Source organism: Vibrio fluvialis, from assembly GCF_900460245.1.
Classification (GTDB): domain Bacteria; phylum Pseudomonadota; class Gammaproteobacteria; order Enterobacterales; family Vibrionaceae; genus Vibrio; species Vibrio fluvialis.
The window spans coordinates 402,349-459,080 of record NZ_UHIP01000002.1 but is presented as its reverse complement, the minus strand read 5'-3'; the positions used below and the strand labels follow the sequence as shown (position 1 = coordinate 459,080).

The 56,732-nt window shown below is 53.5% G+C and carries 53 protein-coding genes (2 of these 53 only partly in view); 23 read left to right on the top strand and 30 right to left on the bottom strand.

The genetic code is table 11. The annotated features are described in order from the left end of the window. Nucleotides 1-264 carry the 3' portion of a DUF134 domain-containing protein gene (locus tag DYA43_RS17125; RefSeq protein ID WP_047461499.1) on the top strand. Its footprint begins 36 nt before the window's first position, so 264 of the gene's 300 nt are visible here — the last part of the coding sequence; the start codon falls outside the window, past its left edge; its stop codon occupies nucleotides 262-264. A 53-nt stretch (nucleotides 265-317) separates the two neighbouring features. Here DYA43_RS17125 and DYA43_RS17120 read toward each other — a convergent pair whose 3' ends face one another. Both DYA43_RS17120 and DYA43_RS17115 read right to left on the bottom strand, forming a co-directional pair. Next, complete coding sequence (locus DYA43_RS17120) at nucleotides 318-917, bottom strand: outer membrane beta-barrel protein (protein WP_061055999.1); 600 nt, start codon at nucleotides 915-917, stop codon at nucleotides 318-320. Nucleotides 918-1,039: 122 nt separating this feature from the next. Then, nucleotides 1,040-1,936 carry a LysR family transcriptional regulator gene (locus DYA43_RS17115; protein WP_020329671.1) on the bottom strand — a complete coding sequence of 299 codons (897 nt, stop codon included), beginning with the start codon at nucleotides 1,934-1,936 and terminating at the stop codon, nucleotides 1,040-1,042. A 133-nt stretch (nucleotides 1,937-2,069) separates the two neighbouring features. Here DYA43_RS17115 and DYA43_RS17110 point away from each other — a divergent pair, with 133 nt between their 5' ends. Continuing rightward, nucleotides 2,070-2,879 carry a DODA-type extradiol aromatic ring-opening family dioxygenase gene (locus DYA43_RS17110; protein WP_061055998.1) on the top strand — a complete coding sequence of 270 codons (810 nt, stop codon included), beginning with the start codon at nucleotides 2,070-2,072 and terminating at the stop codon, nucleotides 2,877-2,879. 148 nt (nucleotides 2,880-3,027) lie between these two features. After that, the gene (locus tag DYA43_RS17105; RefSeq protein WP_061055997.1) at nucleotides 3,028-4,653 is read left to right on the top strand and encodes a methyl-accepting chemotaxis protein; all 1,626 of its coding nucleotides are present in this window, start codon (nucleotides 3,028-3,030) and stop codon (nucleotides 4,651-4,653) included. 89 nt (nucleotides 4,654-4,742) lie between these two features. Here the strand turns inward: DYA43_RS17105 and DYA43_RS17100 are convergent, their stop codons facing one another. From DYA43_RS17100 to DYA43_RS17085, 4 genes are all read right to left on the bottom strand, one after another. Then, the gene (locus tag DYA43_RS17100; protein WP_061055996.1) at nucleotides 4,743-5,366 is read right to left on the bottom strand and encodes an esterase/lipase family protein; all 624 of its coding nucleotides are present in this window, start codon (nucleotides 5,364-5,366) and stop codon (nucleotides 4,743-4,745) included. 98 nt (nucleotides 5,367-5,464) lie between these two features. After that, nucleotides 5,465-7,534, bottom strand: coding sequence for a VIT and vWA domain-containing protein (locus DYA43_RS17095; protein ID WP_061055995.1), 2,070 nt, complete (start codon nucleotides 7,532-7,534; stop codon nucleotides 5,465-5,467). A 126-nt stretch (nucleotides 7,535-7,660) separates the two neighbouring features. Next, on the bottom strand, nucleotides 7,661-8,404 hold the full coding sequence (locus tag DYA43_RS17090; RefSeq protein ID WP_020329676.1) for a helix-turn-helix domain-containing protein: 744 nt from the start codon (nucleotides 8,402-8,404) through the stop codon (nucleotides 7,661-7,663). A 165-nt stretch (nucleotides 8,405-8,569) separates the two neighbouring features. After that, nucleotides 8,570-8,881 (bottom strand): hypothetical protein, encoded by a 312-nt coding sequence (locus DYA43_RS17085; protein ID WP_032082112.1) that lies wholly within the window; start codon nucleotides 8,879-8,881, stop codon nucleotides 8,570-8,572. Between the two features lie 252 nt (nucleotides 8,882-9,133). On the opposite strand from DYA43_RS17085, the gene DYA43_RS17080 reads away from it, so the two are divergent. From DYA43_RS17080 to DYA43_RS17055, 6 genes are all read left to right on the top strand, one after another. After that, complete coding sequence (locus DYA43_RS17080) at nucleotides 9,134-11,233, top strand: TonB-dependent siderophore receptor (RefSeq protein WP_061055994.1); 2,100 nt, start codon at nucleotides 9,134-9,136, stop codon at nucleotides 11,231-11,233. Between the two features lie 184 nt (nucleotides 11,234-11,417). Next, nucleotides 11,418-12,317 (top strand): Fe(3+) dicitrate ABC transporter substrate-binding protein, encoded by a 900-nt coding sequence (locus tag DYA43_RS17075; RefSeq protein WP_051141183.1) that lies wholly within the window; start codon nucleotides 11,418-11,420, stop codon nucleotides 12,315-12,317. Nucleotides 12,318-12,352: 35 nt separating this feature from the next. After that, the gene (locus tag DYA43_RS17070; RefSeq protein ID WP_225869387.1) at nucleotides 12,353-13,315 is read left to right on the top strand and encodes an iron chelate uptake ABC transporter family permease subunit; all 963 of its coding nucleotides are present in this window, start codon (nucleotides 12,353-12,355) and stop codon (nucleotides 13,313-13,315) included. Continuing rightward, nucleotides 13,315-14,277, top strand: a complete 963-nt coding sequence (fecD, locus tag DYA43_RS17065) for a Fe(3+) dicitrate ABC transporter permease subunit FecD (protein WP_024375037.1) — start codon at nucleotides 13,315-13,317, stop codon at nucleotides 14,275-14,277. The genes DYA43_RS17070 and fecD overlap by 1 nt, the downstream gene beginning before the upstream one ends. A gap of 3 nt (nucleotides 14,278-14,280) precedes the next feature. Continuing rightward, on the top strand, nucleotides 14,281-15,048 hold the full coding sequence (gene fecE / locus DYA43_RS17060; RefSeq protein WP_061055992.1) for a Fe(3+) dicitrate ABC transporter ATP-binding protein FecE: 768 nt from the start codon (nucleotides 14,281-14,283) through the stop codon (nucleotides 15,046-15,048). A 193-nt stretch (nucleotides 15,049-15,241) separates the two neighbouring features. Beyond that, complete coding sequence (locus DYA43_RS17055) at nucleotides 15,242-16,327, top strand: protein kinase family protein (protein WP_061055991.1); 1,086 nt, start codon at nucleotides 15,242-15,244, stop codon at nucleotides 16,325-16,327. Between the two features lie 63 nt (nucleotides 16,328-16,390). Here DYA43_RS17055 and DYA43_RS17050 read toward each other — a convergent pair whose 3' ends face one another. Next, a complete protein-coding gene (locus DYA43_RS17050) occupies nucleotides 16,391-17,320 on the bottom strand; it encodes a LysR family transcriptional regulator (protein WP_061055990.1) in 930 nt (309 codons plus the stop codon). A gap of 118 nt (nucleotides 17,321-17,438) precedes the next feature. On the opposite strand from DYA43_RS17050, the gene DYA43_RS17045 reads away from it, so the two are divergent. Continuing rightward, nucleotides 17,439-18,197, top strand: coding sequence for an SDR family NAD(P)-dependent oxidoreductase (locus DYA43_RS17045; protein ID WP_024375041.1), 759 nt, complete (start codon nucleotides 17,439-17,441; stop codon nucleotides 18,195-18,197). Between the two features lie 72 nt (nucleotides 18,198-18,269). Here DYA43_RS17045 and DYA43_RS17040 read toward each other — a convergent pair whose 3' ends face one another. Next, nucleotides 18,270-19,526: an SGNH/GDSL hydrolase family protein gene (locus DYA43_RS17040; RefSeq protein WP_061055989.1), complete on the bottom strand. Its 1,257-nt coding sequence runs from the start codon at nucleotides 19,524-19,526 to the stop codon at nucleotides 18,270-18,272. 736 nt (nucleotides 19,527-20,262) lie between these two features. Between DYA43_RS17040 and DYA43_RS17035 the strand changes: the two genes are divergently transcribed. Then, nucleotides 20,263-22,485, top strand: a complete 2,223-nt coding sequence (locus DYA43_RS17035; RefSeq protein WP_061055988.1) for a leukocidin family pore-forming toxin — start codon at nucleotides 20,263-20,265, stop codon at nucleotides 22,483-22,485. Nucleotides 22,486-22,545: 60 nt separating this feature from the next. Here DYA43_RS17035 and DYA43_RS17030 read toward each other — a convergent pair whose 3' ends face one another. Then, nucleotides 22,546-23,961 carry a hypothetical protein gene (locus tag DYA43_RS17030; protein WP_225869386.1) on the bottom strand — a complete coding sequence of 472 codons (1,416 nt, stop codon included), beginning with the start codon at nucleotides 23,959-23,961 and terminating at the stop codon, nucleotides 22,546-22,548. Nucleotides 23,962-23,988: 27 nt separating this feature from the next. Continuing rightward, a complete protein-coding gene (locus tag DYA43_RS17025) occupies nucleotides 23,989-24,705 on the bottom strand; it encodes an NUDIX hydrolase (protein WP_061055986.1) in 717 nt (238 codons plus the stop codon). 410 nt (nucleotides 24,706-25,115) lie between these two features. Here DYA43_RS17025 and pncB point away from each other — a divergent pair, with 410 nt between their 5' ends. From pncB to DYA43_RS17005, 4 genes are all read left to right on the top strand, one after another. Next, nucleotides 25,116-26,423, top strand: coding sequence for a nicotinate phosphoribosyltransferase (gene pncB, locus DYA43_RS17020; RefSeq protein ID WP_020329691.1), 1,308 nt, complete (start codon nucleotides 25,116-25,118; stop codon nucleotides 26,421-26,423). Nucleotides 26,424-26,586: 163 nt separating this feature from the next. Further along, complete coding sequence (locus DYA43_RS17015; protein ID WP_061055985.1) at nucleotides 26,587-27,354, top strand: DeoR/GlpR family DNA-binding transcription regulator; 768 nt, start codon at nucleotides 26,587-26,589, stop codon at nucleotides 27,352-27,354. 1 nt (nucleotide 27,355) lies between these two features. Continuing rightward, on the top strand, nucleotides 27,356-28,396 hold the full coding sequence (locus tag DYA43_RS17010; RefSeq protein ID WP_061055984.1) for an oxidoreductase: 1,041 nt from the start codon (nucleotides 27,356-27,358) through the stop codon (nucleotides 28,394-28,396). Further along, nucleotides 28,393-28,863, top strand: a complete 471-nt coding sequence (locus DYA43_RS17005) for a heme-degrading domain-containing protein (protein WP_061055983.1) — start codon at nucleotides 28,393-28,395, stop codon at nucleotides 28,861-28,863. The genes DYA43_RS17010 and DYA43_RS17005 overlap by 4 nt, the downstream gene beginning before the upstream one ends. Nucleotides 28,864-28,895: 32 nt before the next feature. On the opposite strand, the gene tam is transcribed toward DYA43_RS17005, so the two are convergent. The 3 genes from tam to DYA43_RS16990 form a co-directional block, all read right to left on the bottom strand. Continuing rightward, complete coding sequence (tam, locus tag DYA43_RS17000; protein ID WP_061055982.1) at nucleotides 28,896-29,672, bottom strand: trans-aconitate 2-methyltransferase; 777 nt, start codon at nucleotides 29,670-29,672, stop codon at nucleotides 28,896-28,898. Nucleotides 29,673-29,886: 214 nt separating this feature from the next. Then, the gene (gene tyrS / locus DYA43_RS16995; protein WP_061055981.1) at nucleotides 29,887-31,149 is read right to left on the bottom strand and encodes a tyrosine--tRNA ligase; all 1,263 of its coding nucleotides are present in this window, start codon (nucleotides 31,147-31,149) and stop codon (nucleotides 29,887-29,889) included. A gap of 86 nt (nucleotides 31,150-31,235) precedes the next feature. Continuing rightward, complete coding sequence (locus DYA43_RS16990) at nucleotides 31,236-32,102, bottom strand: helix-turn-helix transcriptional regulator (RefSeq protein ID WP_267959292.1); 867 nt, start codon at nucleotides 32,100-32,102, stop codon at nucleotides 31,236-31,238. Nucleotides 32,103-32,252: 150 nt separating this feature from the next. Between DYA43_RS16990 and DYA43_RS16985 the strand changes: the two genes are divergently transcribed. Then, nucleotides 32,253-33,389 (top strand): amidohydrolase, encoded by a 1,137-nt coding sequence (locus DYA43_RS16985; RefSeq protein WP_061055980.1) that lies wholly within the window; start codon nucleotides 32,253-32,255, stop codon nucleotides 33,387-33,389. A 75-nt stretch (nucleotides 33,390-33,464) separates the two neighbouring features. On the opposite strand, the gene DYA43_RS16980 is transcribed toward DYA43_RS16985, so the two are convergent. Beyond that, complete coding sequence (locus DYA43_RS16980) at nucleotides 33,465-33,839, bottom strand: rhodanese-like domain-containing protein (RefSeq protein WP_061055979.1); 375 nt, start codon at nucleotides 33,837-33,839, stop codon at nucleotides 33,465-33,467. Nucleotides 33,840-33,926: 87 nt separating this feature from the next. Beyond that, entirely contained in the window at nucleotides 33,927-34,718 is a 792-nt protein-coding gene (locus tag DYA43_RS16975; RefSeq protein ID WP_038156776.1) for an AraC family transcriptional regulator, read from the bottom strand. Between the two features lie 105 nt (nucleotides 34,719-34,823). Between DYA43_RS16975 and DYA43_RS16970 the strand changes: the two genes are divergently transcribed. Continuing rightward, a complete protein-coding gene (locus tag DYA43_RS16970) occupies nucleotides 34,824-35,777 on the top strand; it encodes a DMT family transporter (RefSeq protein ID WP_020329701.1) in 954 nt (317 codons plus the stop codon). A gap of 34 nt (nucleotides 35,778-35,811) precedes the next feature. Here DYA43_RS16970 and DYA43_RS16965 read toward each other — a convergent pair whose 3' ends face one another. Together DYA43_RS16965 and DYA43_RS16960 are read right to left on the bottom strand one after the other, a co-directional pair. Continuing rightward, nucleotides 35,812-36,357, bottom strand: coding sequence for a nucleotidyltransferase family protein (locus tag DYA43_RS16965; RefSeq protein WP_061055978.1), 546 nt, complete (start codon nucleotides 36,355-36,357; stop codon nucleotides 35,812-35,814). 95 nt (nucleotides 36,358-36,452) lie between these two features. Continuing rightward, nucleotides 36,453-37,634, bottom strand: a complete 1,182-nt coding sequence (locus tag DYA43_RS16960; RefSeq protein ID WP_061055977.1) for an MFS transporter — start codon at nucleotides 37,632-37,634, stop codon at nucleotides 36,453-36,455. A 141-nt stretch (nucleotides 37,635-37,775) separates the two neighbouring features. On the opposite strand from DYA43_RS16960, the gene DYA43_RS16955 reads away from it, so the two are divergent. From DYA43_RS16955 to dkgB, 3 genes are all read left to right on the top strand, one after another. Continuing rightward, nucleotides 37,776-38,657, top strand: a complete 882-nt coding sequence (locus DYA43_RS16955) for a LysR family transcriptional regulator (protein ID WP_061055976.1) — start codon at nucleotides 37,776-37,778, stop codon at nucleotides 38,655-38,657. Between the two features lie 147 nt (nucleotides 38,658-38,804). Continuing rightward, on the top strand, nucleotides 38,805-39,905 hold the full coding sequence (locus DYA43_RS16950) for an alkene reductase (protein WP_024374442.1): 1,101 nt from the start codon (nucleotides 38,805-38,807) through the stop codon (nucleotides 39,903-39,905). A 38-nt stretch (nucleotides 39,906-39,943) separates the two neighbouring features. Next, nucleotides 39,944-40,744, top strand: coding sequence for a 2,5-didehydrogluconate reductase DkgB (gene dkgB / locus DYA43_RS16945; RefSeq protein ID WP_061055975.1), 801 nt, complete (start codon nucleotides 39,944-39,946; stop codon nucleotides 40,742-40,744). A gap of 42 nt (nucleotides 40,745-40,786) precedes the next feature. On the opposite strand, the gene DYA43_RS16940 is transcribed toward dkgB, so the two are convergent. The 7 genes from DYA43_RS16940 to DYA43_RS16910 form a co-directional block, all read right to left on the bottom strand. Next, nucleotides 40,787-42,310, bottom strand: a complete 1,524-nt coding sequence (locus DYA43_RS16940) for an EAL domain-containing protein (protein WP_061056108.1) — start codon at nucleotides 42,308-42,310, stop codon at nucleotides 40,787-40,789. Between the two features lie 125 nt (nucleotides 42,311-42,435). Then, nucleotides 42,436-43,095, bottom strand: a complete 660-nt coding sequence (locus DYA43_RS16935; RefSeq protein ID WP_061055974.1) for an HAD family hydrolase — start codon at nucleotides 43,093-43,095, stop codon at nucleotides 42,436-42,438. After that, on the bottom strand, nucleotides 43,096-44,115 hold the full coding sequence (locus tag DYA43_RS16930; protein WP_061055973.1) for an ABC transporter ATP-binding protein: 1,020 nt from the start codon (nucleotides 44,113-44,115) through the stop codon (nucleotides 43,096-43,098). It abuts the gene before it with no gap. After that, entirely contained in the window at nucleotides 44,112-44,897 is a 786-nt protein-coding gene (locus tag DYA43_RS16925; RefSeq protein WP_061055972.1) for an ABC transporter permease, read from the bottom strand. Before DYA43_RS16925 ends, DYA43_RS16930 begins: the two co-directional genes overlap by 4 nt. Then, nucleotides 44,884-45,783: an ABC transporter permease gene (locus DYA43_RS16920; RefSeq protein WP_061055971.1), complete on the bottom strand. Its 900-nt coding sequence runs from the start codon at nucleotides 45,781-45,783 to the stop codon at nucleotides 44,884-44,886. Before DYA43_RS16920 ends, DYA43_RS16925 begins: the two co-directional genes overlap by 14 nt. Continuing rightward, entirely contained in the window at nucleotides 45,780-46,589 is an 810-nt protein-coding gene (locus tag DYA43_RS16915) for an alkaline phosphatase family protein (protein WP_061055970.1), read from the bottom strand. The genes DYA43_RS16920 and DYA43_RS16915 overlap by 4 nt, the downstream gene beginning before the upstream one ends. A gap of 9 nt (nucleotides 46,590-46,598) precedes the next feature. Next, nucleotides 46,599-47,651, bottom strand: a complete 1,053-nt coding sequence (locus DYA43_RS16910; protein WP_020329713.1) for an ABC transporter substrate-binding protein — start codon at nucleotides 47,649-47,651, stop codon at nucleotides 46,599-46,601. Between the two features lie 211 nt (nucleotides 47,652-47,862). Here DYA43_RS16910 and DYA43_RS16905 point away from each other — a divergent pair, with 211 nt between their 5' ends. After that, entirely contained in the window at nucleotides 47,863-48,582 is a 720-nt protein-coding gene (locus DYA43_RS16905; protein WP_024374614.1) for a UTRA domain-containing protein, read from the top strand. A 20-nt stretch (nucleotides 48,583-48,602) separates the two neighbouring features. On the opposite strand, the gene DYA43_RS16900 is transcribed toward DYA43_RS16905, so the two are convergent. Further along, complete coding sequence (locus DYA43_RS16900; RefSeq protein WP_024374615.1) at nucleotides 48,603-49,259, bottom strand: HAD family hydrolase; 657 nt, start codon at nucleotides 49,257-49,259, stop codon at nucleotides 48,603-48,605. 263 nt (nucleotides 49,260-49,522) lie between these two features. Here DYA43_RS16900 and DYA43_RS16895 point away from each other — a divergent pair, with 263 nt between their 5' ends. Then, nucleotides 49,523-51,262 carry a SulP family inorganic anion transporter gene (locus tag DYA43_RS16895; RefSeq protein WP_061055969.1) on the top strand — a complete coding sequence of 580 codons (1,740 nt, stop codon included), beginning with the start codon at nucleotides 49,523-49,525 and terminating at the stop codon, nucleotides 51,260-51,262. A 60-nt stretch (nucleotides 51,263-51,322) separates the two neighbouring features. Here DYA43_RS16895 and DYA43_RS16890 read toward each other — a convergent pair whose 3' ends face one another. The 5 genes from DYA43_RS16890 to DYA43_RS16870 all read right to left on the bottom strand — a co-directional run bounded on the left by DYA43_RS16890 (nucleotide 51,323) and on the right by DYA43_RS16870 (nucleotide 56,438). Beyond that, nucleotides 51,323-51,943, bottom strand: coding sequence for a glutathione S-transferase family protein (locus tag DYA43_RS16890; RefSeq protein ID WP_061055968.1), 621 nt, complete (start codon nucleotides 51,941-51,943; stop codon nucleotides 51,323-51,325). Between the two features lie 13 nt (nucleotides 51,944-51,956). Then, a complete protein-coding gene (gene curA, locus DYA43_RS16885; protein ID WP_024374618.1) occupies nucleotides 51,957-52,991 on the bottom strand; it encodes an NADPH-dependent curcumin/dihydrocurcumin reductase in 1,035 nt (344 codons plus the stop codon). An 84-nt stretch (nucleotides 52,992-53,075) separates the two neighbouring features. Further along, nucleotides 53,076-53,672, bottom strand: a complete 597-nt coding sequence (locus DYA43_RS16880) for a TetR/AcrR family transcriptional regulator (protein WP_020329719.1) — start codon at nucleotides 53,670-53,672, stop codon at nucleotides 53,076-53,078. A 171-nt stretch (nucleotides 53,673-53,843) separates the two neighbouring features. Next, on the bottom strand, nucleotides 53,844-55,514 hold the full coding sequence (locus DYA43_RS16875) for an RluA family pseudouridine synthase (protein WP_061055967.1): 1,671 nt from the start codon (nucleotides 55,512-55,514) through the stop codon (nucleotides 53,844-53,846). A 78-nt stretch (nucleotides 55,515-55,592) separates the two neighbouring features. After that, the gene (locus tag DYA43_RS16870) at nucleotides 55,593-56,438 is read right to left on the bottom strand and encodes a DMT family transporter (protein WP_061055966.1); all 846 of its coding nucleotides are present in this window, start codon (nucleotides 56,436-56,438) and stop codon (nucleotides 55,593-55,595) included. Nucleotides 56,439-56,571: 133 nt separating this feature from the next. Between DYA43_RS16870 and dmeF the strand changes: the two genes are divergently transcribed. Further along, nucleotides 56,572-56,732, top strand: the 5' end (the start) of a protein-coding gene (gene dmeF, locus DYA43_RS16865) for a CDF family Co(II)/Ni(II) efflux transporter DmeF (RefSeq protein ID WP_061056107.1). Its footprint extends 811 nt past the window's final position; 161 of the gene's 972 nt are visible here — the first part of the coding sequence; the start codon lies at nucleotides 56,572-56,574; its stop codon lies off the right edge, out of view.

The window sequence follows — 56,732 nt, the reverse complement described above, 5'->3', positions numbered from 1 at the left end:
ACACCGGCGCAAAGCTGCTTTAAACCCAATGGTATTCCGATGTCGCAACTGGACAAAATCACGTTGCAGGCTGATGAATTTGAGGCGTTGCGTCTGGTGGACTATCAAGGCATGCAGCAGCAGGTTGCCGCGGTGGAAATGGGCGTGTCCCGTCAGACGCTGGCGAATTTAGTCAAGGCCGCGCGGCGCAAAGTGTCCGATTGTTTGTTGCACGGTAAAGCGTTGGTGATGGCGGACAGTCGTGCGGAGAGTGACGCTGAATAGTCATGCCGAGTTTGCAATGCTCGGCATGACTGAGAAGAGGTTGTTTGTCGGCGCTAAAAGTTGAACACCATATTGAGGTTGATGTTGGACTCATCCACATCCACCTTGTAGCCACTATCCTCAAACTTGTCGTTATAGGTCTTCAGCCATTCCAGCTGAATTTCTGCCTGCGGAACCAACATAAACGACGCGCCCAAACCATACGCCATATCAGTGCTGCTCGCACTGTAATCCAGCACCGTTACCTTTTGGTTGCCAAACCCCATCAGAGCGTATGTTTCGAAGAACGGCATCAGCGGCAGAATAAACTTGGTAAATGCGCCGTAGTAATAATCAACCGATACACGTTGCCCCTGATAATCGCCTTCAGACGCATTGCCATAACCACGCAGCTCAAAAGCCACGTTGGGCGTGACACGCAGACCTAACATTACGCCCGCCAGACTGTTGTTATCGACATTAAAGGAAAGGCGGCTGCCGCTACTGTTTTCAACCGTGGCATCGATATTGGCGAAGTTAAAGCTCATGCCGACATAGGGATGCCCATACATCATATTCGGCGAACCCATTGGCGCCATACCGTAAGCCAGGGCGATATTGGGCAGGATCAGAGCGGTGCCAGCGGCGAATTTTACGATGTCAGACTTTCTCATAAGAGGCGTTCATTGCTAGAAGTGTTGTCCAGTTATAATCCCTGAACTCGCTGATTTCAAATAATTCCAATCAATTGCACTGCAACGGTTGGAGCGAAGTAACTCTGCTGTCCGTGACACAACTAGCGGTCCCAGTAAGGGACATCACCAAAGTAGCTGGAGAGAAAATCGATAAAGTGGCGCACTTTAGAGGCGAGAAATTCACGATGGCTGTACAGCGCATACAGTCCCAGCGGCTCCAATGAAAATGATGACAACACCTCTAGCTCCCCGCGTTTGATAGCTGCGCCAGTAAGGAACGTGGGCTGAATGGCGTAGCCGCGACCCAGAATGGCAGCATTGACGATCACATCGCCGTTGTTGCTGGAAAAATCACTGGCAAAGTCATGAATGGAGACGTGTTTGGGCCAGTCGCGAAACCAAGCGCGCGGATCGGAATAGGTAAAACGCAAATAGTTGAGTTTGCTCAGCGCTTCAAACTGGGTTGGTTTGCCATGCCGCTGCCAGTAGTGTGGTGCGGCGCAGATCGACAAATGAATCGGGGTAATTTTTTTGGCGACCAGTGCCGAATCTTTCAGGTGACCGATGCGCAGCGCAATGTCGACCCCTTCATCGAGCAAATCCACTTTCCGGTCCGTGAGCAGCAATTCAACCTTTACGTCGGGATAGCGGTCCTGAAACAGGGCAACAGGTTTGGATAAATGGTGCACACCAAACGACATCGGTGCGCTGACGCGCAGCGTACCCGACACCTGACTCTGCAAGTTCGACAGCGCATTTTCCATGTCGTCGATATCTTGCAACACCTGCTGGCAGCGCTCGAAATAGGCCTGACCCGCCTCGGTGAGGTTGACCCGACGCGTGGTACGATTGAGCAACCGTACTTTCAGTGTTTCTTCAAGCTGCGCGACGTATTTGCTCACCAGTTGCGGCGACAAATCCAGCCGTTCGGCGGCTTTGACAAAGTTGCCTTCGCTCACCACTGTCGTAAAGGCACGCATGGCGCTGATCTTATCCATATTAGCAACGCTCCGTTGATAATGACGCAATGATAACGGGTTTTATCATAGTTTAGTGGATAGGTATATTGTCTACATAGCGATAAGCCAGTGACGACACTGGCGATTGAAACAGCTTTCTGGAGATATTGCCATGATGAACCAAACACAACGCATGCCTGCCCTGTTCTTATCCCACGGTTCGCCGATGATGGCGATAGAACATTCAGAAACGACCGAGTTCTTTCAACAACTGGGGGCGAAATTGCCGAAACCGAAAGCGATCGTGATCTTTTCCGCGCACTTTGACCGCCGCGGTCCGGTGGTGATCACCAGTGGGCATACGTTGGGCACGATTCACGACTTTTACGGCTTTCCGCAACCGTTATACGACATCGAATACCCGGCCCAAGGTGCTCCAGAATTGGCGTTAAAAGCGGAAAAAATGCTCAAAGATGCGGGTATTCCGGTTAAGTTAGATAAAGATCAAGGACTGGATCACGGCGCTTGGATCCCGATGCTGTATCTGTATCCGAATATTGATGTGCCGATCATTCAGGTGTCGATCAACAGCGCGATGGACGCGGTAGCGCACTTTGAAATTGGCCGCTGGTTACGTCCTTTGCGTGAAGAAGGCGTGTTGTTTGTCGGTTCGGGTGGCATCAGCCATAACCTGCGGGAGATCTTCTCGCCGATGCCGGATCCCAATCGCGTCAGCAAGGTGAACCAGTTCACCAACTGGGTCAGCGAGCAACTGGCGCGGGGTAATGTCGATGCTTTGCTGGATTATCTCGATCAAGGGCCGTACGCTCGTTTCAATCACCCGACGCCGGATCATTATCTGCCACTGCCAAGTGTGCTGGGTACCAGCTATGAGGACGAAATTGGGCAAGTGCTGCACCGGGCCATCGACCTGGAAATCCTCGCCTTGGATGCCTACGGTTTTGGTATGGCCGCTGCGTAATTAGGCCATTGTTTATAACGCCCGCGACTTAAAATCGCGGGCGTTATTGTTTTTATCTATTAATCAAATAGGGAAAAGCAGCCTGCCTTGCTACCTTGCGTTGGGTAAAGTGGCGCATGGACTCACCAACCGGACGGGCTATCTTTTCATGCGTTCACTTTCTATCACTCGCCTCGTGCGCGCCAATGCCATACTGGCTGTGGCCGCGATTATTGCACTGAGCTTTTATCTGATTGTTACCTTAACCCGTGTGCAACAGCAATTCGGGATGGTGGTCGATCGTAATGTTCAACTGCTGACCACCATTTCCGATATGCGTTATTACACGGTGACTTACCGACGTTTTGCCTTGGATTACGGCCTCACCACCGACAGTCAGGAGCATCAGGCGATTCAACGTACAATCGAATTCAACGATGAGGCGGTTGCCAACACGTTGCAGCGCATGAAATCGCTGGCAGATAGCGCTGAGATTCAGTCTGCGGTATTTGATTTTGAGCACCGCATTGAAGAATATCGCGCGATGCAGCGCCATTATCTGACCCTGATTGATGCCGGGCAGATTGATGCGGCGCGTCGCGAGATGCTCGGACCGATGCTCGCGCCGTTCAACACCATTGTTGAGCGTCTGACCGAGTTTCAGCATAACTTACAGCAGGAAGCGATTCGTCTGAAAGATGACAAGCAGGCGGAGATCGAACGTGCCATTCAGTGGACGGTCGCATCCGCCGTGGTGGTGGTATTGCTGCTGCTCGCGAGTGGTTATCTTACGGCTCGCCGTGTACTGCTGCCACTCAATCGTCTCAAAGCACATATGTCGGTTGTGGGGCAGGGGAATCTGCAGACGCCACTGGCCGTCAAAGAGTTTAAGCAAGATGAGTTTGGTCAGGCGGCACAAGCCTTTATGCAGATGCAGAACAATCTGACCCAGTTGATCCTGACGGTGAAAGAGAGTGTGCACTCCTTGGATCTTGCCTCTGAAGAACTGGCCGCCAAAGTGGCGCACACACAGCAAAGTGTCGACGCGCAGAAGCTGGAAATCGGTCAGATTGTGAGGGCCTCCCGTGAGCTGGTGGATAACACCCAGCACATCGATGCGGTGACCGAACAAGCGTCGCAGAAAAGCGCACAGGCCAAACAACAAGCGCAAATTGGCGAGCAGAGCATCGTCAGTTCGATTGCGCGCACTCAGACTATGTCGCAACTGATTGGCGATACCGGGCAGGTCATCGATGCGCTGTATCAGCGCAGCGCCGACATCGGCTTGATTTCGGATGTCATCAGCAACATCACCAAACAGACCAACCTGCTGGCGCTCAATGCCGCGATTGAGGCAGCACGCGCTGGAGAGGCAGGGCGCGGTTTTGCGGTGGTGGCGGATCAGGTCCGAGAGTTGGCGCAGCAAACCCAAAGCAGCATTGATGAAATTGGTGGCATCATCAACAACCTGCAAACACAGGCGTCCAGTGCCCAAGGGATGATGGCGCAATGCCAGTCTCAAATTGGCGAGAATCTGCAGCAGGTCGAAGAGGCGGGCGAGGCGTATCACCACATTGTGCATGCGTCAGAAGCCATTGCAGAAATGGACAGCCGGATTGCCGCATTAGCACAGTCTCAGCAAGAGTTGTCGAGCCATGTTCGCGACAGCATTGATGCCATTGCCGATTCGTCGCAGGAGATTGAATCCACAGCGAGCGACACCACGCAGACTTATCATGCGCTACAAACACAAACTGAACATTTAAAACAGTATATCGGTGCTTTTAGCGTCTAATTCCCGACTTTTATCCACTTATTCACCTGGTTCCCGAGTAAGCGTTCCCTGTTTCCATGCGCGCTTACTCGGGCTTTTTCGTTTTGGGCTCAGGTGGCCTGATGTTCGAACTGATCATGGCGAATGAAATGGTCAATTTGGCGGGCAACATAAGTGCTATAAATCATGCTGGTGTGCGTGGTGCGCGTTTCCAGATGATCCGTCATGCCGGCGATTTTGGTTTCATCGACCGTCACTGTGCCATCCGACATCAGCTGGTTGCCCATTAATACCCGGCGCATGCCAAAGGCAACGGTGCCGGCAATGCTGCCCAGTTTCTGGTCAAACTGCCATTCGTCCTCATGAGTTTCCAGACCGAATTGGGTGGAATTCCCCAGTAGTGCGCCGAAACCCATTTGCTGAATTTTTCCCACGATCGACGCGCCTTTGAGCGGTGAGCCGATGGTCACAACATGGGAGATTTGCGCTGCACTCGGGTGGCGTGATGCCAGATAGTGTTTGATCATTAAACCGCCGAGGCTGTGGCCGACCAACACATTCGGCTGGTCTGCAGCCAACGCTTCGTCAATGGTACGAAACACCTTTTCGTCTTTGATCGCCACGGTGTTGTAGCTCAGTACTTCGGTATCGTAGCCCAGTTTGCTCAAACGTTGCCCCAGTGGCTGCATTACAAAACCGTGCATATACAGACCGTGGAGGATGATAATTTTCATGGAACTCCTGAACGATTGGAGTGAGTGCTCTAACTGCTAATCTACTCATCTGTGGCCAAATTGCAAAGATGGCTCATTGCGAGCCATCTGGTTTCTATTTAGGAACGGCGTGAACGGTGTCGCCAAACCGCGCAACCGAGCAGCAGGCTAACCAGCCACAAGTTGAGGCTACCGCCACCACTGCCGCGACTGTGACTTGGTGATGGACTATTGAACATCGGCTGGCTGTTGTCGACGCGGGTTGGGCGCAGCGCGATTTGCTGCTGGCGCTGTTCACGCGCTTGTTGTTCGCGTTCGACCCGTTGCTGATTGTTGCGGCTGAACCCCATGCCTTCCAGCACACCCTCTTCGGTCACAATCAGCGAGGTGTAATCGGTCAGCAAGCCGTATTCCAACGCCAGTGACTCAATCGCCTGTTCGCTGTCGGCATCTTTGCTTTCCAGATAATCCATCTGGTTTTCAAGATCACGAATGGCGGAAAAGGCCCACAGACGTTCCAGTTCCGGATTCCTATCAGCCTGCGCTGGCAGCGTAACGGTGGTGTGATAGCGGCGCGTTTCACCGTCAACTTTTATCTTCAGCGTAACTTTGGCTTCACCGGGTTGGAAATAGTGGCCAAACACCGCCAATTGTTCGCCGCGATACAGGCTGATGAACTGTTGCGGCGTCAGGTCGGCCACCTTGACGCCATCGATATCGAGTTCAATGTCACGATACGCCTGGTGGGTAAGTTTGCTGCCGATGTTCATCAGGTGTCCCATCAGATCGTCTGCGTTGGAAACTGCTGCAGAAAATCCGCCTGAGACCTGAGTCATCGGTTCAAGCAGCGGCAGGTTGGCGCTGTTGCCGAGAATAAAGGTGTAGAGACGCACATCGAAGCGGCGAATCAGATCAAGAAACTCTTTTTTCGCCGTCAACCCTACGTTTGCCACGCCGTCGGTGACCAGCACCAACCCGGTGGCGCGGTCTCTATCGAGCTGGCGCAGGCCAGTGTCCAGACCCTCATAGAGATTGGTACCTTGATCGGGTTGAATGTTGGCCAGTTGATCCATCACACGTTGAATATTGTCTGGTGAGGCACTGAGATAGCCGTTGGTCAGCTCATACGCATTGCTGTTAAACAGCACAATACGAAAGCGGTCACTGGCGGGCAGTTTGTTCAGCCCCATGCGCACTCCTTCAACCAGCGTGGCGAACTTGCCGCGCATCGATCCTGATTTGTCCAGCACGAAGACCCAATCGCGTCCCTGTGTGACGGCCGCCAAATCATCGCCGGGGGTAAACGTTAGTTTAAAGGTCCCACGCTCACTGCGAGTCGGATCGCGATAGCTCACCATGTCGACTCGGCCGGGTAAACCATCCTGAAGACGCCAGCAGAACACTACGTCCTGATTGAGTTTAAAGCCAGTGGTAACAGCGGTCGTACTGCCATTGGATTCGTCGCCAGAGACCAGTTGTGTTGTCTGCGATGTCAGTGATGCCTGCCATTGCGATGTATCCCGCTGAGTCAGCGTGGCTTGTGGATGCGCGGGCAGGCGAACGCGGTCAACCGGATAGGACGATTTGAGATCCAGATTGAAAGAGAAAGCCTGCTCAACCACATCGTTGCGCTGCCAGAAAGACTGCGCTTGCTCATCGACGCCACCCTCTTCCATCGGATAGACGTAGCGACCGACGCCGTGGTCAAGCAGAGCATCCTGTAAGTAAACCAGTCGAATTTTCACACTTTGTTGCGGCAGGACAGGAAACACGCGCATTTCGAAATGACGATACTCGTCTTTTTCCGTCAGCGCGGTGCTGCGCCCTTGAGATTTTTGATCCTCGTAAATGGCGCGCGCTTTTTCTTTGGCCACCGATTCGGCAATGACCGGTTTGCCATCAATCCAGTAGATAAATTCACCGACCACGGCGTGACGCGGCACCGGAAAAGTATACAGCGCTTCAAGCTGATGATCGTTGGGGTTAAAAAACTCCTGTTCGATTTGAGTGGTGGCGTAACTGTCTTCAATCACGACGTTGACATGGTGCGTCAGGATTTTCAGATCCTGATCCTGACTGTTGATCGGTTTGAGTAGTCCGCTGGCGAAACTGGTGGTGCTGAACAGCAGAGTCAGCAGCGCCAGAAACAGCATCGACAACAGAGTGGAAATTGGTTTTGTGGCTCGCATAGTCGCCTCCTTTGCATTACGTGGTCCAACCACGCTCCTGAGGCCGACAGCATGCAGCAACCCACAAAATGCACTAAGCGCGATGTGTCAGGTCGCACATTAGGTAACTCAAAGGGGCGTAAAAGATTACTTGGTGGTGGATTCAAACTCGGAAAACAGCGGAAAGGTCCAGCGGCGAATGGCAACAATCATCGACGTACCGTGGCGGTCTTCAAACGCCAGCGGTTGGTCATCGTGGCAGGTGGCGTAGAACTCATTCACCAGTTTCTGAATGCGTTGCTGAAGTTTCTGGTTACTTGGCAGTGACATTAGCCCGGTCGCCATCACCAGTTTTTCATCGTTGCCGGAGAAGTAGCTGCGAAAAAACGCTTCCTGTACCTGTTGCTGAAAGAAGCGTTGAATCGGCCCGCCGGCAATCCAGGCAAACGTGGGCGAAATGCGCAGCTTAATGCGATTACCCGGTAGTAAATCGATGATTTTGAGTCGATCAAGCAGTGCCAGTTTCTGAATCAGTTGCGGCTCTGAAAACTGGTATTGCTGCAACATGTCGTCGAACCGGTATCCATTGACCACGCATACGGCGACCAGCAGCAGCGCTTTGTCGCTGACCAGCTGCTTTTCCTGTTCAAAAGTGAGGGCGCTCAACAACGTTTGCTTATCGGCAACCAGACGAAACAGCTCGGTGAGTTCCATGCCCATCAACTGACAGATGGTTGCCAGCCGTTCCAAACTGATGTGGCTGCCCTCGGCGAGCAGGCGTTTTACCGAGCCTTCGCTCAGATTCAGAGCGTACGCGATATCCTGATATTGGATGCCATGGAGTTTCAGTTGTTTTTTGAGTTCAGTAATAACGTGCTGGCATTCAGACATGCAAAGTGATCTACGGCAGTGAAAACGATGCGTTCAGTATGGCACAGAGAGAGGTGGTGGTGACGGGGAACAAAAGAAAACGCGACAGAGTGAAATCACAAGCTGCCGCGTTAGAACACAATTTTATTCAAATCCATTGAATGTTAGTTCCTGATTTTTGGCGAATTAACCATTGTCACGGCTTACGAAGCCAGTTTTCACGATAGAGTTACCCGCTGCATCGGTTGCAACGAATTTCACAGTGCGAGAGCTGTTGTCGTTGTTTTTGATGGTCACGGTACCGTCTTGTGCAGTTACGTATTTTTGACCTTGAATTTCAACAGGATAGTTTGCTAGTGCCTGACCGTCTTGAGTCAAAGATACGGTTGCCAGGTTGTCGCGAGTCATCACGTTCATTTGTAGGTCAGAAGCCATGGCGCCAGCGGCAAATGTAGTTGAAAGTACTGTGGCTGCCAGAATTGAAGCGAACTTAGTCATAATTTTTTCCTCATTGGGTAGTTGTTTATTTCGCACCTCAGTGCTTGGGATAAATATTAGATCTAAGTCACATTGTGATCGATAGCAAAGATTGACTGATCATGTTCAAAAAAATTGAATAAATAATGATCAGTTTTATTTTTGGGATGATTTCCATAGATAGTGCGAATGATGACAAATTATTTGTAATGAGAATAAAACTCAGTTAGATTCCGATGCCTTGTTCTAACACAACATACATAAGAAATAACAATGAAGGCCCGAGCCAACACTCATCCACTCTTTTTGGCTGTGCTTGCCGGTTTATCCGCGCAGGCTTTTGCAGCCGATGACACTTCGCAAAACAACACGGCGCCCGCCAGCAACGATACCGTGACCGTTTACGGCCGCGCACTGTCGCTCTACCGCGCGCAAGAAACGAGCTTAGCCACCAAAACTCCCACGGCGATTGACGATACACCGCAGTCGATTCAGGTGCTGCCGCAACAATTGATTGAAGACCAAGGCGCGCGTCAGGTGACCGACTTGTATCGCTCGATCAGTGGCGTGAGCCAGTATTCCTACTCTGGCGTGACATTTCGCGGTTTTCGCCAAGATCAGATTCTTTATGATGGCGTGCGCGGCGACCCGTTCAACGGTTTCGCCATTCCGCAGCTGTTCAACATTGAGCAGGTGGAAGTGCTGAAAGGCCCGTCTTCGGCGGTGATGGGCAGCGGTGAACCGGGCGGCGTGATCAACTATGTGACCAAAAAACCGACCTACGACACCAAACGCCGCGTGTCAGTGACGGGCGGCAATCAGGATTTTGTCAGCGGCAGTGTGGAGCTGTCGGGGCCAGTAACCGACGACAAAAGTCAGCGCTACCGCGTCGCGATTTATCAGGACCACGAAAACCCGTCACGCAACAACACCGATGTGCGCAACCGAATCATCGATTTGGGCTACGCGTGGGACATGACGGATAACACTACGGTGACGGCGCAATTTACCGACATCATTCAGCATTACGGCGGCGCACGCCTGCGTGGTATTCCTACCGATGATGACGGCAACTTCTTGGCTGACATCGACTGGAACGCTAACGAAGCTTCTGACTTTCAGGACTTAGAAGCGCAGGTGTACCAGATGCGCGTTGACCACAGTTTCAACGACTGGTTAAGCGGTGATGTGACGCTGCGTTACTACGAAAACACAGAAACGCAGAAGTATCACGAACCCAACGGCTTAGTGGATACCGATGGCGACGGCGTGGTGGATTGGAGCAAGCGTCAATATCGCGATCAGGTTCGTCATAATAAAGCTGGGTCGGTGACGGCAAACTTGGTGGCGGAATTGGGCGATCATACCGTGCTCATCGGTGGTGATTATTACCGTCTCGACGAAGATTATGTTTATTATCGCGCCAATGTGGACGGCATCAGTCTGACTGATCCGGAATATGGCGCGGATACGTCCAGCTACAACCTGACGCTTGCCAAGCAAACCGATTCGCGTTCGCAGCGTTATGGCGCGTATGTGCAGGATCAGTGGGCGGTAACCGAGCGCTGGAACGTGCTGTCGGGCCTGCGCATCGACGGTTACAAGGACACAATCAACGACATCAAAGCGGGCAGCGAGAGCGATTATACCGGTTCTGGCATGTCTTACCGCTTGGGGTCTACGTATCGCATCAACGATCAATGGCATCCGTATGCCGTCGTGGCGACGGGTTTTGTGCCGCAGGATGTGTCTGACCAAGCGGAGTCGAACGGTGGCCCGTTTGATCCGGAAGAGAGCCTGATGTACGAAACGGGTGTGCGCACCTACTGGCTGGATAATGCGCTGAACGTCAATGTGGCGCTGTACCACATCATCAAAGAGAACATTCTGCAAACGGATCCGGACGATGACACGCGCTCAGTAGCCTACGGCAAAGTGCGCAGCCAAGGCGTCGAAGTCGACATGCTGGCGGATTTAACCGACAACTGGAGCGCCAATCTGAGCTACGCCTACAACGACACGCGCGTGAAAGAAGCGTACGACGGCATCAGCGGCACGGTCGGTACTCGATTTGCCAACGCGCCGCATCACCAGCTGGGCGTGTGGACGCGCTATGACATCACCGCCATCGACTCGTCCGTTGGCTTTGGTGCCGATCACGTCAGTGAACAGTACAACCAGAGCGGCCAGACGGTGAAAGCCTTCACCGTGTTTGATGCGTCATGGCAGACCCGCTGGCAGCAGTGGCAGTTCCAGCTCAACGTGAAGAACCTGTTTGATAAGAAGTACGCGGTGAGTGGATTCATCGACCGAACCGGTTCCTTCCCGGGTGAGCAGCGTCGTCTCTACCTCACGGCGAGCTACGATTTTTAAGTGTGACGATCAGGTCCGGCATCCGCTGGATCTGTTTCGTTTTGAGCGTGGCTCAGTCCGTTTAGTGATGGAATATGAATAATTCTCAATAAAATTTGCATTCATTTTGTGAGCTAAATCATTACAATCACCGATGGCGATGCGGCCGATGAATGTTAACTCCCAATCAAATAGGTAAAGAACAATGAAATGGTGTCGATGGATTGCGCGCAGCGTTGTGCTCGTCAGTGGCTGTCTGAGTTTTATGGCCTCTGCCGTAACCGTGACGGACAGTCACGGAGAATTCACCTTGAATCAGGTGCCTCAGCGCATTGTTGCGCTGGAATTTTCTTTTGTGGATGCGCTGGCCGCGGTGGATGTCAGTCCGGTGGGTATTGCGGATGACAACGACCCAAGTCGATTGCTGCCTGCGGTGAGTGCAAAACTCGGCCAGTGGCAGTCGGTCGGCACACGCTCTCAACCGAGTCTGGAAGTGATTGCGTCTCTGAAACCGGATCTGATCATCGCGGATGTTGATCGCCACTCCGCAGTGTATCGCGATTTGTCGAAAATTGCGCCGACGCTCTTACTGCCTTCACGTCGCGAAACTTATGAAGATAACCTGAAATCGGCGGCGATCATCGGCAAAGTGATCGGTAAAGAGGCCGAAATGCAGCAGCGTTTAGCGCAGCACCATCAGTTGATGGACCACTACGCGGCGCAGTTGTCTGGCCTGAACAATCAGACCGTGCAATTTGGTGTTGCGCGTGAAAATGACTTTTATGCGCACTCGGCCGAATCGTACGCAGGTGGCGTGATTCATGCGCTGGGACTGGCTGCACCAACTGGGCTGAAAAATGAAAATGCATCACGCCAAATCAGTTTAGAGCAACTGTTGGCACTCAACCCGAACTATCTGGTGGTCGGCGATTACACCGAAAAGAGCATTGTCAGCCGTTGGCAGAAACAGCCGCTTTGGAATGTGCTTAGTGCGGTGCGAGCCAAGCAGGTGCTGCATGTGGATGGCAACATGTGGGCGCGCTGCCGCGGCATTCTGGCCGCGGAATACATGGCGGCGGATCTGGTGAAGTTGGTTCAATCCTGATGAGGTTGAGGCCATCGATTCAACGAACGGGCGTGGTGATCACGCTCGTTGTGTTTCTGTTTCTCGTCGCCTGGTGCGCGCTGTTTGCTTACTCGGCGGTGCCAGTGTCTGCGGCGGATGCGCTGACGGCACTGTGGGCGCCGAATGAGCAGGTCATTGCGCATGTGATTGTGCGCGATATTCGCCTGCCGCGGGTGCTCGATGCGGCTTTGGTTGGCGCCAGTCTGGCAGCGGCCGGCACGTTGATGCAGGGACTGACTCGCAACCCGCTGGCATCGCCCAGTTTGTTTGGAGTGAACGCAGGTGCGGCGCTCGGCATGGCGCTGGTGACCACAGTGTTTGCCGCTTCATCGTCACTCAGCAGCCCGCTGGCTGCGATGATTGGTGGGCTGAGCGCGTGGTGCTTGGTGATGATGCTCGGTGGCGCGTGGAAAATGGGCTCTGAACGCGGGCAACTGGTGCTGGCGGGGATTGCCATCTCCGCGTTGTGTAGTGCTTTGACCAAAGCCAGCGTGATTCTGGTGGAAGATCAGGCCGCCAGTGTGATGGCATGGCTGGCGGGCTCGTTTGCCCATGTGGAATGGCGCACTTGGCACATGAGTTGGCCGCCGCTGTCGCTGGCGCTGGTGCTCAGTATGTTGCTGGCTCCGAAAGTGAATGTACTGGCGATGGGTGATGAGCGGGTGAAAAGCCTGGGCGTGAACCTAACGCTGTTGCGCGTGCTGGTGGGGCTGGCGGTGCTGGTGTTGGTTGGCATCAGTGTCAGCACGGTCGGAGCGATTGCCTTTGTGGGGCTGATTGTGCCACACATGGCTCGCCTTCTGGTGGGCTACGATCACCGAATTTTGCTGCCGGTGGTGATGCTGCTGGGCGCCATGCTCACGCTCGGCGCCGATATCATCAGCCGCGCGGTGGTGTTTCCTACTGAAACACCCGCAGGGGCAGTGTTGGCGCTGATTGGCGCGCCGTGTTTCCTCTATCTGGTGAGGAAAAAGTAATGAATCCGATCCGTAAAACGCAACTGATTCTGTTGTGCCTGTTGGTGGTGGCGGCTTTAGCCAATCTGAGCTTGGGCGCGGTCAATCTCAGTACAGCGCAGGTGTGGGATGGCCTGTTTCAAGGCAGCGAACACTATTTCACCATTCACGACTATCGCCTGCCCCGCGTGTGGATTGCACTGCTGGTGGGGGCGATGCTCGCCACTGCTGGCGTGTTGATTCAGGGCGTGATTCGCAACCCGCTCGCCTCGCCGGACATTCTTGGCGTTAGCCATGGTGCAGGGCTTGCAGCGGTCGCGCTGATGACGCTGTGGCCGACCCTCTCCGTCTATTGGTTACCGGCAGCGGCGCTGGCAGGCGGGTTGGCCTCGGCGGTGGTGCTGGCGCTGGTGTGCGGTGGCCAAACCGCGCCGGTCAAACTGGCGATTACCGGTGTAGCGCTGGCGGCGTTGTACGGCAGTGCGATTGACTTTTTGATCCTCACGCAGCCGCTGGAAATCAACAATGCGTTGCTGTGGCTGACCGGCAGTTTGTGGGGGCGCGGCTGGTCGCAACTGACGCTGCTCTGGCCGTGGTGGGTGCTGCTCCCTATAGTGCTGTGGCTCAGCCATGCGCTGAATCTGCTCACGCTGGGTGATGAACGCGCGACAAGCCTCGGCATTTCGGTCGCTTGGGTCCGCGCGGGCGCACTGCTGGTGGCGGTCATCTGGACCTCAGCGGCGGTGGCGGTGTGTGGCCCGCTCAGTTTTCTCGGCTTGGTCGCACCGCATCTGGCGCGGCAACTGGTGGGCGGCCGCCACCAACAGCTGCTGCCGACGGCGATGCTGGTCGGCGCTCTATTGCTGCTGGTGGCCGATCTAATCGCGCGTATCATCCATCCGCCGCTGGAACTGCCCGCAGGGATCCTGACTGCGATCATCGGCGCGCCGTACTTTTTATATCTGTTAATGAGAATGAGATAAGCCATGCGTTTAACCACTGAAAATCTGATTGTCGGCTACGGCAAAGGGCCGATCGTGAACGGTGTGGATGTCGTCATTCCGGAAGGCAAAATTACTGCGTTGCTCGGCCCCAACGGCTGTGGCAAATCCACGTTGCTGAAAACCTTGTTACGCATTCTCCATGCCGAAAGCGGACAGGTGTTGTGGCAGGGCAAACCGATCGAGCAGGTTCCGTCGCGTTTGTTGGCGCAGCAACTGGCGCTGTTACCGCAATCGCAGGAGCCGCCGGAAGGGGTGAGTGTGCGCGAGGCGGTGGCGTATGGTCGCAGCCCGTACACCGGATTCTGGGGTCAGTTGTCTCGCGAGGACAAGCGCATTGTCGAGCAGGCGATGCAGGCGACAGGCGTGGCGGAATTTGCCGACCGCGCGGTGTCGGATTTGTCCGGCGGTCAGCGTCAGCGCGTGTGGCTGGCCCTGACTTTGGCGCAAGATACCGATTTTGTGCTGCTTGACGAACCGACGACTTACCTTGACATTAACCATCAGGTCGAACTGATGAAGCTGATGCGCCTGCTCAATCAGCAGGGCAAAACCATTGTCACCGTGCTGCACGACATCAATCAGGCGTGCCGCTATTGCGACCACCTGATTGTGATGCAGCGCGGGCGCATTGTTGGCGAAGGGGCACCCAGCGACGTGATGACGCCGCAACTGCTCGCCAGCGTGTTTGAACTGGATGCGGAAATTCACCGCGATCCGATAGCCGGCACGCCAATGTGCATTGTCCGCTGATCTGCGTGCACTCCCCAGTACTTCCCGCTTGAGATTGAGGCCCTGAACCTCGCCCAAGCGGGAACATTTTTCTTGTCTACGCCCCGATGATAGTTCTCCCTCTTTGCTTCTGCGCCCAAGGTTTCAGCTGGGGGTAGGATGCTTTTTTCACCCGATCGCGCTGCAATGGCAGCGTGACATCAACGAGGTGAACATGAACGCAAGACAACAAGCCCAACAGCACTTTGATCAAAGTGACGCACCGCTGATCGTCGGTGACGTGAGCCACTGCCCGTTGCCGCCGGAGCAACTGGCGACATTAAACGCCGATTCGCCATACGTGGTTGAGGTTATTGGTTCTGGCCTGACTGCGGAGGTGTTTCACCTGCGGGTTAACGGGCGGGATTACAACCTGAAAAAACGCCGCCACACGGCCAAAGTTGCCAATCTGGACGGGCAATATTCGTTTCTCAACGAAGTGCAGCGCAGGCGAGATTTTGAGGCACTGAAAGCAAATCCGGCCACCGCGCCGCGCTTTGCCCATATTGTGCCCACGCTCTATGCGGATTATCGGTTGGGCATTCTGCTCTCGCCGTGGATTGACGGACAACACATCCAAACGCTGACGCCGGATTTGATGGAGCAACTGTTGGTGACTCTGGAGGCATGCGAAGCACAAGGTCTGATGGAGTGGGATCTGTGCGGCGGGAATATGCTGGTGGACAATGACGGTCAGCTGTGGCTGTTTGACTTTGGTTACATGTACCCGTTTGATCCGCTGTGCGAGTTCAATAGCAACGGCACGCAAGACCCGATGTTTCATGCGGTGGAACGTTTTGAAACCCGCTTCTTCTTTGGCTGGTTGCTGTCAAGCGCACTGACCGAGAACCAGCAACTGAGTCTGTTTCGCCAACTGAAACAGCGGGCTGTGGCGAGTTATCAGCGCAAAGTGCATTGGCTACACACCCAGCAGGCGACTTCACACGTGCTGGCGCATTACCGCCAAATCATTGAGCGTTGGCAAACGGCGCTGAGCAGTGAACACGCGTTAGCTCATCTGTTTCAACTGGAGGCGTTCCGCTCTCATGTACTCGATATCGAAGACGATTTGCACGGTCAGTCGTGCACGCCGCTGACCCTCAAACGCATCGACTATGTATTGGATGTGATTGCGAACGATTACCATAATATCGCGCAACATGGCGGCCTGTTTTATGCCAATCGCGGCAAATCAGCCACGCAACTGACGAATGATTATCAACGCAAGCGCGAGCTGGCGCAGCAGTATCAGCTTCGTTAGCCCAGCAATTCGTCAACTTGGCGATGGGTTGGTTCAGAGCGCTGTTTGCGCCGCGCAGCCCGTTTACTCTTCATGAACGTGCTCATCATGAACGGACTGCAATTTGTGTTGAATCAATGTAGTCATCCAGTCCATCAAAACGCGGACCCGCTTGGCCAGATGTCGGCGATGCGGATAGAGCAGGTACACAGGCAGTGGCTGACAGGTGTAGTTTGCCAGCACTTCAACCAACTGCCCGCTGGCGACCAGCTTACGCACGCCCGATTCTGGTGTTTGAATCAGCCCGATGCCCGCCAAACACGCCGCGGTGTAAGATTCTGCATTGTTGACCGTCAGCGCGCCCGCCATGTCAATGGTGTGCAACCGCTCGCCATCCCAGTGTTCCCAACCGTCCGGCTGACCGCCGAGATTTTGCGCGTAGTGCACCAGTTGATGGTGCGATAAGTCATCCGGCGTTTGCGGCTCGCCATAGCGCGCCAGATAGCCGGGGCTGGCATAGGTACGTACCGCCATGTCACACACCTTACGTGCGATCAGCGCTGAATCACTCAACTGCCCGGCACGAACCACAAAATCAAACCCTTCCCGCACCACATCCACGCGGCGATCGGTGCTGCTCAGCTCCAGTTGAACGCCCGGATGTTGCTGCAGAAATTCGGCCAGATGCGGCACGACCACGCCTTTTGCCATTCCCGTTGGCATGTCGACCCGAATGCGCCCGCTGAGCTGCTGCTCTGTTTGGACGAATAAGGTATCGAGTTCTTCAAATTCAGCCAGCAGATCGAGGCAACGCTCATAGTAGGTGCGCCCGTCAGGCGTTAACGACACTTTGCGTGTAGTGCGCTGCAAAAGGCGCGCGCCTGCCTGCGTTTCAAGCAGTTGGATGTGATTCGATACGCTGGCTTTCGGCAGTCCTAACTCTTCGGCGGCGCGGCTGAAGCTGGCAAGCTCCGCAACGCGCACAAAGGTGTGCATGGCAGTCAGGCGATCCATGGATGGCTCCAATTATTCATAAATAATGAACAGTGTAATCAATTTGTCGCTGTTTATCCTGCTTATGTTGGCTAATAAGCTGTGTTGACTGTAACCCAACACCAAAAAGGAAACTCCAATGGATTCTCGTATTGCTTTGATCACCGGCGCCAGCCGTGGGCTGGGCCAAAATGGCGCACTGAAACTGGCCAAACAGGGCGTGGATATTATTCTCACCTACCACAGTCAGGCCGAGCAGGCGCAGCAAGTGGTGGCAGCGATTGAAGCGCTCGGCCGCAAAGCGGTGGCGATTCAGCTTGATACCGGCAACATCAGCGAATTTGAGCCGTTTGTGGCCGAAGTGAAGCAGGTTTTAGCCACACATTGGCAGCGTGACGATTTCGATTTTCTGGTCAACAATGCCGGCATTGGTATGGATGCCAGCCTGACCGACGCCAGCGAAGCGCTGTTTGATCGCCTGTGCAATATTCATTTCAAAGGTGTGTTTTTCTTGACGCAGGCGCTGGTTCCATTACTGCGTGACGGTGGCCGCATCCTCAATGTGTCCACCGGCCTGACCCGTTTTGCCATGCCAGGCAAAGGGGTGTATGCCGCGATGAAAGGAGCCATTGAAGTCTATACCCGTTATCTGGCCAAAGAGCTGGGCAGCCGGGGGATTCGCGTTAACGTTCTCGCGCCGGGCGCGATTGAAACCGATTTTGGCGGTGGCGCGGTGCGTGATGTGGAAGCGATCAATGCACTGGTGTCGGCCAATACCGCGTTGGGTCGCGCGGGGTTGCCGGATGACATCGGCGGCGTGATGGCGTCATTGCTGGTCGGCGATACCGGATGGATCCAAGGTCAGCGCATCGAAGCGTCCGGTGGTATGTTCCTGTAATCGCTTATTTGTTGATGAGATTAAAAAAGCCCCGAGCGATGCGCTCGGGGCTGTCGAATTGCAGTGCAGTGATTAACGCGGGAACTGCGCAACACCGGTAGCCAGAATGTGGTCGGCGATGTAGCGATGCGTTGCCGTGGTTGGGTGAGTCACATCCCAGAACACAAAGCGGTCTGAACCGGATGAGGCACACTCGGCTGCCAGAGCATGCGTGTAGAGATAGTCCGCCGCAGAGCTGCGCTGAATATCAAGACATGGCGCGCTGGCATTATCAAAGCCGTGCGCGGCTGGGTCGGCGATCATCTGATCAAACAGCGTGTAGGCGTCAAACAGCGAAATGTTGATGCCCTGCATCTGGAAGTAACGTGCCTGCTCACGAATGAACGCGTTCATGCCAATCACTTTGGCGCGCACCTCGTCGATGTGTTCCTGCGTTGAATATTGGAACTGCGGCGCGCGCGTGGCATCCGGCAGCGTCAACAGCACCAGATTTTTCGCCCCGGCTTCCACCAGACGAATCAGCGCTGAGCTGTAATCTGCTTTGACGTCTGCCAGCGAACGGTCGTAGTTCATAAAATCATTCAGACCGAATTCGAGTGTAAACAGCGTGTTCTCCGCACGGTAATTCGGCGCCATCTCCATGTAGGTCAGGTACGAACTGACCTGTTCATTCACGCCAGTCAGCGCCCAGTATTGATTGCGCCCCGCCGCGCCGCCCACGGCCCAGTTGTAGAGGGGTAGCCCCAAACCTTGCGCCAGATACTCGGTCCAGACAAATCCGTTGGAAAAGTGGCCGACAAACCAGGAGTTCGGGTTCGGGAAGCGCCATTGCGAGGCGTTAAAAATGTTGCCCGTGTCTGACAGGCTGTCACCAAAGGCGATCACCTTGTTGATTTTGCTCGGCGCGTTGGCGACATCGTTGCTCCAGATGGTGTGGTTGTAGGAAAAACGGGTATCGGCCGCGGCATAGGTGATATCGGCAGTATCGTGGGTTAACCCCAACGTCTCTGCACAGCGCTGCATGATGGTATCGGGCTGAGTATCGGTATAGAACATGTTTTTGTAACTCACCGATGACCACCAATAGCCATCAATGGTGAAATCACTGCCGTCCGCGTTCTTCGCCCACTCCCAGGTGGTGTAAGGATCATTATGCGTCGCAGCCGGACGATACCAGCAGCGAACATAGGTGTACGTCTGACTGCCCAGCGTCTGCGCGGAATCCGCTTCGGACGGCGCGATGAGTGGCGCTGGATTGACGTCGTTTGCCAAGACTGCTGGAGACACGGCGCTCAGGCTCGCGATCAGCAGGGAGAGTTTTAATGTCATAGTGTCTCTTCTTATTGTCTACGTTGTTTTCCCGACTCCGTTTTGGACGCACTCGTCCGCGCAACGAAAAAGGGAAGTTAGCCACTGACTTTCTGGTCGGAGGTGTTCAGTGCGGAATATATTCATACCGCCAATGCAATTGAAAGCATAAACCGTTGAGCTTGGAAGTAAGATCATGTCTGAATGTGAATTCAGTCACCGGAATTCATTTATTCGGATAGAAACTCAACGTTTATTTTTTATGGGAAAGATATGGATGAGGAAATATTAACAATAATGAAAGTAAGCTGAGTAATTTAATTGTTTCTAAATTAGTCGAATAAAAATAAGAAAATGATAAAACAATAATAACTAAATTAAATTTTGATTAAATATTTATTTTCATTGTTAGCATGTTAAACAAATCTGTTTAAATCGCCTACAAAGCGTGATCTTGTGCGATGCTTTTTGTTAATAAGCTTTATTTGTCGTGCACTTCCTTATATTGATCACCTTAGCGTCACCAGATTTACCCCATCTTTGTAGACCTGAACAGCCTTTCTGCGGTTGTGGCGCTAACGTGTACTCACTCGACGAGTAAGTTTACTAACCAATTAAATAATAAAATCTAGCCCTCTGTTCTGAGTGGCTTGGAGCGGTTTCCTATTGTCTGTCGACAAGGGGAAAGCCTGTAAATAATAAACCATTCCACCTGACGTTATTTCGTTAAGTAGAATGAAAATAATAAAGGACACCTATGCTAAAACTAAATTCTTATGCAGCAACAACGTTGGCGTTATGTTCACTCTCTGCGAGTGGCAATGTATTTGCCGATATTCACGACCCTGTAGGCGCAGCGGTATCTATTTTAAGTCAGGTTTCTGATTCGAGTCAGGTCAATTATTATAACGCGCAATATTGGCAGGCAAACGATACCGATATGCCAACTCTGGCGCAATTACGTCAATTCGTTGTGCAAGAGAAACAACGTATTTTGATAGATTTCAGTCAGATCGAAAATAGCGAAGAGCGCGCAGTGATGCAGGCTCAGTTTCGTCAGCAATATGGCATGAGCTTTTCGAGCCTGTTCGTCTTAGTGACCGAACATAAAGGGGAACTGCTGTTTACGCCGTTTGATGCGGCGGATGACGTGAATCCCGCTTTGCTGGAAGCGCCGGCCGCCAAGCGAGTGCGCCGATCGCTGTCGGACACTCAGCGCGTCAGTGGTGGTGAAGCCAATACACTGCCGCATGTGGCGTTCTACATTAACGTCAACCGCGCGATCAGCGACGAAGAGTGTACCTTTGATAATTCCTGGTTATGGAAGAGTGACAAAGGGCGCCGCTCATTCTGTCACGACGCCAACATCTCCCTGATTTATCGCGTCAATCTAGAACGTTCGCTGCAATATGGCATTGTTGGCTCGGCGACACCGGATGCGAAAATTGTCCGCATCAGTTTGGATGATGACAGCACTGGGGCGGGTATTCATCTCAACGATCAGCTGAGTTACCGCCAGTTCGGTGCCGATTACGTGACGTTGGATGCCTATTTCCGCGAATGGTCGACCGATGCGATTGCGCAGGATTATCGCTTCGCCTTCAATGCCTCCAACAACAAAGCGCAGGTCCTCAAAACGTTTCCGGCCAGCAACGTCAACGCCAATTTTGAGCGCAAAGAAGTGTCCGGGTTTGAGCTGGGCGTGTCAGGTGGCGTGGAAGCCGACAGCAAAGGGCCGAAAGGCAAGCTGGAAGCGCGCGCGAGTTACTCGCAGAGCCGTTGGCTGACGTTTAATACTCAGGATTACCGTATTGAACGCTCCACTAAAAACGCGCAGAACATCAGCTTTAGCTGGGCGCGTCAGCAGTATGCCACCGCGGAGTCGCTGCTTAACCGCTCCACCGATGCGCTGTGGGTCAATACCTATCCGGTGGATGTGAACCGCATCAATCCGATCGGCTACGCCAGCTTCGTGCCGAAAATGGACGTGATTTACAAAGCGTCACCAAGCGAGAGCGGTTCGACCGAGTTTGTGATTGATTCTTCGGTCAATATTCGCCCGCTCTACAACGGTGCGTACAAACACTACTATGTCGTCGGCGCGCATCAGTCGTATCACGGTTTTGAAGACACGCCGCGTCGCCGCGTGACCAAATCCGCCAGTTTTACCGTGGATTGGGATCATCCGGTATTTACCGGTGGTCGCCCGGTGAATCTGCAATTGGCCAGCTTTAATGATCGCTGTGTTACGGTGCAAGCTGACGGCACGTTGACGGCCAGCACGTGTGACAACCAAACCGCGAGTCAGTCGTTCATCTACGACCAACTGGGTCGTTATGTGAGTGCGCTCGACACCAAGCGCTGTCTGGACGGCAATGCGTTGGATGCGCTGCAAGCGTGTAATCAGAGCCTGAGTCAACGCTGGGAGTGGAAAGAGGACAGTGATGAGCTGACTAACGTCTACAGTGGCGAAACGCTGGGGCACGATACGGCAACGGGCGCACTGGGCTTGTATGCCTCCGCCAGTGAAAGCGTCAGCCTGCGCACCATCACCGCGTACACCGATGTGTTTAACCAGCAACAAACTTCGCCGGTATTGGGGCTGGCGGTGGGTCAGCTCAACTCACAACCGTTGAGTGCTGAGGGAACCCTGTTTGTGCGCTCGGGGGCGGCGATCGATGCACTCGGCACCGCAGAAGGGCTGATGGTCGGTGGCAGCGGCGGATCGCTGAGCCAGATTGACCTGCGTCAGGTGCAATCGGTGGTCGCTACTTCGGGCGATTTTAACTACGGCGGACAGCAACTGCTGGCACTGACGTTTACGTACCTTGATGGCAGCGTGCATACCGTCGGGTCAAAACAGTATGGCACCAATCTGCATGATGATCGTTTTGATTTACCGGCGGGTGAGTCGGTCACGGCGGTTAAAATCTGGGCCGACAACTGGTTGGTCAAAGGGTTGCAACTGGAGCTGAATTAAGTGAGAGCTGAACTCAGTCAATTCTGAATGAACAATCCCCGCCAAATGGCGGGGATTTTGTTATCTGTGCGTGTAGAACCACAACACGCTGCTGCATACCAGATACATCACCAGAATATAGCGCCAGTTGGCGCTCAGCAACGCCTTGGCACTGATGTCGTAGCGCGATTGAATACTGAGCTGAACGCCGGAAAACGGCGACAGCGTAATGCCCAGAGACCAGCCCATCAGCAGTGTCATGCCAAGTAAATCCGGATCGCTGACGGTCGGTGAGAGCACACTCCCCGCCAGCACCACGCTGGTGACCGGGTGCATGCCACTCATGGCCAGTACTGCCAACACCACCAGAGTCAGGCTCGCTTCCAGCGCGCCGAAATGCGCCGGTGCCAGTTGAATCTGCGTCGCCGCCAGTGCCGATGCCACACCAGAGGCCAGCATGGCCGCTGCCGCAAACAGCACCACTTCCCCGGCAGACCCCGCCACACCGGAAGTGATGTGATTGCGCGCGCTGTGCAGCCCCAGTTTGCCCTTTTTCACCACCAACCAACTGGCAGTAAAGAGAATCGCGGTCATGGTAACCAGCGATAACACGCTGATATGTGGATACAACTCATGACCAGAGATGACTACCAGAGCCAGCAATCCCGGCATCCACAGCGAAGAAAAAGAGATAGGATAACCACTCATGCGCTCGGCATCCGGACGGCGGGTGATCTGCCACGCACTGAGCGATAGCGCCACCAGACTGACCGGCAAACCATACATCACTAACGTGCCAAGCTGCGCGCCCGGTGCACTGATGAGGGTTAAACCCATTGAGGCAAAGAATGGCGACCAGAAAGCGCAGGTGGCAAACGCTCTCAAGAGCACCAACCCTTGTGTGGTGGACAGTTTATCTTTTGATGACAACTTATCGCCGACGATGATCACCGACGACATGTTCAGCACGGCACCAAATAAGTGTGCGCCAAACAGCGTGCGGACCAATGCGCGTTTGCCTTGAGGCAGACGCTCTCCGGTACGGACACTCTCTACCGCAAAAATACGCAGAAAACCTACCCCGATCAGCATGGTGATCACGTTTTGGTTGGCTTCGATCGCCTTCAGCACATAGTGGTTGTCACTGCCCTTGAGCGCGCCATAAATCAGCCCGGCCGCCCCCAGACCAAACAACAGCAATATCTGTTTCTTTTGCGCGGGTTTGACGGCGGGCAGGAATAACCCTGCGGCGATCCAAATAGGAATACCCGCCCAGAAACCGCTCAGTTGATGGGTCAGCTGTGCACTCAGAGACAGCAGCAGGCTTGCCATCAGCAGCCAACCACCAGTTGCAGCAATCGTTGGGTTCATCACTTGTGTTGTACGCTCGTGAAGTTGAGATAAGCAGAGCAGAGACGTGGCACAGTCCGGAATGGGCTTGATTAAGCGCGTGTCGTCATTGCTGACATAATAATCAGAGCCGCCTGACGACTGCAAGCGGTTGCGTGAGGGAAATAGGTGGTATCAGCCGCGCAGACAGGTCTGGAAGTAGGTCACTTCATTGCTGGGCAGGCGATAGACGGTGGCGGGTTTACCGCCCTTACCTTTGCTCGAGGCCGCGATCTTATTGGCGCTGACAATCACGCCTGTATCAATCAGGCGACGTTTGACGGTCATGCGGTTCACTTCGACCCCGAACTTGGCGTAGGCCTCAATGATGTCTGCGACCAGAAACTCTTGTTCCAGCGAAAACAACACGACCGAGGTGTATTCCACCGCTGCGCGCAGCTTTTTCCACGCATGCTGAATCTGCGCCACGTGGTCAAAGGCAAGTTCCATTTCGCCGTTGAGCAGCGGATCGAGATCAAACCAGCCAGCTCGACGGTTGTCGATACCGAAATCTTCGATCTGCTGCACGTTGGAAGGGTTGAGCAGCGCGTAGTGTGAGATGCTCACGCTCCAGCCATCGGGATCTCGTTTGGGATTGCCGTCGACCAGCGGATCGCTGATGAAGTTTGGGTAGGTATGCACCTTCTGGCGACAAATCCGGCGTCGCGCGGAATCGAAATCTTCGTCGGCAGGCTCGCCGCCGCTGGCCGTCATGTCCTCGTCGTACACCAAACCGCCCGGAACGGCCCACTTGCCGCAATCTGGCCGATTAGGATTACTTCGCTTCACCAGCAGGGTCTGGATTCCCGTTGGTGCCAGGCGAAGGCAAATCATATCAATGGTGACGATCATAGTTTCTTCCCGCTTGAAGTGGCTTTTCCCCGGCAGCGACACATCAACAAGAGGTGCGTTGAGGGGCAGGAGCGGTCTATTGCTCCTGGGCGACTTCAGGTTATGGCTTGCGTATTTCATGACGAATAATGGGCTCATTCTAGGCAAGCGATCTGTTTGGGTCAAATGTAAATAACAAAATGTGACAAACTAAATTTTATGCAGAGAATGTTGGCTGAAACCACGGATAAAAGCTTGTAATCTCATTGTTTCGCATGAATATCCACTGTCGATGCGCGGGAGTTTCGCTAATGTTAGGTTTGTCACAAAAGTTGACAAACTTCGTGTGCTCATTTAATGTGCCGGGAACAGTTAGGAACACAATGTTACTAACATGACCAACCCTATGTCGTGAATTGAAGGAAGGCATCATGAACTCTCGCCTGTTTTCTCCACACATCATCCGCAGTCTGTTGGATCTCGATGCCTATAAAATCAATATGATGCAGGCGATCCACTCACTCTATCCGGACGCTCAGGTGCGCTACGAGCTGATCGTGCGCAGCGATGAGGACGTGAGTGAACTGTTGGAAGAAGTGCGCGATGAGATTCGTCATTTGGCATCCCTGCGTTTTTCGGATGCGGACATTGTGTATCTGAAGCAAAGCTCTCCGCACCTCAAAACCTCATTTTTGCAATCGCTGCGTTATTTCCATTTCCAACCGGATCGTCAGGTCGAATTTGGCGTGATGAAGCAAGATGGCAAACATCAGCTGCGCATTGGTATTCAAGGCAGTTGGCGCGATACCATTCTGTACGAAACCATCGTGATGGCGATCGTGTCAGAAGTGCGCAACCGTCGCCGCTGGGCTCAGGTGCCGGCAGAACTGCCGTTGCAGGTGCTGGCGGACAAAGTACAGAAACTGAAAGCGGAAATTGCCAAACGTGGCATCACCAACTTCTCTCTGACTGAAATGGGCACCCGTCGCCGTTTCTCCAGCCAGGTACAACGTGATGTGATGGCGTATCTGACGCAGGAAATTCCGGAGCTGTTGCTGGGTACCAGCAACTACCATTTCGCCCGCGAGTTTAACCTTAAACCGATTGGCACTATTGCGCATGAATGGTTTATGGGCCATCAGGCGCTGGTTAATGTGCGTGATTCACAGCGTGTGGCACTCGAGCAGTGGCTGAAAGCCTTTGACGGCCAGCTTTCGATTGCACCGACCGATACTCTGACCATCGATGCGTTTCAGGAAGACTTCAACATGCACTTGGCCAAGGCGTACGACGGTATTCGTCACGACTCTGGCTGTCCGTTCAAATGGGGCGATCGCATGTTGGAACACTATCAGAACATGGGCATCGACCCATCGTCGAAAGTGTTCATTTTCTCCAACGGGCTGAACTTTGATGAAGCGTTGGAACTGTGTGAATACTTTGCGGGCCGCGTACGTATTTCATTTGGTATCGGTACCTTCCTCACCAATGATCTGGCAGGCTGGAAAAATGAGCAGGGTAAGGCCTATCAACCGCTCTCAATCGTGATTAAGCTGACCGAATGCAATGGTCGTCCGGTGGCGAAAATCAGTGATGAGCCAGAAAAAGCCATGTGTGAAGATCCCCTGTTTCTGGCTAACCTCAAACGCCGATTCAACATTGAGTTGGATGTTGATGCGCTGATCGATGAACTGAAGCATCAAAAACGTACCAAAAAGCAGTACATCGCCGCCGCGTAGTTGAGCGACGGCCAAGACAAAATCCATAAAGCCAGTCTGAATAAGACTGGCTTTTTTTGTGCTTGCGCGTTGAGGCTTGTTCAATTCTGCGTGCGATCTTTTACGTGACATCATTATTCAATACGGCATAATGCATTAAAACTACTTACGTGATTTTAAGTTTATGACGCAAGAAGAGCGCCTGATTCACTTACAAATGCTGATCAAGCAGCAGGGGAAAATGACCCTGACCGACATCTGTGACCAGTTTGGTGTGTCGCGTGATTCCGCGCGGCGCGATCTGGTGAAGCTCACTCAGATGCCGGGTATTCAGCGCATTCGAGGCGGTGCGATGCTGGCGCCGGTATCGCCGAAAAGCGAGCCGTTCTCGGCCAAAGCTGTCAGCGCGAGCAAGCACGCATTGGCGCAGTGCGCGGCATCGATGGTGGATGCTCAGGATTACATTGTGCTCGATACCAGCACCACGTTGGCGCTGGTCCCCGGTTATCTGGCGGCGCCTGCGACTATCGTGACCAACTCAGTCAACACGCTGGCTCAGGTTGAAGAAGGCTCTTCGCATTCGGTCCATTTGCTGGGCGGTCATTTCGATCCGTACAGCCGCGCTATTTTAGGCGCGCAGGCTGAACAGCAAATGGCTGGCTATCATGTCAACAAGGCGTTTATTGGCGTGTGCGCGCTGTCTGAGCGCGGCCTGACCACCAATTATGAACAAGAAGCGTCGATGAAACGCGCGATGATGGCGCAAGCGCAGCAGATCATTTTGGTGTGTGAACAGCACAAAATGGGCACCGAGAATTTCCATCACGTGTGTGATGTGGCGGCGATCGACATGGTGATCACCGACGCGCCACCCGCGCCAGCACTGCAAGAATTATTTGACCGTCACGACATTCAGTGTGTTGTGGCGACCGCACCAGAAGGACAGTTTTGATATGACTTACGCTCCGGTAAAAACTGCCGTGATTGGCTACGGCTATTCGGCGAAAACCTTTCACTTGCCTTTCATCAACGCGCTGCCTGAGCTGACGCTGAGTGCGATCAGTTCCAGCCAACAAGCCGCAGTCGCGGCCGATTGGCCGAGCGCGCAATGGTTTGGCGATGCGAATGACCTGCTGGACAACAGCGATGCGGAGCTGGTGATCATCACCGCGCCGAACGATGTGCATTACCCGTTGGCCAAACGTGCGCTGCAAAATGGCAAGCACGTGATCGTTGAAAAGCCGTTCGTGACCCGCATTGAAGATGGCGAAGAACTGATTGCGTTGGCGGCGGAAAAAGGCCTAACGCTGAGCGTGTTCCATAACCGTCGTTGGGATGGCGATTTCCTCACTCTGCAAAAGCTGATGGCGGAAGGGCGTTTGGGCGACATCAAACTGTTTGAATCCCACTTCGACCGCTACCGTCCGGAAATTCGTCAGCGCTGGCGTGAACTGGCGCAAGATGGCGGCGGTATTTTGTTTGATTTGGCACCGCACCTGCTGGACCAAGCGCTGGCGTTGTTTGGCCTGCCACAAGCGATCAATGCGCAGTGCCGCATGATGCGCCCGGGCGCGACGACTATCGATTACTACAACCTGATCCTGCACTACCCAAATCATTTGGTGCACCTGCATTCAAACCTCTACAGCCCAGAGCCGAATCTGCGCTACAAAGTGCTGGGCAGTCTGGCGAAGTATGAGAAATACGGCCTCGATCCGCAGGAAACCTACCTCAAAGAAGGCAAGCAGCCGGACAGCCCGCAATGGTCACAGGAACCGGCGTCGCTATATGGTCAGCTGCACAGCGAAGCGGGATCACAAACCATTGCGACCGAACTGGGCGGCTATCAGCTCTATTTCAAAGGCGTAGCGGATACGATTCGTCTCGGCAAGGCCAACCCGGTGCCGCCAGAGCAGGCGTTGCAAAACATCGCGCTGATTGAAATGGCACTGGAGAGCAGCAAAACGGGCCAAACGTTGCAGGTTAACTTATGAGCCTGACACTGGTCGAGATTGCGCAGCAAGAAGAGGCGCTGCAACTGAACCATTTTAACCACGATGTGGCGTGGCAACTGGGCTGCGCGCTCAAACAGATGGCAGAAAGCCAGCAAGTCGCGGTGGCGATTGAAGTGTATGGTTTTGGCCAGACGCTGTTTCAATACGCCATGCCGGGCACGTGCGCGGATCATCTCGATTGGATGCGCCGCAAACGCAATTCGGTGCTGCGATATGGCCGCAGTTCTTACTATCTGTCGCTGTACAACGCGCAGAAACAGCGCGAATTTGAGACGCAACCGCACATTGATGCTGCGGAATATTGCGCTCATGGCGGCTCGTTTCCGATTCGTATTGCCGGATCTGGATTGGTGGGGGCGGTAACGGTTTCCGGTCTGGCCCAGCTTGAAGATCACCAGATGGTCAGTAACGCGCTGCAAAGCCTATTGCCAGTGCAAGCCCAATAAAAAAGCCCCGTAAGGGGCTTTTTTATTGGCGGTTATCGCAATGCATTAATAAACAGTCGCGGAAATGGCAACAGAACAGAACCATCATCCAGCACGCTATACGCGTCTTGTAACATCTGCTTGTACTGGGTAAGAAATTGCACTTGGTCGCGCTCGCTCAGTTGCAGCAAATAGGGGCGCAGTGCGCTGCCCCGGAACCAATCCACTACATCATCAATGCCACCTTTCAGGTGATGAAAATAGCAGGTTCGCCAAATCGTCACTTGCGAGCTGTGCGCCGAGAGCAGTTCGAAGTACCACTCTGCATTCGCTCTTGGCAGACGTTCCACCGCAGAGAGCTGACTGCGCCACTGTGTGCTGGTGGCGAGCTCTTTCAGCAGTTCATGCGCTGGTTCGCCCAGATTATCGGGCGTTTGCACCGCTAACACGCCCGTTGGGCTGAGCTGCTGCATTAAATGCGGATACAGTTGCTGGTGGTTCGGCACCCATTGCAATGAGGCGTTAGCGAGAATCAAATCGTAATGTTCATTTGGCATCCAGTCTTGAATACTACCGACGTCAAACCGGACATGGGGCAGTCGCTGCTGCGCCTTTTCAATCATGTCTTCCGAGCTATCGAGCGCGGCAATGGTTGCTTGCGGGAAAAAGCGTTGCAGCACTTCGGTGGAATTACCGGGGCCACAGCCGAGATCGATCGCATTGCCGGTAGTGCGGGTGGCGAGCGGAGCAAGCAGATCAAACACCGGACGGGTGCGTTCGTTTTCAAACGTCGAATAGATTTTCGCGTATTGGTTGAGGCTGACAGACATACATCTCCTGATAAGCAGAGTGAGTGTGTGATTAATCTGTCACCGAAGTGCGTAGCGGTCAATGTTACGCACTTGACGATTTTTCATGCATGGCTTTGAAAACAAAGCGTTGAACAGAATTCATGCATGTTATGGCCAGGAGATCAGTGTCGTAGCCCGCAATGTGAGGCACGCTGCGGGCTGAGGATGAAAAGTGCGTGTTTACACTGTAAACCTAGCTCAGTTTGATCAACGCAAACTGTTTCTTACCGCGTTGCAGCAGGTAGTAGCGATCGAACAGCGCAAAACTATGGCTTAAATCGGCGTCGGCCAATTTTTCCCCGTTGACGCGAATGGCGCCATTGGCCAACCATTCGCGCGCCTGACGCTTGGAGCTGGCGAGTTGCGAAGCGATCAGCAGTTCAACCACATCATCAGCGGTGCTGACGGTGGTGCACGGCAGCCCGTCCAACTCCAGTTGCGCCAGTTCATCCCGGCTGAGCTGTGCAACTGCGCCACTGAACAGGGCGTCACTGATGCGCTGCGCGCTCGCTAAGCCCGCTTCGCCATGCACAAATGCAGTGATGTTCTCGGCCAGAATTTGCTGCGCTTGCGGTTTGCCGCTTCGCGCGGCATCTTCGGCTTCAATGCGTGCAATCTCGTCCACCGACAGGAAGGTGTAGTAACGCAGAAAACGGTATACATCGGCATCGTCGGTGTTCAACCAGAACTGGTAGAACGCGTAGGGCGAGGTTTTACTCGCGTCCAGCCAAACGGCGCCCCCTTCGGTTTTGCCAAATTTGGTGCCGTCGGATTTGGTGATCAGTGGTAGCGTTAAACCATGCACGGTTTCGTTATTCAGGCGACGCGTGAGGTCGATGCCGCTGACGATGTTGCCCCATTGATCGTTACCGCCAATTTGCAGGCGACACTGATGTTCGCGGTTCAAATGGGCAAAGTCGAACGATTGCAGCAGCGAGTAGCTGAATTCGGTGAACGAAATGCCTTGGTCCGGGCGAGCCAGACGCTGTTTCACCGATTCGCGGTTGATCATCGCATTGACTGAAAAGTGTTTGCCGATGTCGCGGAAGAAGTCGATCACATTCACTTGGCCCGTCCAGTCGGCGTTATTGACACACCGCAGTGGCTGGGTGAGATGCGGCGTCATGGTGCGCGTGATCTGCTGGCGTAAATCGTCCACCCATTGCTGCACGGTCTGCGCTGAGTTGAGTGTGCGTTCGGTGGCTTTAAAGCTTGGATCGCCAATCATGCCCGTTGCGCCGCCAATCAGCGCAATGGCTTGGTGCCCCGCATCCTGAAAACGTTTGAGCATCAACAGCGGCACCAAGTGACCGATGTGCAGGCTGCCTGCGGTTGGATCAAAGCCGCAGTACAGGGTTTGCGGTTCAGAGAATAGGGCGGTGAGTTCATCAAGCGATGTGCTTTGCGCGATCAGGCCGCGCGCGGTTAAATCATGAAATAGGGTTTGGGAATTCATACAGCCTCCAAGATGTCTTGCAGGCAGAGTAACGGAAAGGGCTTTGTGCCGGCGATGTCCCTAAAGGGATAATCGCGGTGATTTTTTCAAGAGCGTGGTGAATGGTTGGGCGAGCCAATCAGGTGATTTAGAAATAGCTGAAACAGTTCACTGAGCGAGGCGACATGGAGCTGCGCGTAGATGCGCTTGCGATGATTTTTGACCGTGCCGTGTGTGATACCCAGCTGCGTGGCGATCTCTTGCGAATCCAACCCTTGTACCAGTAGCGCGGTAATTTGCTGCTCGCGTGGGCTCAGCAGTTGGGTGCCAAAGCTGGCTAGTGCGCGTTCCACCCAGCGGCGCATGTCGGGCGTGTGGTTGGTCTCGCTCTCCAGCGCGTTGTCATCGCTGTGAGCCAGCAGCAGCGCATTGGCGCTCCAATGTTGGCGGCAGAGCGGCGCCAGCGTGTGAAAGCGCTGTTTGAGCGCTTGTCGGTCCAGCGCGGAAAAACGGCGCCCGGCAGCAAGGTGGCCAAGGTAGAGCAAAATCCAGCGCTCACTGTCGAGTTGCACCACCAGGCTCATTTCATCCTGCCAGCCAGTTTGCGGATAAAACTGCTGCTGGTAATGGTGTTGCTGATAACTGTGCGGCGCATCGGTCATCTCGCTGAGATGAAACACGCCTTCTTGCTGCGTATCGGCCACCAAACGATAGAACGGATCGTGCTGATATGACTCCGTCAGGTAGCGTTGAAACAGCAGTTCGCGGTTATCCGGAATCGAATCGTAGAGGTAAATCGGGTGTTTGTTGTGGCGATAGCCAAGCATCACCGCGCAGTCAAAATCGACAATTTCGCGCAGCAGCGCCACATAGCGCGACGTAAAGGCGGGCGTATTGAGTGCGATAATCGCATCACCTAAGGCGTGATATTCGGAAAGAGAGACGTGCACACACACTACCGATTGAGAAGACATCACGGCAGTATGCCTGTTTGCACGCCACAGATCGAGAGCGATGTCTGGGCTCGGCGACCACGCAAAGTGTGAAGCGAATCAATATTTTATTGCCGGTGTTGCGGCAAGCTGGACGTTCGCTGGCTCGTGAACTCAAGGAGGCGCCGCTTTATGGCTGAGATTTGTTGGACGCAGTTTCGTCGCACACTGCATCAATATCCGGAACTTTCCAATCAGGAACATCAGACCGCTGAGCGCATTCTCGCGCAATTTGGCGCTTTCTCGCCCGATGAGGTGGTGACGGGATTGGGCGGCCGCGGCGTGGCGTTTGTATTTCAGGGCAAAGAGCCGGGGCCAACCACCCTGATTCGTTGTGAGTTGGATGCGCTGCCGATTGAAGAAACCAACCAGTTTGCGCACCGTTCGGTGCATCAGGGCGTGTCACATAAATGCGGCCACGACGGCCATATGGCGATCGTCAGTGCGCTCGGCCAGCAGCTTAGCCAGCAACGCCCGCAAAAAGGGCGGGTGGTGTTGGCGTTCCAACCCGCGGAAGAGACCGGGGAAGGGGCGATCAACATGGTGAACGATGCCAAATTTGCTGCGTTCATGCCGGATTTCGCCTTTGCGCTGCACAACTATCCGGGGCTGGCGCTGGGCCATGTTGCGGTCAGAGCCGGACCGTTTAATTGCGCGTCACGCGGCATGATCATTCGTCTCAAAGGTAAAACATCTCACGCGGCGCATCCGGAAAACGGTGTGAGTCCGGCGCTGGCGATGTGTCAGATTATCGAGCAATTGAACGCGTTGCCGGCATCGCTCACGGAGCGCTGTTGGGTGACGGTGATTCACGCCAAATTAGGTGAGATTGCGTTTGGCACCGCACCGGGTGAAGCGGTGGTGATGGCGACGCTGCGCAGTGAAACCAATCAGGCGATGGAAACGCTGGTGGAAGCCGCCACGCAGTTGGCGCAGCAGAGCGCGCAAGCGAGCGGGCTGACGTGGTCGCTGGAATGGCAGGATGTGTTTCAGGCCAGCGTGAACTCGTCACTGGGCTGTGATTTGGTGTTACAAGCGTGTCAAAACACCCAGACGCCGTGCACCCTGCTTGATGAGCCGATGCGCTGGTCGGAAGATTTTGGTCAGTTTACCGCGGTCGCAAAAGAGGGCGCGATGTTCGTGCTTGGCTCAGGCCGGCAAAGCCCGCAACTACACAATCCCGACTACGATTTCCCCGATGAGCTGACGCCGATTGGTCAGCGTATTTTTGCCAGCTTAATTGGGCAGATTAACGGCTTTCAATCTTAAGTAATGACTGACACTGAGGAATTAAAAAAGCACGCCGTGGCGTGCTTTTTTTCGGTCTGATATGGCCATTTGAGCTTAGTTGAGCGGCGTCAGCTCCAAGCGGGTTTCCTGCATTTCATTCAGGCCGCCGCCGTTGTGCACGTTGGTAAAGCCTTGTTCTAGCAGCGCCTGCATCGCCATAGCAGAGCGGTTTCCGCTGCGACAATAGACCACGATCGGCTGGTGTTTATCAATCGACGAAAAACCAGTCGCGACATCACTGAGCGGAATATTGTGGGCGTTATCTAAATGGCCCTCGGCAAACTCATCCGGCGTGCGCACATCTACTACCAAAGCGCCGCTATCGATCAATTGCCACGCCAGTTCTGAGCGTTCAGAAGCCAGTAACGGACCTGCGGGCAGTGTCAGCAGCAGAGTCAGACAAGCGGCTTTCCAGTTGAAGGTTGGCATAATATTCATCCTTGTGACGTTTCCAATGGGCTGATTATGGGCGATAGCGCGCTGTTTCTCCATGATGCCGATTCCAATTTACTCTCTTCAGGCACCGAGATTGCGACGGTATTCATCCGGAGTGACGCCCATCAAGCGACGGAACATGGCAATGAACGCAGACGCGCTGGCGTAGCCGAGATCATGGGCGATGTTCTCCACTTTATCGCCCGCTTCGAGCATTGGCATGGCCTTAACCACGCGCAGGCGCTGACGCCATTCCGACACCGAAATGCCTAAATCGCGCTGGGCACGGCGCATCAGAGTACGTTCAGTGGTGTGGGCTTGCTTGGCCAGTGTTTGCAATGAGGCGTTGCTGGCGGGATCCTGCTCCAGCCACGTCAGCACTTTGCCAAGCAGTGGGTCGGTGGAAGTGGGCAGATAGCTGCCAATCGGTGTGGCGTGGGTCAGCTGTTCCACCAACACTTGCAGCAGACGAAACTCCTCGTCACGGTAAGGCGGCGTGATGGGGGTTTGGCGCAGATGTTCCAGTAGCGCGATCACCAGCGGACTGATTTCCAGCGCGCAGGTGTGCTGCGGCATGTGATGGCACAAGCTTTCATCCACATACAGCGAACTGTGGCAGGTTTCGTAGCGGTTTAGTCCCTGATGTTCAACATTCGGTGGCAGCCACAAGCCATATTGTGATGGCGTCAGATACTGGCGGCTGCCGACTTTCACTTCCATCACACCGCTGAACGAGTAAACGAATTCGCCCCAAGGGTGGCTATGGCGTGGATACGCCGCATCGGCGGGCATACAAGCGGTGCGAAACACCAAAGGCGCCGGCAGCTCGGTGCTGAATGGTGGGATATGCATATGTTTAGTTGGAAAACTCATTGCTCACTCTGTCACATCAACGCTATGCGTTGTCAGATTCTAGCTATATGTCTGAATCACGACAACGCATAATGTTAAAAACACATAACAATATGGATAGTAACAATGACGTCGCGGAAACCCATTGATGGCATGGCGCTCGGTATCATGGTGGTGTTTTGTTTCACCATGGGCCTGCAGCAAATCGCACTAAAGGCCACAGGCAATGACATCGCGCCCATTTTACAAATTGGTATGCGCTCTGGTATGGCGGCTGTCTTGGTGATGCTGTATGTGCTGCTGCGGGGTAAAAAGCTGGTGTTTTCTGATGGCAACTGGAAAGCCGGGCTTGCCGTAGGCACCTTGTTCGCGCTGGAATATCTGTTTCTCGGCGAAGCGCTGCGATATACCTCAGCGTCGCATGCGGTGATTTTCCTCTATACCTCGCCGGTGTTCAGCGCTCTGATCCTGCATTTTCTGATTGATTCTGAACGCCTGTCACCCGTGCAGTGGGCAGGAATTCTGCTTGCGTTTGCTGGTATCGCGGTAGCGTTTTTATGGCATTCGGGAGCTTCGGTATCGGCTCAACCTGATATGTTGTGGGGCGATTTTCTGGCATTGCTAGCGGGTGTCTCATGGGGATTAACCACGGTGCTGATCCGCAGCTCGAAACTGGCCTACGTCTCTTCTGAGCAGACGCTGCTCTATCAACTGGTGGTGGCGTTTGTGATTCTGATTGGTGCGGCCATTTGGATGGATCAACTTACCATCAATCCAACGCCATTGGCGCTCGCCAGTGTTGCGTTTCAAACTTTGATCATCTCGTTTGGCGGCTTTCTGGTCTGGTTCTGGATGCTCAATACTTACATTGCCTCACGCCTTGGCGTGCTGTCGTTTATGACCCCGCTCTACGGCGTGGTATTAGGCGGCCTGATTCTGGGTGAAACGATTGAAGCAGGCTTCCTGTATGGCTCCGCCATGGTGATTGCAGGCATTGTGCTGGTCAGCGGCCATGGCTGGATCAAGCAGTTGCTGACGCGTCGTCGGGTCAGCCTCAACCCCACCGTCAAACCCGACTAACTGATTGAACGGCTCTTCCTTGTGATGAGCCGTTTTACTTCACACGCAATTCAGGCCACAGCGTCAGCCAGTGCTTGTTCGCAATTCGCCGCCGAAAGACCTCAGGCTGCGGGAAATCGGGATTCATGCTCACCCGTAACGACCAGTTTTCTTCCAGACCAAAGGGCGCAAAAAAGTGCAGGTGGTCATCGGCCTCCAGACGCACACCGACACACGTCTGCACTTCCACCCAACGGGCAATCCCATCGCCGCAACTGGCGTACGGTGCGTGACCATGTTTTAGGTGCATTCTTGCCTGATTACGTACTTCCCAGTGAATCTCTGGCACCAGATGACTGAGCCGATGTTGCCACTGCTGCTCGGTGTCGGGTGAGCAATCATCACGGTCAAAATAAACCACATCCACATCGTTGAGCGGCGTCATCTCACGTTTGTCATGCAACGAATCCCAGATGGCGTTGCGCAGAAATCCGGCGCCGAGATAGCAATCGGGCAGATTCAGCGATTGCACCGCACGCAGGCAGCGCATGCGCAAGTGGTCGTGGCGCAGCAGATTGTCGGTCAGAAGGAAGTAATTCATCGGGTCACACCAGTGAAAACACAGGGTGACATTGTAAAACGACGTGGCAGGAAGCCAATGAAAAAAGCCCTCAAATGAGGGCTTGGGCAGATGAATTACAGTGAGCGGGCAAACTTGGGCTGGCGCTGATCCAGACGATGACTCAAGCGGGTAAGCAGCAGCGCACCGGCAACGATCAGCGCGCCGACCCACGGCGTGGTCATCAGTCCTGATTGTTTCACTACGATACTGCCACCCCATGAACCGAGCGCAATGCCGACGTTAAACGCGGCGATGTTCAGACCCGATGCCACATCAACCGCTTTCGGTGTGTAGTGTTCAGCCAGTTTGACCACATACACCTGCAAGCCCGGTACGTTACCGAATGCGAAGGCGCCCCAAATCAGGACCATCAGCACGGCGGCGACAGGGTGCGGCGCAGCAAAAGTGAACAGCAGCAGAATCAGGCTCAGGCCGGTGAAAATGATGGTCAGCGCGCGGGTTGGACCATGCTTATCGGCCAGTTTCCCGCCCCAAATGTTACCGACCGCCACAGAGACGCCGTACACCAGCATCAAAATACTGATGGTGGTTGAAGCAAAGCCAGACACGTTTTCCAGAATCGGTGCAATAAAGGTAAATGCGGTAAATGTGCCGCCGTAACCCAGCGCGGTGATAGCAAACACTAACAGCAGACGAGGCTGTGCCAGTACTTTAACCTGCTCAGACAGTGAGGTTTGTGGGGGTTGTGGCAGATTGCCCGGTACCAAAAACGCACTGCCAATCAGGGCCAGCAGACCCAAAACGGCGACGATCAAAAAGGTGGTCTGCCAACCAAAAGTTTGGCCGATATAAGTCCCCAGCGGCACGCCTGTGACCAGTGCTACGGTCAGGCCGGTAAACATAATCGCGATCGCGCTGGCGGCTTTGTCTTTGGCGACCAGTCCGGTGGCGATGGTGGAACCGATGGAGAAGAACACCCCGTGCGCAAGGCCAGTCAGAATACGGGCCAGAATCAAGGTGGAATAACCCGGAGACTGCCAGGCCAGCAAGTTCCCCAAGACAAACAGCGCCATCACCGACAGCAGTACGCGTTTGCGATTCCAGCTACCGGTTAAGGCCGTCAGCACGGGCGCGCCGATGGCGACGCCCAACGCATACAGGCTGACCAGCAAGCCAGCAGAGGGCAGGGAGACGTTAAGATCATTGGCCATGGTCGGGATCAAACCGACCATGGCAAATTCAGTGGTGCCGATGGCAAACGCACTGAGTGTAAGAGCAAATAGAGCGATAGGCATAGATTGATTTCCTTGTTGTACTTCACCGTGACAACGGGAAGTGGGCTGTACTATGCCGAGCATTATTGTTGAGCTTTTATTTGTGAAAAACGCTAGTATTAGCAAAACAATTTTGTAATTTTTGCAATAAATGGAGTGCGTATGCTGACTCGTTCGGACGATTTGGAAATTCTCATCACCGTGGTCGATAGCGGCAGCTTTTCACAGGCGGCTGAGGTGATGGATGTGCAGGTGGCGAAAGTGTCGCGTGCCGTTAGTCGGCTTGAGCAGCAACTGGGCATCACAATTTTAAACCGCACTACGCGGCGGCTGGAACTGACCGAAGAGGGCAAACGCTTTGTGGAATCGGTACGCTCCGGGCTGCAACATCTGCGCCAGGCGGAAGAAGACATTGTTTCGCGCGGCGAGTTACCCAAAGGCGAATTGCGCGTCGATGCTGCCAGCCCATTTATGCTGCATCAACTGGTGCCGTTGGTGCGTGAGTTTCATGCAGCGTATCCGGATATTGAGCTGGAACTGACCTCCAATGAAGGCTTTGTCGATTTGCTGGAAAAGCGTACCGATGTGGCGATTCGTATCGGAAAGCTCAGTGATTCAACCCTGCATGCCCGGCCGTTGGGTAAGAGCGCGCTGTATGTGGTGGCGTCACCGGATTATCTCGCCCGGCGCGGATTTCCAGCCTCGCCGCCAGAGCTGCATCACCACGATATTGTCGGTTTTACGTCGCCGCGCACGTTAAATATCTGGCCGCTGCATGGGGTTGAGTTCATTGAGCCGACCATCGCTTGCAGCAGTGGGGAAACGGTGCGTCAGTTAGTCATCGCGGGCAACGGTATTGCTTGTCTGTCGGGCTTTATGGTCAAAGAGGACATCGCGGCTGGTCGTTTGGTCGCCCTGCTGGATTCGCACCGCAAGCTGCATTCCGACCGGGAACTGATCAACGCGGTGTACTACAAGTCATCCAATGTGGCGCGCCGTATTTCGGCCTTTATCGATTTCATCCAGCCTAAGTTCACTCTCTGAACCTCACTTTTGCAAAAAGCACAAAAATGTTTTGTCTTTTTGCCACTTAATCTGCTGCGGCGCGGCGGTTAGCATGGTCCCATCGCTGAGTGACTCTGCGTTCTTTGTGAACCAGAGGCTCTGGCCCGAAACATCAAGGGGAACCCTATGACCGACGCTCTATTTCAACCACTGCAAGTGGGCCGCTTTCGTTTAGCCAACCGTATTGTCATGCCGCCGATGACGCGTTCGCGTGCTTCGCAGCCGGGTGATGTTGCCAATGACTTGATGGCAACTTATTACGCCCAACGTGCCAGCGCGGGCTTAATCATTGGTGAAGGCACACAGATTTCACCGATGGGTAAAGGCTATGCCTGGACACCGGGCATCTACAGTGACGAACAAATCGCTGGTTGGCGCAAAGTGACCGACGCCGTGCACGCCGAAGGCGGCCTGATGTTCGCGCAATTGTGGCATGTTGGCCGCGTGACGCACCCGGATAACATCGGTGGCGAGCAGCCGATTTCAGCGTCGGCCATCAAAGCGGAAAACGTCAAAGTGTTCATCGATAACGGCACCGATGCACCGGGATTTGTCGATGTGGTTAAGCCGCGTGAAATGACACACAATGACATCCAACACGTGGTGGCTCAGTTTGGTCAGGCGGCCAAAAATGCGTTGCTGGCGGGCTTTGACGGCATTGAACTGCACGCGGCGAACGGTTACCTGATCAACCAATTCATTGACTCACAATCGAACCATCGCACCGATGAATACGGTGGCAGCTTAACCAACCGCCTGCGCTTTTTGGACGAAGTGGTGACTGCGCTGTGTGACGCGATTGGCGCGGATCGCGTCGGCGTTCGGCTGGCGCCCCTGACCACGCTCAATGGTACGGTGGATGATCACCCGGAAGAAACGTACGTGGCGGCAGCCAAACTGCTCAACCAGCACGATATTGCCTATCTGCACATTGCTGAAGCCGACTGGGAAGATGCGCCGCTGATGCCACAAGACTTCAAACGTGCACTGCGCGATGTGTTCTCTGGCGCGATCATTTATGCCGGCAAATACACCGCAGAACGCGCGGAACAAGCAGTGCAATCGGGCTTGGCTGATTTGATTGGCTTTGGTCGTCCGTTTGTCGCCAACCCAGATTTGCCTTCACGCATTCAGTTGGGGCAGCCGTGGGCGAAACACGACCCAGACACCCTGTTTGGCGGCGCCGGGAAAGGATTGATCGACTACCCAACCTACAGCGCCGCGTAATGCATACCAATAAAAATGAAGAGAAAGGAAAGTTAACAATGAAAATACCTCAGCTTGGTGCGGGGACCTTCCGCCTGAAAGGGGAAGACGCGTTTCATTCTGTGACTATGGCGCTTGAGGCGGGTTACCGCCACATCGATACCGCGCAGATCTATGGCAACGAAGAAGAAGTGGGTGAGGCGATCGCCGCTTCGGGTGTGGCACGCGATAAGCTGTTCTTGACCACCAAAATCTGGATGGACAAACTGAGCAAAGCGGCATTCTTGCCAAGCCTGAAACAGAGCCTGAGCGATTTGCAAACCGACTACGTGGATTTACTGCTGATCCACTGGCCGCTCACAGACAACGCCGTGGCGATGGACGAGTATCTGCAATGTCTCAAAGAAGCGCAGGATCTTGGTTTAGCGAAACAGATCGGCGTGTCGAACTTTACTGTGGCGCAGATGCAACAGGCGATCGAGATTCTTGGCGAAGGCGTGATTTACACCAACCAGGTGGAAGTGCACCCTTACCTGCAAAACCGCGCAGTGGTGGAGTTTTGCCGCGCGCACAACATCATCGTGACTGGCTACATGCCGTTTGCTTACGGTGATGTGCTGAAAGATGCGGTGATTCAAGAGATTGCTGCCGCTCATCAAGCCACACCCGCGCAAGTGGTGCTGGCGTGGATGGCGGCCAACGAGTTTGTCACCATTCCATCGTCCACCAAACGTGCCAATATCGAGAGCAATCTGGCGTACGTGAACGTGACGCTGAGTGACGATGACATGGCGCGCATCGCGACGCTGGATCGCAACCATCGATTGGCCAATCCGGACTTTGCACCTGAGTGGGATTAAACATTCATCATGAGTAGACAGCCCGGCTGATGCCGGGCTTTTTTATGCAGATTCGGAACCGATTGGACTTTTCAGATGTTGCAGCACTTGTGCCAGCGGCATCGGTTTAAAGTAAACAAACCCCTGAATCAAATAGACACCGCGCTGAGTCAGATACTCTACTTGTTTTTGTGTTTCCACGCCTTCGGCAATCACTTCAATGTCCGTTTCACGCGCAGAGGCGATGATGGAATCGAGAATATTACGTTTAACGTCGGTGGTTTCGATGGTATCGATGAACATCTTGTCGATTTTGATGCTGTCTATCTGCAGTTTTTGCAAATAGGAAAAGCCGCCATATCCGGTCCCAAAATCATCAATTTTGAACTGATAGCCGTGCTGAGTCAGGCGCTGAATCATGGCGTCGGCAAAATGCAGGTTTTTGATCGGTACACGTTCAGTAATTTCAAACTGGATTTGTCGAGGCCGAGGCCAGTTCAGCCTTTCCAGCAGATTAAACAGAATCTCTGTTTCAACGTGTTCGGCGACCAGATTGATACTCACCCATTGCTCCATGTTCAGCCTGGTCATATCTCCCAACACTTTTTTCAGCAGTTGTTCAGTGATTGGGATAATCAACCCCGTGGTTTCTGCTACCTGAATGAATTGGCTGGGCGCAACCCATTCGTTACCTCGTTGCCAACGCAACAGCACCTCAAACCCGACAATACGGCCATCCCGACTATCGACAATCGGCTGATAAAAAGGAACAAACTCATTGTCACGGATGGCGACCTCAATCAGTCCTTCAATTGAGTTGCGATAGTTACGCAGCATAAAATAACCAAAGCCAATCATGATGCCGAGTATCAGGCTGAGCGGGATGCCCCAAATAATTAGTTGCCTCAGCGCGTAGTGATGCAGTTTATCGCCGGCAGAGAGCGTTATCTGGCTGATGATCTGAGTATCGCTGCTCTGAATAGCGATGGAAATCCGCGATGCCTGTTTGGCGATATCAGGATCACCGCGTTTGATTTTCATGTGTTCCAAGGAAGAGTCGAGAAACTTAAAAGTCATGAAGAAGCAGTCGAGGCATGGCGTTTTGAGAATGTCCTGACCCCAGCCACCATAAAGTACCCAATAGACGGTATTGCCATTGTGTCGATAACTGACCAGCAGCTCGCTCTCGCTATGCTCATACTCCGGAGTGGTCGACATGTAGAAGCCAGTAGCGGGTATGCGAACGCCTTCCAATTCACTTTCAACCAGATACATGCCAACGGTTGAACAGGTTTTTCCATCAGCCCCGATGATGCCGATGATGCGCACGAACTTGTTGTAATAGTTCGGGTTGCGCATCAGGCTCATATCGTCATCACTGCAATCAAAACGTAACTGTTCGGCTTGTTGCAGCATCATGTCGTTCAGCGCTGTGCTTCGGGTATCAAGGAACTGGCTGACTTCATCCATTTTATGGTTAAGCAGATAAAGGGAATACTGCCGTTCCAAAATTGGAATCGACAGAGAAAAGAGGGCAACGGGTAGTAAAACCAGCAGGACAACAATTTTCTTCGGTGTACGTAACATCCCTTTACCCATTTAATGAGTATTTAGTAGAGAGTAATCTATCACGCAAGAATATGCATATGTGAGACTCAAAGCGGATTAAGCAAAGAGTTTTCCCTTGATGGTGTGACATCAAGGGAAAAGTGTTATCCCCAGTTCAGTACTTGCCAGTGTGGCGGGCGGGAATGACGTGCCAGTTTCTCACATGGATTGACTAAATAGGCATAGTCCGCATGTTGGCACAGTGGCAGATCGTTAATCGAATCGGTGAAGAAATGCAGTTCACCCACGTGCTCGGGGTGAGTCAGCAGCCAGGTTTCAAGGCGCGTGACTTTGCCTTCACGATAACTCGGTACGCCGACAATCTCACTGGTGTAGCGGCCATCGCGTACCGCCATATCAATCCCCAACGCATGCTCGATGCCAATTTTGCGTGCCACGGCGTCGACCAGAAAACTGACGGAAGCGGAAATGATCAGCATGGTGATGCCATCATTTCCTTGCTGCTCGATCAGGGTTTTAGCCTGAGGAAACAGGCGCGGCAGAATGCGGCTGTCGACGCACTCTTCGATCAGCGCGTGCACTTGTTCGACTGACAGCGCAAACAGCGGCTGCATGACGTAATCGAGGTAGTCTTCCATGTCCATTTCGCCGCGCGCATACAGCGACATCAGGTAACGATCCTGTGCGAGAAAATCCGGATCGGTGGCAATGCCTTTGTCGACCAGAAACTCGTTCCAGATCATGGCGCAATCGCCGTCAATTAAGGTGTCGTCCATATCAAAGACGTACAGAGGCTGAGACATTTAGGCACTCACAGGTTGAATTTCATTAAGATTAAAACGTAGCTCCAGCGCACTGCCGCTGGGCAACAGACGCTCGGAAGAGCGGTTCAGGGTATCGACCGTCAGTTCGCACTCATCCACCGCCACGTGATAACGAATCACGTTACCCAGCAACTGATGGCTTTTGATCACCGCTCGCTGCGGCGCTGAGATGTGCGCGCCATAGTGACGGCCGTGCTCGGCGACATAAATCGACTCGGGACGAATCGCGACTTTCCACGGCGTGTCCAGATTAAACAGCGTTTTCGCCTGCGTGGCATCAACCAGATTGTAGTGACCCATAAAGCCGGCGACAAACTCGTTCGCGGGTTGCGTATAAATCGACTCCGGCGAGCCTTGCTGAACAATTTTTCCCTGATGCATCAGAAAGATGCGATCCGACATCGTCATCGCTTCTTCCTGATCGTGGGTGACGAAAATCGTGGTCAGGTTTAGCTCTTTCTGAATGTCACGAATCTGCTGGCGCAGGTGTTTGCGGATTTTGGCATCCAGCGCGGACAAGGGTTCATCGAGCAATAAAATCCGCGGTTTCACCACCAGTGCGCGCGCCAGGGCTACGCGCTGACGCTGGCCGCCGGACAACTGGTGCGGATAGCAATCTTCTTTGCCCTGCAATGCGACCAGCTCAATCACTTGGGCAACTTCACGAGCCATGGTGGCTTTATCGAGCCCTTGCATTTTGAGGCCAAAGCCGATGTTGCCCGCCACGGTCATGTTCGGAAACAGCGCATAGGATTGGAACACCATGCCAATGCCGCGCTTTTGTGGTGCGGTGTGGGTGATTTCTTCGCCGCCGACGATGATCGAACCGCTATCGACCGGATTGAGGCCGGCCAGGCTGCGCAGCAGGGTCGATTTCCCACAGCCGCTCGGGCCGAGTAGGGTAATGAATTCGCCTTGCTGAATGTCGAACTGAATCGACTCAAATACGGTGTTGTCGCCAAAGCGTTTGGTGAGTTGCTGAACAGAAACGTAACTCATTGTTTTGCTCCCAATCGGCTTGCTAGCCAAGTACAGAAAAAGATAAACAGGAAGTAAGTCATCACTAACGCGGACGTGAAATGGCCGCTGGTCTGGCGCATGTTGTAGAGATAAATTTGCAGCGTTTCATAGCGTGTACCGACCAGAATATTGGCGAACACAAATTCGCCCAGTAGGAATGAAAACGACAGAAACAGCGACGCCATCAGACCTTTGCGCACATTGGGTAACACGATTTGCAGAAAGGCTTGGGTCGTGCTCGCGCCGAGCAGGTGCGCCGCATCCATCAAATCGCGCAGGTTAATCGCCGAAAAACTGTTGGCCAGCGCGCGGTACATAAACGGCAGCGCGATGGTGAAGTAGGTGCCAATCAGAATCCACGGTGTGCCGACAATCGGCACGGCGCTGTCGGCGTAGAGCTGCAACAGGCCAACTGAAGAGACCACTGGCGGTACGGCGAACGGCAACAAGATCAGCAGGTTCATCACGCGATCCAGCTTCGGAAAGTAGTAAAACACCACAAAAATCGCGGGCAGGATCAGCAGCGTGCTGAGCGCTAACGCGGCCACGCACACCAGCAGTGAGCGTCCGAAAGCTTCGATAAAACGCATATCGCTGAGCAGTTTGAGATACCAGTCGAAGGTGAAGCCGTCTGGCAGAATGGTTGCGCCCCAGCGAGAGGAGAGCGAATACACCAGCGTGGCGATAATCGGCACCAACATAATGCCGACGATGCCGTACACCACGGTTTTGTGATAGAGGCTATGATTAGCGTTTTGCATGGTAACTCCTTGCAATCAGCCATTGGTTGACCAGCGTGATGAATGCCAGCAGCGCCATCAGCACGACTGAAATCGCCGCCGCAAGATTCGGTTCCAAAAACAGATCGCCTGAAACCAGGCTGGCAATGCGCACGGTGATCACGTTGTAGTTGCCGGAAGTGAGTGCATACACACTGGCATACGCGCCCATGGCGTTGGCGATGAGAATAATAAAGGTGCCCAGCAGCGCCGGAGACAGCACGGGCAGCGCGATTTTGGCCCAATATTGCCAGGTTTTGGCGCCCAGCAGCGCGGCGGCGGCTTGCCAGTCGTCGCTCAAGGCATCAAAGGCCGGGTAGAGGAGTAACACCGCCAGCGGGATCTGAAAATAGATGTAAATCGCCATCAGCCCGGATTTGCCGTACAGGTTGAAATCGTCAATCAGGCCGTACTGTTTGAGCAGCAACGTCAGTGCGCCGTTGGTGCCGAGAATGATGATGAAGGCAAACGCCAGCGGCACGCCCGCGAAGTTACTGCTCATGTTGGTAAAGGCGATCACTGTATCGCGCAGGCGACCACTGACGCGGCGCAGCGAACTGACCAGCAGCGCCGCAATCGCCAGCCCGACCAGACTCGACCAGACCGAGAGCCACAAACTGTTGCCAAAACCTTGTTGAATAAATCCGGAATCGAGGATTTCGCGGTAATTGTCCAGCGACCATTCATCGTCGACCTTAAAACTGTTGACGCCAACCCAGACCATCGGCGCCAGTTGAAACAGATAGAAAAACAGCGCAAATGGCGACAGCCACGCCAGCGGCTTAAAACGCTGCCAGGCGTTGCGCGGCTGCGATGCAGCGGTGGCGCCTTGACTGGTAGCGCGTGAAGAAAGGGTGGAACTGCTCATAATGCTAATACCTGCTGGGCAACGGGCTTATCGTGTTCAAGGCGCAGCAATTCACACACCGTGCCGCAAATCTCCGTTTGCGCGAGGGTGGCGTCGACGTGATGGGAAAAGTGTTCGCCGATGACAAACAGCGGCACCTGACGCTCTTCAGGGAGAATTCCGCCGTGTGACAGGTCGTTATTCATGCCGTGATCGCTGGTCACCATCACCTGATAGCCATCATCAATCCAGCCTTGCAGATAGTTGGCGAGAATGACGTCGGCATGGCGGGCGCTGTTGCGATACTGACGTGAATCGAGACCAAATTTGTGTCCGGCATCGTCGATATTCATCGGATGAATCAGCAGAAAGTCCGGCTGATGATGCAGGCGCAGATGCTCAGCATCAAGAAACAGCGCTTCATCGGGATAATGGTCCCAGTGGTAAAAGCAGCCGTGCTGAATGTTGAGTGTTTCATCATGGGTAAAGCGGTCACGCACGGCATCAAAAGGCGCGCGGTTATACAATTCACTGACCCAGTGATACGCAGCCGCGGCGGTGGTTTTGCCCTGCGATGTGGCGAGGCTGAAAATCGAGTCGAAGTGCGACAGACGCACAATCTGGTTGTTGACGATGCCGCTGTCGACCGGGCGAATCCCTGTCAGCAGGCACTCGTAGAGCGGGCGTGACATCGACGGCAATTCACATTGCAGGGAGTAAAGTGTTGCTCTTTGCTGCTCAATTAAACCATTGAGGTAGCCCATGCAATCACGGGCTACCTGATAATTGAGTCCATCAAGAACAACAAGGATCACCTTATTGTTCATGGTCACCTCTTACTGCTGGTGGATTAGGACGTTTTCTTGCCACTGACGCGGCAGTTTACGGGCGGATTTTTCCCAGGCATTGAAGTCAGTGACCGGGTGGACATTCTGGTACTGATCGTTCGACAGCAGTTTCGCTTTGATCGATTCCGGCAGCTCAATGTTGCTGCGAATCGGACGTGCGTAACCTTGTGCCAGGTTGATTTGGCCTTGGTCGCTGAAGATGTACTCACGCGCCAGCTTGGCCGCATTCGGGTTTTTCGCGTATTTATTGATGATGGTGGTGTAGCCCGAAATCACCGAACCGTCTTGCGGAATGGTGACCGTAAAGCGGCTGCGATCAATCTGGTCGCGGTAGTTCAGCGCGTTAAAGTCCCACATAATCGCGACTTCCACTTCGCCTTTTTCCAGATTAGCCAGGCTTGGGTCGGTGAACGACAGACGGCCTTTTTTCGCCAGTTTCGAGAAGAAATCCAGCGCAGGTTTCAGGTTGCTTTCATCACCGCCGTTGGCAAACGCTGCTGCGAGTACCGCGTTATTGGCCTGAGCCGCGACACCGACATCACCCACGGTCACTTTGTATTGGCCGTTGAGCAGATCAGCCCAAGACGTTGGTGCTTGCTTGACCAGATTGTTGTTGGTGATAAACGCAATCGTGCCGGTGTAAGCAAGTGCCCAGTGACCATCTTTATCTTTGGCCCAGTTTGGAATGTCGCTCCACGTGGTCGGTTTATAAGGCTGAGTGACGCCCTTTTTGACCGCAACGCGGGCAAACGCAAAGCCGACATCACCGATATCGGCGGTCGCGTTTTTCTTTTCCGCTTCGAACTTGGCAATTTCCTGCGCTGAACTCATGTCGGTGTCCTGATGGTTCAGGCCGTAATGGGTGTTCAGATCGTTCCAGGTGTCTTTCCAGTTTGCCCAGCTACCCGGCATACCGACGCTGTAAACAGCGCCTTCTTTTTTGGCGGCATCGATCAGCGATTGAATGTCGCCGTCTTTGGCTAAAGCGGGCATCGCGAGCGTGGTCGCAATCAGTGTTGCACTGGTCAGTAACGTTTTCATTGTCTCCATCCTTCTGGACTAGGTCAGTAAGTTTGTTTTTTATCCTAGGCAGCGAATGTGACGTTTTGGCTCAAGAAATATGACGCTTTTTCGTTAGTTTTATGGCAGTTATGTTTCAGTTGTCTTTAATTAACAGAGGGTTAGCTGTAATAAATTTGTTATGTGCGTTGATTAGTCTGAAAAAAGAGAGACCTTATTGGACTAGATCAGGATGAAGCTACAGGCGACGACCCAACTGGGAAAAATAAAATCCACCCTGCGCGAGCAGATTTGCGGCGGCATCATGAACGACAGGCAGAAGCTGCCATCCGAGCGTGAATTGAGTGAGCTGTTCGAAACCACGCGCATTACCATCAAGGACGCGTTGGTATCGCTCGAAACAGAAGGACTGATTTATCGCGAAGAGCGCCGCGGCTGGTTTGTGTCGCCGGAACGGGTGCGTTACAACCCGCTGTCGCGTTCGCATTTCCATCAGATGGTGCGCGAGCAGGATCGCATTGCGGAAACCAAAGTGCTGAATGTACGAAGCGTAATGGCCTCGCGTGATTACGCCAAAGCGATGCAGATCGAACGCATTACGCCGATTCATATTATTGAACGCCTGCGCTATATCGACGGGCGCGCGGTGTTGTTTGTCGAAAACTGCCTGATTGCGAACCTGTTTCCCAATATTCTGCATGAAAATCTGCAAGGTTCACTGACGGGTCTGTACGCGGAAAAATATGGTTACCGCACCCAGCGTTCGCGCTTTGAAGTGATTCCGACCGCAGCGCCATCGCATGTGGCGAAGGCGCTCAATCTCGCCACGGGGCAACCGGTGCTGAAAATCTGCCGGGTGAACTACAAACAGGACGGGGCGATCATGGACTGTGAATTTGAATACTGGCGACCCGATTCCGTGGTGATCACGATCGACAGTTGTGGCGACTGAGCGCCGCCAATCAATCGGGGTTAACGGTTCGCTTTAAGTTCATCCAATACGTGGCTGAGTGATGGGCGGATGCTGTGACCCAGAGCCACCACATCGTCACTTGGTGTGACCAAATCCGGAATCTGATAGGTGATCATCTTGGCAGCCATCGCTGATTTGACGCCATTATTGGAATCTTCAAACGCCAGGCAGTGCTCTGGTTCGACGTTCAAGCGATTGGCCGCCAGCAGAAAAATTTCCGGATGCGGTTTACCCTGACTGACTTCACAGCCTGTGGCGAATGAATCGAAGTAATGATCAATGCCAGCCAGACGCAATTTGACGCTGGCGACGTCGCGCTGGCTTGATGTTGCAACCGCCGTTGGGATCTGATGCGCCTTCAGCCATTGCAGCAGCTCAATCACACCCTGTTTGACCGGGATCGGCTGATGTTTTACCACCGCGTTGTAGCGCGTGCGCCATTCATTGTGCAGCACCGGATAATCGAGATCTGGCCCGTAGCCTGCGCGCAAAGAGGCTTCAATGCCTGCGGCATTACGGCCAATCACCGATAAATACAGGTCACGCAAAAACGGAACGCCAACGGCGTGACAGGCTTGTTCAAAAATCTCTAAACAGACGCGCTCGGTATCGAGCAGCAGTCCATCCATATCGAAAATAGCAGCTTGGAAATTCATAAGTTCAACGGTATTGGGTGGCGAATATGCTGATCATTGTCACATAAAGGGCGCGCTAGCGACCAATGTTTTCTGCCTGAATGGGACGGCAGAGGATCTGTGATTTCGGCGATTCACTGAGCAAAAATCAATCCTTTGTAAAATCAGCAAATTAGCAGCGAGAGTTTGCGGATCTTGAGTTATGCTTAAGTGAATCGTTGTGCACAGGCAAAACTTGAGTCAGAGGTGAGGTTACGTTGAAATCGGCTTGGATCCGGCAATGGATGCCGGGATTGTATCAGTTTAAACACTATGAACGCGCTTGGCTGGTTGACGACATGCGAGCGGCATTTTCCGTGGTTGCGGTGGCGCTGCCCGTGGCGATCGCGTATGCGCAGTTGACCGGAGTATCAGCGATCGTCGGACTGTATTCGTGTGTGGCTCCGATGCTGATATATGCACTGTTCGGGACTTCACGCCAATTGATCGTCGGCCCTGATGCAGCCACTTGTGCCGTGGTTGCGGCGGTGGTGACTCCGCTGGCGGGAGGCGACCCGACCAAACACTGGCAATTAGTTATGACCATGACCGCGATGATGGGCATGTGGTGCATTCTCGCCAGTAAGTTTCGTCTTGGCATTCTGGCTGATTTTCTCTCTCGTCCGATTCTGATGGGGCTGCTCAATGGTGTCGCGCTGACCATCATCGTTGGCCAGTTGAGTAAAGTATTTGGCGTGAAATATGAGCAGCGTTATCTGCTGGAACGACTGGCAGAAGCGCCGCAGCGTCTGTTTGACGTGCATTGGCAAACCGTGGTGGTCAGTTTGCTGACGGTCGTGGTGTATTTTGTTGCCAAGCGTTTTCGCCCCTCTTGGCCAGCGGCGATGCTGGCGATCATTGCGGCGGGCGTGTTGGTGTGGGCTACCCAGTTGGATGGTCAGGGGGTCAGTGTTGTCGGCTTGATCCAAGGCGGATTGCCAGCATTCCAGACGCCAATGTTTGACATCGGTATCAGCCGTGAATTGGTGGTGCCTGCACTCAACCTGGCGATGGTGAGCTTTGTCAGCATGATGCTCACCGCGCGCAGCTTTGCGGCCAAAAATGGCTACGATATCGACGCTGACAAAGAGTTCCGCGCACTGGGTTTTGCCAACTTAGCCTCCGCCTTTTCTCAGGGTTTTGCGATCAGTGGCGCCGACTCGCGCACTGCGGTAAACGATGCGAATGGTGGTAAATCGCAACTGGTGTCGGTGATTGCCGCAGTCGTGATTGGCGTGGTGGCGATTTTCCTCTACCGCCCATTGCAGTACATTCCTACTGCAGCTTTGGGGGTAGTGCTGATCATCGCCTCGACGTCATTGTTGGATCTGAAAGGACTGTGGGGCCTGAAAAAGCGCGATAAAGATGCGTTTTATCTGGCGGGGGTGACGTTTATTGCCGTGCTGATCGTCGGAGTGATTCCTGGTATCACACTGGCCGTGTTGCTGGGTTTGTTCCAGTTTCTGCGTGTGGTGATGAGACCGAGCGATCAGCGTCTGGGCTTGGATGAGGACGGCACCATTCGCACGATTGACGGTTCAGGTAAAGCGTCACCCATTCCTGGGCTGATGTTGTATCGTTTTAACTCGCCGCTGACTTACTTCAACGCGCCGTATTTCAAACGCCGTCTGTTGGAGCAGGTCGAAAGCAGTGATTCGGAAGTGAACTGTGTGATCATCGATGCGGTAGCGAGCTTTACTCACCTTGATTTGAGTGTGATGGCGATGTTGGGGGATGTGCAGAATATTCTGAAGAAACGCGGTGTCCGCCTGATCCTTGCCGGGCGTAAACGTAGCATGCGTCAGTGGTGTGAGCTGAGTGGCGTGCCTGTCGGCGATGGTGGTTTGGTATTGCGTGCCGATATGTATCTGGCGATCAAACTCAGCGGTTGTTACCAACAAGCGGTGGAAGAGGGGCAGGTGCCTCCGGTGCAGAAAGAGCCAGAGGTCGATGCACCACCGAAACCCGTGCCCGAAGTGGCCTAATACGAGAAATAGAAAGCCTGCCAATTGGCAGGCTTTGTTTTATCTGCAAAGTCTATCGCATCAGGCGCTGAGTTCGGCTTCGATTCGGTTCGCTTTCTGATAAGCAGGTAGTGCGGACAGACCAGACAGATACGCCTTGATGTTCGGGAAATGATCCAGCATGCCACTGGTTTGCACGCCCTCGGCGATGAACGACATCATGATGTCTGCGCCACTGAGTTTGTCGGCGACCAAGTAGTTTTTGCCTTCGAGCTGTGCGTTGACATAACCCAGTACTTTGGCGGCTTCACTGTTGGCATAACCTTCCAAAAACTGCGTTTTGGCCCCGTCTTTGGCCAAGAACAATTTTAGCAGCAGCGGCAGGATGCCCGAGCTTTCAGCAAAATGTAACCATTGCAGATAGTCGATGTAGTCGGCGCTATCACGCGCTGGAGCGAGACGTTGTGGCGCAAAGCGTTCAATCAGGTATTCGGTGATGGCGCCTGATTCGGCAATTACGCGTCCGTCGATTTCAATCACCGGTGATTTCCCCAGAGGGTGCACCGCTTTCAACTCCGGTGGCGCCAGAAAAGTCACCGAATCTCGTTGGTAAGGAACGATTTGATACTCGACTTCCAGTTCTTCCAGCAACCAGATGATGCGTTTGGAACGTGAGCGATTGAGATGGTGCAATGTGATCATCATGCTCTCCTGTTTACAGCGGCTTGTTCACTGCGATAACCAGTTTGCCGAAGTTTTTCCCTTCCAGCAGACCAATCAGTTGTGAAGGTGCATTCTCCAGCCCTTGCTCAATTTGTTCGCGGTACTGCACTTTGCCTTCGGCAACCCATTGGTTCATGTCTTTGGCGAATTCGCCATAGCGGTGACCGTAATCGTCAAAAATAATAAAGCCTTGCATACGAATGCGTTTCGTCAGGATGAGGCCTGCCAGCAGAGACAAACGATCCGGACCGTCTGGCAGTGATGTGGCGTTGTATTGAGAAATCAGGCCACACACTGGAATACGTGCGCCGGTGTTAAGCAGCGGCATCACCGCATCAAACACTTTGCCACCGACGTTTTCGTAGTAAACGTCAATGCCTTTAGGACAGGCTTTGGCGAGTTGCTCGGCAAAATCGTCCGCTTTGTGATCTATACAGGCATCAAAACCCAGTACTTCGACGGCGTGACGACATTTTTCTTCACCGCCAGCAATACCCACCACCCGGCACTGCTTGATTTTACCAATTTGACCCACAGTCGCTCCCACCGGGCCCGTTGCCGAAGCAACCACAATGGTTTCCCCAGCTTTTGGCGCGCCAATATCCAACAGACCCATGTAAGCGGTAAAGCCAGGCATACCCAGCACGCCCAGTGCGTAGGAAGGATGGCTAGGGTTCATCCCCAGTTTCAGCAGACCTTGGCCATTTGAAACGGAGTAGCTCTGCCAGCCAGTCGTATATGACAGCACCCATTCGCCGACCGCGAACTCCGGGTTGTGTGATTCTTCAACCTGACACACGGTGCCACCGACCATGACGTCATCAATGGCGACAGGCGCTGCGTAAGATTCGGCGGCGCTCATGCGACCGCGCATATAAGGATCGAGCGACAGGTAAATAGTACGCAGTAGCACTTCGCCTGCTTGCGGTGTCGGTTTCTCAACGGTTTCCAGACGGAAGTTTTGTTCAGTGGGTGCACCTGTTGGGCGAGATGCCAGAACAATGCGTCGATTCATTGAATCAGTCATGTGATATCCTTCTTGATTAGACCAGTCGTCTAGTGTTCGTTGCAAAAAATCCGCTATCGAGATAGCGGCATTGATTGTTGTGTATCAGTTGAGCTTGTTGCCTTTCAGCAGCTGCTCTGTAGCCAGTAACGCCTGTTGCAGGCTAATGTCATCTTGGCGAATTTTGTTCAGCAAGCTTGCCCCAATCCACAGATTGTAGAGCAACTCTGATGTTTGCTGGCTGTTTTGTACGTGCAGTTCACCACTTTGGATCCCTTGCTCAATACAATCGGCTACCCGGGCAGTGATTTTATTGGTGCCTTTGAGCAGTGCCAGGCGCATAGGTTCTGACAAGTCGGAGACTTCACCAGCGAGTTTGACCACCAGACATTTTCCGGCTGAACAACTGCAACTGTTTTGCTCCGTCCAGTAATGCCAGTAACGCATCAATTTTTGATAGTGGGAGCCGTCACTGCCGTTGAACAGAGCATCGAGTTTGTCGAGATAATGGGCAAAGTAGGCTTCAATCAGTGCCTCGCCAAATTGCTCTTTGGACTTGAAATAATGATAAAACGAGCCTTTGGGCACATCGGCGCTTTTAAGCAGTTCCGATAAGCCGACACTGGTAAAGCCTCGGTTCACCACCAATTGGTAACCGACTTCCAGAATATGTTGACGTGTATCTTGAGTTTTTGCGTTCATGGGATGAAATATAGTGATAATTAGACCAGTCGTCTAGTCTTTGTTGTAGCGAAATGATGGCTGCGAGTGTAACACCCTGAAACCCGGGGGAAAAAGATCGGTTTGTATTGTGGTTGGAATGTCCCGGCAGCCACAGTGGTTGTCGGGACTCGGTGTTTGAATGGCGCGCAATTAAAACGCCGGATCGACCTGAAAAGTCATGCGCTGCTTGGTGTAAGGGTGATCAAAGCTGAGACTTTCCGCATGCAGGTGCAGGCGATCGGCTTTCTCACCATAGAGATCATCACCCAGAATCGGCGTATTGAAACCTTGCTCATGGGCGCAGTGCACTCGCAACTGATGAGTGCGCCCTGTCTTAGGATGCAGATAAACTCGCGTACGCCCTTGTTCGGTACGGATCGTCTGCCAGTCAGTTTCGGCGGCTTTGCCGTGCTCAAAACAGACCATCTGACGTGGACGATCGTCTAAGTCTGGACGCAGCCGCAGGGTAATACTGCCTTCGCCGAGAGGGATTTCACCACTCAGCAGCGCCACATAGCGCTTCTCTACACCGCGAGTAATAAACTGCTTTTGTAGGCTTTTATTTGCGCGACGAGTGAGAGCGAAGACCAATAACCCCGAAGTCGACATATCCAGACGATGCAACACAAACGGACCTTCCGCATCGGGAAATTGCTGTTCCAATCGCGTCAAGGCAGAGTCTTTAACGTTCACACCGGGCACGGAGAGAAACTCGGCTGGTTTGTTGATCACCACAATCGCTTCATCCTGATACACAATCTCGATCTCTTTACCTTCTGCCGGGTTTTCCAGCAGCGGATTGTCGTCGAGTACCATACCACTCAGCATATGGCCAAGGATCGGATGACACTTATTTTGGCAGGCCGGATAGAATTTCTTGTGCTGGCGAATTTCTGATTTGGGAGAACGCCCCCACCAGAATTCCGCCATCGCGATCGGTGTCAGTTGATGCGTAAACGCGTATTGCAGCAGTTTGGGTGCTGCGCATTCCCCTGAGCCTGCGGGTGGGATCGGATTGGCCGCGAGTGAGAAAATGTCATTCAGCGACTGCACATCACCGCGTTTGTTTAAGAAACGATATTGGGCAAACAGCTTTCTCTGCAGCGCCGCCGAGAGCTGTTTACGCTGCTCCTGCAACGCATGAAGTTCGGCGTTTTGTGCCGCTAACTCATCCTGTAAGGCGCGAATACGTTGCTCCCACATAAGTTTTAACTGTTTGAGCTGATTTTTCTCAGTCACACTCTCTTTCGCCAAGCGCTCCAGCAGTGCATGCTGATCATCTGCGTTGGCTTCGGCGCGTAACTGCTTACGCTCAGCGCGAGTCTCGATCATGTGCAGGCGCAGCGCTTCAATCTCCGACTCTGCTTGCTGTTGGTGCGCAGAAATCGCGCTGCGCAGCGTGTCTGCCTGGGTGTTTTGCTTCAACTCTCGCACTTGTTGATTGATGGCGGCAATCTGGTTGGCTTCGGTGCGAAAGAAAGCGTCGTCGGCAAAGCGATCAAATACCGGCGGCACAAAGCCCGGTAGATGGTTTTGCTCGGCCAGTTGGCCGGAAAAAGCAGAGAGATAACCCAGCTGCCCAGCGCTGTTTTTGACGACCAGTACGCCGAACATCTTGCCGCTAGCGCCCGCTTCATCGTCTTCAAGACCGAACGGATGTGACCACTCTTGCTGGGTGCGGATATGCTGCTGCAGTTCATCGGCAGCAATCACACACAGAGCATGCGGCTCGTAACAAAACGGAAAGGTAAAACGTTCCGGCAAAGCAATAGCGGAAACGTCGGCCTTAAAAGGTGTAAAGCAGCGGTCAGAGTGTGGCATAACAAAACAATCGCGTGGAATAGACGGCCTGAATTGTACTGAGCTGCCTTAGAAAAGCCAGCCCGGAATCAACATCGATTATTTCGGCTCACGGGCAACAAACACCAGTAATATGCCACCCAGAATCATCAGGCTCACCAGTATCAGACGCAGAGTGAGGGTTTCATTGAGCAGTAGGCTGCCGCCAGCTAGCGCGATAGCGGGAACCGACAGTTGTGCGACCGATGCTTGCAGAATGGTTAAGCGGCTGATGACCTGATACCAGAGAATGTAACCCGCGGCGGACGCCAGACTGCCCGACAACAGCGCAAGAATTACGCCGCGTGCAGAGATGGAATCCTGATGAATCATCCAGGGAGAGACGAGTATGCACAGCAGACTTGCCGCCCAGAATCCCTGGGCGATCGCGTTGGTCGGATTGCCGCTGTTGCGCCCAAGCAGGGTAAACGCAGCCCAAGCGAGTCCCGATACGACCATCAACAGTGCAGATATCCAATCGGGTTGTTCAGCACTTGGCAGCATCAAATAGATAAAGCCGGCGATGGAAATCGCCAGCCCCAGCCATTCTAATGCTCGGATCTTATTGCCTTGCCAACAGTGCGCAGCGAGCAGTGACAGTTGCACGGTACCGAAAAGCAGTAATGCGCCGGTGCCGGCCGATAAGGTCAGATAAGCGATGGAGAAACAGAGCGCATAGGTAAACAGAGCCGCCCCGGCTTTGAAGGCGAACGGCAGCGAATAGCGACGATGTTCGCGGCGCACGACGATGGCATGCAAGACCACCAACGTGATTCCACCCGAGATTAATCTCAGTGCCGTGAACGATCCGGCGTCAATGGCGTGTTCTTGCAACGCCAGCCGACAAAGAATGGAATTGGCCGCAAAGGCGATCATAGTGATGGCGGTAAGCAGGGCTGGATGCACATGTAATCCTTTATGTGTTTGTTTTATAACCTCACCTACATTTAAGGCGAAAAAGCATAATGGAACAAATGTGTTTTACTTTGATATTCAAACTAATTATTATTTAGAAAATTTGATAATCAAAGTATTTATTATGCAATCACCAAGTTGTCCTCAATCTCATACCTTTTCTTATGCGAACGAAAAAGGTGAAAAGCGCACACTGTATGTGTTGTTGTTAACGCTGATCACCATGGCGGTCGAGATCAGTGCGGGTTCTATTTACGGATCTATGGCGTTGCTGGCTGATGGCTG

What these genes read in the sequence shown, in the direction of transcription:
- DYA43_RS17120 (WP_061055999.1), bottom strand. Translation starts at nt 917, where the DNA reads ATGAGAAAGTCTGACATCGTAAAATTCGCCGCTGGCACCGCTCTGATC.
- DYA43_RS17115 (WP_020329671.1), bottom strand. Translation starts at nt 1,936, where the DNA reads ATGGATAAGATCAGCGCCATGCGTGCCTTTACGACAGTGGTGAGCGAA.
- DYA43_RS17110 (WP_061055998.1), top strand. Translation starts at nt 2,070, where the DNA reads ATGATGAACCAAACACAACGCATGCCTGCCCTGTTCTTATCCCACGGT.
- DYA43_RS17105 (WP_061055997.1), top strand. Translation starts at nt 3,028, where the DNA reads ATGCGTTCACTTTCTATCACTCGCCTCGTGCGCGCCAATGCCATACTG.
- DYA43_RS17100 (WP_061055996.1), bottom strand. Translation starts at nt 5,366, where the DNA reads ATGAAAATTATCATCCTCCACGGTCTGTATATGCACGGTTTTGTAATG.
- DYA43_RS17095 (WP_061055995.1), bottom strand. Translation starts at nt 7,534, where the DNA reads ATGCGAGCCACAAAACCAATTTCCACTCTGTTGTCGATGCTGTTTCTG.
- DYA43_RS17090 (WP_020329676.1), bottom strand. Translation starts at nt 8,404, where the DNA reads ATGTCTGAATGCCAGCACGTTATTACTGAACTCAAAAAACAACTGAAA.
- DYA43_RS17085 (WP_032082112.1), bottom strand. Translation starts at nt 8,881, where the DNA reads ATGACTAAGTTCGCTTCAATTCTGGCAGCCACAGTACTTTCAACTACA.
- DYA43_RS17080 (WP_061055994.1), top strand. Translation starts at nt 9,134, where the DNA reads ATGAAGGCCCGAGCCAACACTCATCCACTCTTTTTGGCTGTGCTTGCC.
- DYA43_RS17075 (WP_051141183.1), top strand. Translation starts at nt 11,418, where the DNA reads ATGAAATGGTGTCGATGGATTGCGCGCAGCGTTGTGCTCGTCAGTGGC.
- fecD (WP_024375037.1), top strand. Translation starts at nt 13,315, where the DNA reads ATGAATCCGATCCGTAAAACGCAACTGATTCTGTTGTGCCTGTTGGTG.
- fecE (WP_061055992.1), top strand. Translation starts at nt 14,281, where the DNA reads ATGCGTTTAACCACTGAAAATCTGATTGTCGGCTACGGCAAAGGGCCG.
- DYA43_RS17055 (WP_061055991.1), top strand. Translation starts at nt 15,242, where the DNA reads ATGAACGCAAGACAACAAGCCCAACAGCACTTTGATCAAAGTGACGCA.
- DYA43_RS17050 (WP_061055990.1), bottom strand. Translation starts at nt 17,320, where the DNA reads ATGGATCGCCTGACTGCCATGCACACCTTTGTGCGCGTTGCGGAGCTT.
- DYA43_RS17045 (WP_024375041.1), top strand. Translation starts at nt 17,439, where the DNA reads ATGGATTCTCGTATTGCTTTGATCACCGGCGCCAGCCGTGGGCTGGGC.
- DYA43_RS17040 (WP_061055989.1), bottom strand. Translation starts at nt 19,526, where the DNA reads ATGACATTAAAACTCTCCCTGCTGATCGCGAGCCTGAGCGCCGTGTCT.
- DYA43_RS17035 (WP_061055988.1), top strand. Translation starts at nt 20,263, where the DNA reads ATGCTAAAACTAAATTCTTATGCAGCAACAACGTTGGCGTTATGTTCA.
- DYA43_RS17025 (WP_061055986.1), bottom strand. Translation starts at nt 24,705, where the DNA reads ATGATCGTCACCATTGATATGATTTGCCTTCGCCTGGCACCAACGGGA.
- pncB (WP_020329691.1), top strand. Translation starts at nt 25,116, where the DNA reads ATGAACTCTCGCCTGTTTTCTCCACACATCATCCGCAGTCTGTTGGAT.
- DYA43_RS17015 (WP_061055985.1), top strand. Translation starts at nt 26,587, where the DNA reads ATGACGCAAGAAGAGCGCCTGATTCACTTACAAATGCTGATCAAGCAG.
- DYA43_RS17010 (WP_061055984.1), top strand. Translation starts at nt 27,356, where the DNA reads ATGACTTACGCTCCGGTAAAAACTGCCGTGATTGGCTACGGCTATTCG.
- DYA43_RS17005 (WP_061055983.1), top strand. Translation starts at nt 28,393, where the DNA reads ATGAGCCTGACACTGGTCGAGATTGCGCAGCAAGAAGAGGCGCTGCAA.
- tam (WP_061055982.1), bottom strand. Translation starts at nt 29,672, where the DNA reads ATGTCTGTCAGCCTCAACCAATACGCGAAAATCTATTCGACGTTTGAA.
- tyrS (WP_061055981.1), bottom strand. Translation starts at nt 31,149, where the DNA reads ATGAATTCCCAAACCCTATTTCATGATTTAACCGCGCGCGGCCTGATC.
- DYA43_RS16990 (WP_267959292.1), bottom strand. Translation starts at nt 32,102, where the DNA reads ATGTCTTCTCAATCGGTAGTGTGTGTGCACGTCTCTCTTTCCGAATAT.
- DYA43_RS16985 (WP_061055980.1), top strand. Translation starts at nt 32,253, where the DNA reads ATGGCTGAGATTTGTTGGACGCAGTTTCGTCGCACACTGCATCAATAT.
- DYA43_RS16980 (WP_061055979.1), bottom strand. Translation starts at nt 33,839, where the DNA reads ATGCCAACCTTCAACTGGAAAGCCGCTTGTCTGACTCTGCTGCTGACA.
- DYA43_RS16975 (WP_038156776.1), bottom strand. Translation starts at nt 34,718, where the DNA reads ATGAGTTTTCCAACTAAACATATGCATATCCCACCATTCAGCACCGAG.
- DYA43_RS16970 (WP_020329701.1), top strand. Translation starts at nt 34,824, where the DNA reads ATGACGTCGCGGAAACCCATTGATGGCATGGCGCTCGGTATCATGGTG.
- DYA43_RS16965 (WP_061055978.1), bottom strand. Translation starts at nt 36,357, where the DNA reads ATGAATTACTTCCTTCTGACCGACAATCTGCTGCGCCACGACCACTTG.
- DYA43_RS16960 (WP_061055977.1), bottom strand. Translation starts at nt 37,634, where the DNA reads ATGCCTATCGCTCTATTTGCTCTTACACTCAGTGCGTTTGCCATCGGC.
- DYA43_RS16955 (WP_061055976.1), top strand. Translation starts at nt 37,776, where the DNA reads ATGCTGACTCGTTCGGACGATTTGGAAATTCTCATCACCGTGGTCGAT.
- DYA43_RS16950 (WP_024374442.1), top strand. Translation starts at nt 38,805, where the DNA reads ATGACCGACGCTCTATTTCAACCACTGCAAGTGGGCCGCTTTCGTTTA.
- dkgB (WP_061055975.1), top strand. Translation starts at nt 39,944, where the DNA reads ATGAAAATACCTCAGCTTGGTGCGGGGACCTTCCGCCTGAAAGGGGAA.
- DYA43_RS16940 (WP_061056108.1), bottom strand. Translation starts at nt 42,310, where the DNA reads ATGTTACGTACACCGAAGAAAATTGTTGTCCTGCTGGTTTTACTACCC.
- DYA43_RS16935 (WP_061055974.1), bottom strand. Translation starts at nt 43,095, where the DNA reads ATGTCTCAGCCTCTGTACGTCTTTGATATGGACGACACCTTAATTGAC.
- DYA43_RS16930 (WP_061055973.1), bottom strand. Translation starts at nt 44,115, where the DNA reads ATGAGTTACGTTTCTGTTCAGCAACTCACCAAACGCTTTGGCGACAAC.
- DYA43_RS16925 (WP_061055972.1), bottom strand. Translation starts at nt 44,897, where the DNA reads ATGCAAAACGCTAATCATAGCCTCTATCACAAAACCGTGGTGTACGGC.
- DYA43_RS16920 (WP_061055971.1), bottom strand. Translation starts at nt 45,783, where the DNA reads ATGAGCAGTTCCACCCTTTCTTCACGCGCTACCAGTCAAGGCGCCACC.
- DYA43_RS16915 (WP_061055970.1), bottom strand. Translation starts at nt 46,589, where the DNA reads ATGAACAATAAGGTGATCCTTGTTGTTCTTGATGGACTCAATTATCAG.
- DYA43_RS16910 (WP_020329713.1), bottom strand. Translation starts at nt 47,651, where the DNA reads ATGAAAACGTTACTGACCAGTGCAACACTGATTGCGACCACGCTCGCG.
- DYA43_RS16905 (WP_024374614.1), top strand. Translation starts at nt 47,863, where the DNA reads ATGAAGCTACAGGCGACGACCCAACTGGGAAAAATAAAATCCACCCTG.
- DYA43_RS16900 (WP_024374615.1), bottom strand. Translation starts at nt 49,259, where the DNA reads ATGAATTTCCAAGCTGCTATTTTCGATATGGATGGACTGCTGCTCGAT.
- DYA43_RS16895 (WP_061055969.1), top strand. Translation starts at nt 49,523, where the DNA reads ATGCCGGGATTGTATCAGTTTAAACACTATGAACGCGCTTGGCTGGTT.
- DYA43_RS16890 (WP_061055968.1), bottom strand. Translation starts at nt 51,943, where the DNA reads ATGATCACATTGCACCATCTCAATCGCTCACGTTCCAAACGCATCATC.
- curA (WP_024374618.1), bottom strand. Translation starts at nt 52,991, where the DNA reads ATGACTGATTCAATGAATCGACGCATTGTTCTGGCATCTCGCCCAACA.
- DYA43_RS16880 (WP_020329719.1), bottom strand. Translation starts at nt 53,672, where the DNA reads ATGAACGCAAAAACTCAAGATACACGTCAACATATTCTGGAAGTCGGT.
- DYA43_RS16875 (WP_061055967.1), bottom strand. Translation starts at nt 55,514, where the DNA reads ATGCCACACTCTGACCGCTGCTTTACACCTTTTAAGGCCGACGTTTCC.